Origin of the sequence: Amorphoplanes digitatis (assembly GCF_014205335.1) — a bacterium.
Taxonomy (GTDB): Bacteria; Actinomycetota; Actinomycetes; order Mycobacteriales; family Micromonosporaceae; genus Actinoplanes; species Actinoplanes digitatus.
Genome location: NZ_JACHNH010000001.1, coordinates 1,083,272 through 1,140,942, shown reverse-complemented (window position 1 = coordinate 1,140,942; position 57,671 = coordinate 1,083,272). Strand labels below are relative to the sequence as shown.

Below are 57,671 nucleotides of genomic sequence, written 5' to 3'. Positions count from 1 at the left end.
CAGATCGTCTTGCCGTCCGGCGACAGCGCCATGTCCTCGGTGTCGAGGGGCCCCTTGCCGCTGTAGTCGACGCGCTTTGTGATCTCGCACTCGTCGTCGAGGAAGAAGACCTTCTTCTGGCTCTCCAGGTCGGCGCTGTCGTTGACGACCACGTAGCCGTTCTTGACGGCGACCATCCCGGAGAGCTCGGGCAGGGCCGAGTCGGTGACCTTACAAAGCTTCTTGCCGGCCGCTGCCTTCGCCGGGTCCGCCGCGGGGGCGGGTTCGGCAGAGGCGGGCACGGCCCCCAACATCACAAGCCCGGAGGCAAGGATGACCGGGAACACGAGACGCCGCATCCGATCAGTGTCGCATGCGGCGTCTCTAATCCGTGTTTCGCGTGGATCACCTTGGTGCGGCTTACGAATCCGACAACCACGCCGTTACATGCGGAAAGCCGCAAGATCGGCGGCCAACTGCTCGCCCACCCGCACCCGGAGCTCGGTGCCCTCCTCGGTGTGGCGGGTCTCCAGCACCTGCCCGACGCGGTGGATCCGGGCCACCAGGTCACCCCGGTCGTAGGGCAGCAGCACCCGCAGGTCGACCGCCGGGCGCGGCAGCCGCTCCGCGATGGCCACGTGCAGCTCGGCGATGCCCAGGCCCGAGCGCGCCGACACGAACACCGCGTCCGGCCAGGCCCGCTTGAGCCGCAGGATGGTCTCCTCGTCGGCCGCGTCCATCTTGTTGACGACCAGCAGCTCCGGGATCCGGTCGGCGCCGACGTCGCCGAGCACCTCCCGGACGGCCGTCACCTGGCCCTCGGGGTCCGGATGCGCCCCGTCGACCACGTGCACGACCAGGTCGGAGTAGGCCACCTCCTCCAGCGTCGAGCGGAACGCCTCGACGATGTGGTGCGGCAGGTGCCGGACGAAGCCGACCGTGTCGGAGATCGTGAACACCCGCCCGTCCTCGGCCGCCGTGCGGCGGGTGGTCGGATCCAGCGTCGCGAACAGCGCGTCCTCGACCAGCACGCCCGCCGAGGTGAGGCTGTTCAGCAGGCTGGACTTGCCGGCGTTGGTGTAGCCGGCGATGGCGACCGCGGGCACGCCACTGCTGGTGCGCTTGGAGCGCTTCGTCTGGCGTACCGTCCGCAGGGCCTTGATCTCGCGCTTGAGGCGCGAGATGCGGGTGTTGATCCGCCGCCGGTCGGTCTCGATCTTGGTTTCACCGGGGCCACGCGTGCCGACGCCGCCGCCCGAGCCGCCACCCGCGCCGCCGCCCTGACGGGACAGCGACTCACCCCAGCCGCGCAGGCGGGGCAGCAGGTACTGGAGTTGCGCCAGCTCGACCTGCGCTTTGCCTTCCTTGCTCTTCGCGTGCTGGGCGAAGATGTCCAGGATCAGCGCGGTGCGGTCGACGACCTTGACCTTGACCTGCTGCTCGAGCTTGCGCAGCTGCGAGGGCGACAGCTCGCCGTCGCAGATGACCGTGTCGGCGCCGGTGGCGACGACAACGTCGCGCAGCTCGTCGACCTTGCCCCGGCCGATGAAGGTGGCCGAGTCGGGGCGGCTACGCCGCTGGATCAGGCCCTCGAGCACCTCGGACCCGGCCGTCTCGGCGAGCGCGGCGAGCTCCGTGAGGGAGTTCTCCGCATCGGCGATGGTGCCCTCGGTCCAGACACCGACCAGCACGACACGTTCGAGTCGCAGCTGCCGGTACTCGACCTCGGTGACGTCCGTGAGCTCGGTGGAGAGACCGGCGACCCGACGCAGGGAGTGGCGCTCCTCGAGCTCCAGCTCACCGGTGGTGACGTCCGGTTCGAATACCTCAGTACGCAAAAGTGACCTCCTCCGCCCGATCGTGGCACGCCCGGGGCGTCGAGCGCATCCACATAACGGTGCGGGGCGTTTGTCGCAGAGTGTCTGACGTATCAGTAACCACCGGATTGGTGTCCGGTATTCCCGAAGAGCAAGATTGCGGGTACGCACCCGCCAACGACGGAGGGAACACCGTGGTGACCACCCGCCTGCCCAGTGCAGGATTCTCGATCACGATCCGCATCGCTGTGACCGCCGACGCCTCCTCCATCGGCCGGCTCACCACCTGCGTCGGCGAGGCCGGCGCGATCGTGACGGCGCTCGACGTGGTGGACTCCGACCCCACCCACGTGCTCGTCGACCTCACCTGCGACACCGCCGACTCCGGCCACGCCGACCAGGTCGTCAAGCAGCTGGAGGCGCAGGACGGCGTCGACGTCCGCAAGGTCTCCGACCGCACGTTCCTCCTGCACCTGGGCGGCAAGATCGAGGTCAGCTCCAAGGTGGCACTGCGCAACCGCGACGAGCTGTCCCGGGCGTACACGCCGGGGGTGGCGCGGGTCTGCATGGCGATCGCGGAGAATCCCGCCGACGCGCGCCGGCTCACCATCAAGCGCAACACGGTCGCCGTGGTCAGCGACGGCTCGGCGGTGCTGGGCCTGGGCAACATCGGACCGGCCGCGGCGATGCCGGTGATGGAGGGCAAGGCCGCCCTCTTCAAGCGCTTCGGCGGGGTGGACGCCTGGCCGGTGGTGCTGGACACACAGGACACCGACGAGATCGTGGCGATCGTCAAGGCGATCGCGCCGGCCTACGGCGGCATCAACCTGGAGGACATCGCCGCGCCGCGGTGCTTCGAGATCGAGATGCGGCTGCGCGAGCTGCTCGACATCCCGGTCTTCCACGACGATCAGCACGGCACCGCGATCTGCGTGCTTGCCGCGCTGACCAACGCGCTGCGGGTGGTGGGCAAGGAACTCGCGAACGTCCGGGTCGTGGTCTCCGGCGCCGGCGCGGCGGGCACCGCGATCATGAAGCTGCTGCTGCGCCAGGGCGTCGGCGACATCATCGCGTACGACCGCAGGGGCGCCCTGCACCGCGGCATGGACGACCTCACCCCGACCTGGCAGTGGCTCGCCGAGCACACCAACCGCGGCAACTACTCCGGCGACCTGGCCGGCGCGATCGTCGGCGCGGACGTGTTCATCGGCGTGAGCGCGCCGAACCTGCTGACCGGCGACGACATCGCCAAGATGGCGGACAGGTCGATCGTCTTCGCGCTGGCCAACCCGGACCCCGAGGTGGACCCGCGCGCGGCGCGGCAGCACGCGGCCGTGGTCGCCACCGGCCGCTCGGACCAGCCCAACCAGATCAACAACGTGCTGGCCTTCCCGGGCGTCTTCCGCGGCATGCTCGACGCCAGCGCCGAGGAGTTCACCGAGGAGATGGCGCTGGCCGCGGCGGTGGCGATCGCGAACGTCGTCGGCGAGGACAAGCTCAACCCGACAGTCATCGTGCCCAGCGTCTTCGACCCGCGGGTGACCCCGGCGGTGGCCGCGGCGATCCGTCAGGTGGTCAAGGGCGCACCGGCACACCCGAACTCGGCGGCAATGCCCGACGCGGAACTGGACGAGGCGCCCGGCGACACGTTCTGAACCGCCGCCGCCCAGCCGGTCAGCTCGCCCGTCCGGTCCGAGATGATGCCGGCCACACCGGCGTCGACCAGGGCGGGCCAGAGCGCGATGTCGTTTGCCGTCCACGGCATCACCGCCACCCCGGCGCCGGCCAGGGCGGCGACGGTGCCGGGCGCGGCCAGCACCGCGTCCGTCGACGGGTTGCAGTAGCTGATGCCGAGTTCGAGGGCGACCGCCAGCTGCCCGGCGTCGAAGCCGTCGCGCAGCAGCCCGCGCCGGGTGTCCGGGGCCGCCTCCGCCACCAGCGCGACGACGGCCGGGTCGAAGCTCTGCACGACCGTGCGGCCCAGCAGGCCCGCGCCCGCCACCAGGCCGATGATGTTCTTCACCTGTTCGAGGGTGGCCGGCGGCTTGATCTCCAGCAGCAGCTCGGCGGCGGGCGCGGCGTGCGGGCGCAGCAGGTCAAGGACCTCGGTCAGGCGGGGAATCCGCGTGCCCGCGTACGCCGGGGAGAACCAGGAGCCCGCGTCCAGCGCGGAGACCTCGTCAAGGGTCAGCTCCCAGACCTTGCCGGTCCCGTCGGTGGTGCGGTCGACCGTGCGGTCGTGGATCACCACCGGCACGCCGTCGGCGGTGGTCCGCACGTCGAACTCGATGAACGTGGCGCCGGCGAGGACACCGGCGGCGAGCGCGGGCAGGGTGTTCTCGGGCGCGACGGCGGAGTAACCGCGGTGCGCCACCCGGTGCAGGGCCGTCATCGGGTGAGCGCCGCCGGGTCGACCTCACCGGTCGCCACCAGCACCGCCGGCCCCGCCAGCCACCATGACGCGCCGTCGTAGGTGACCGTCAGCCGGCCGCCGGGCAGGTCGACGGCGACCACGCCGGCGCGCAACCCGGCGTCGCGCAGCGCGACCGCGCCGACCGCGAGCGCGCCCGAGCCGCAGGACAGCGTCTCGGCCGAGCCGCGCTCGTAGACCCGCATCCGCATGTGCATGTCGGCGCCCTCGACCGGGTCACCCACAGTGGTGAATTCGACGTTCACTCCCCCGGGGAAAAGTGCCGTGTCGTAGCCGGGCGCCGCGTGCAGGTCCAGGGAGCCCAGCGGCAGGCCGTCGTGCACGCCGCAGACCAGGTGCGGGTTGCCGCAGTCGACCGCGACGCCGGGGAAGGTGAGCTGGCCGACGGTCGCGGTGCTCGCCGCGTACACCTCGGGGGCGCGCATCTGCACGGAGATGATCGGGTCGCCGACCCGCGCGCGCACGACGCCGGCCCGGGTCGCGACCGGCAGGTCCTCGCCGCCGGGGTCGGCCAGGCCGTTGGCGACCAGGTAGCGGGCGAAGACCCGGACGCCGTTGCCGCACATCTCGGCGAACGAGCCGTCCGCGTTCCAGTAGTCCATGAACCACTCGGCATCGCCCGCGTGGCCGGCGCCGTCCGGATCCTTGGCGCTGCGCACCACGCGCAGCACGCCGTCCGCGCCGATGCCGCGGTGCCGGTCGCAGAGCGCCGCGACCAGCGCGGGGGTCAGCGCCAGCGCCCCGTCGGGGTCGCCGAGGATGACGAAGTCGTTTCCGGTGCCGTGGCCCTTGGTGAACAACACGCGTCCATCATCGCGCAGCCGCCGCGCAGGCCGCCAACGCCTCCTCCGTAAGAGCGGCCGACGCGCCGTCGAGCCAGGTGATCCGCGGGTCGCGGCGGAACCAGGAGCGCTGCCTGCGCACGAAGCGGCGGGTCGCCCGCACGGTCTCGTCCTTGGCCTGCTCCTCGGTCAGTTCGCCGTCGAGCTGGGCCAGCGCCTGCTGGTAGCCCAGCGCCCGGCTCGCCGTGCGGCCCTCCCGCAGGCCGTCCAGCCCCCGCACCTCGTCGAGCAGGCCCGCGGCCCACATCAGGTCCACCCGGTCGGCGATCCGCTTGTCGAGCTCGGCGGTCTCGCGGTCCACGCCGATCTGCACCGACTCGTAGTACGGGGTCGGCGCGGGCAGGGCGGCGGTGAACGGCTCGCCGGTCAGCTCGATGACCTCCAGCGCCCGGACGATGCGCCGCCCGTTCGACGGCAGGATCTTCGCGGCGGCGCTCGCGTCGAGCGTCGCGAGCCGGGCGTACAGCGGCGCCGGGCCCGCCGCGGCCAGCTCCAGCTCCAGCCGCTCCCGAATGGCGGGATCCGTGCCGGGAAATTCGAACTCCTCGAGAACCGCCCGGACGTAGAGCCCGGAGCCCCCGACGAGCAGCGGCACCCGGCCCCGGGCGGCGATGTCGTCGACCGCGGCCCGGGCCAGCTCCTGGTACTCCTTCGCGCTCGCCGGCCGCGTCACGTCCCAGACGTCCAGGACGTGGTGCGGAACGCCTTCCCGCTCGTCAGCGGTGAGCTTGGCCGTGCCGATGTCCATACCCCGGTAGAGCTGCATGGAGTCGGCGTTGACGACCTCGCCGCCGAGGGCCCGTGCGAGCGCGATGCTGAGGGCGGATTTCCCTGCGGCGGTGGGCCCGACGACCGCGATGACTCCTGGAGATGGGAGCAAAGGCACGGAGCCACCGTAACGGGCTGGTCACGGTCATCGGCGGGCGCTTCCCCGGAACCGGGTTGGACCTGTGACAATGCGCGAGAAAGAATGCCGATGGAACAATGGCATTCGACTGCGCTATGGCGGTGGTCGCGGGCAGCGAGGCCCGCACCGCCGGGAGAACGAGGGTGGGCTCATGAACGACTGGACGGCCTTCGGGCGCGTGGATGCCGACGGCACCGTGTATGTGAAGACGGCCGAGGGCGACCGCGTGGTCGGCTCGTGGCAGGCGGGCACGCCCGAGGAGGGCCTGGCCCACTTCGCCCGGCGCTTCGCGGACCTGGTGACCGAGGTCGACCTCATCGAGGCCCGGCTCAAGTCCGGCGCCGCCGACGCCGCGCACTCGCTGACCAGCGTCAAACGGATCCGCGCGAGCCTCGATGAGGCACACGTGGTCGGCGACATCGACGGGCTCGCCGCCCGCCTCGACCGGCTGACCACGGTCGCCGACGAGAAGGCCGGCGAGGCCCGGGCCGCCCGCGAGGCGGCCCGCGGCGAGGCGCTGGCGCGCAAGACCGCCCTGGTCGAGGAGGCGGAGACGATCGCCGCCGAGTCGACGGGCTGGAAGAGCGCGGGCGACCGGCTCAAGGAGATCCTCGACGAGTGGAAGACCATCCGCGGCGTCGACAAGAAGACCGACGGCGAGCTGTGGAAGCGGTTCGCGGCCGCCCGCGACGGCTTCACCCGCCGCCGCGGCGCGCACTTCGCCACCCTTGACGGGCAGCGCAAGCAGGCGCAGACGGCCAAGGAGGAGCTGGTCAAGGAGGCCGAGGGCCTGGCCGACTCGACGGAGTGGTCGTCGACGGCCAACCGGCTCAAGGACCTGATGAACGAGTGGAAGGCCGCGCCACGGGCGGCCAAGGAGGCCGAGCAGCGCCTCTGGGAACGCTTCCGCGCGGCTCAGGACGCCTTCTTCACCCGCCGCAGCGAGGTCTTCTCGGCCCGCGACGCGGAATACAAGGGCAACCTCGACCGCAAGCAGGCGATCCTGACCGAGATCGAGGCGCTCGACGTCGACGCCGACCCGCGCGGCGCGCAGAACAAGCTGCGTGACGCCCAGGCCGCCTGGCACGACGCGGGCCGGGTGCCGCGCGAGGCGACGGCGAGCCTGGACCGCCGCTGGCGGGCCGCCGAGGAGCGCATCCGGGTGGCGATGGACTCGGCGTGGCGCAAGACCACGCCGCAGGACAACCCGCTGCTGCGCCAGATGCGTGAGCAGGTCGCCGAGGCCGAGCAGCGGCTGGCCCGGGCGCAGGCGGCGGGCGACACCCGCCGCATCAAGGAGGCGGAGCTGGCGCTCTCCTCCAAGCGCCAGTTCCTCGCCCTGGCCGAACAGGCGAATTGATCATTTAGATCCGGCAGCGGCGGTGGGCTCCGGCCCGCCGCCGCTCCGGCTTTGAAGATCAAAACCCTTTTCCCTTACGCGCACAGCGGCACCGCCCCCGGCAGGGCACCGTGGCGACGGGGTCCAGCGCCTCGCGATTGGCATCGGACGCCCCGAGCCGCGCCGGGGATGATGGCGGCATGGACCTCAGCTTCGCCGACGTGGCCGCCGCCCGGGACATCGTCTACCGGCACCTGCCGCCGACCCCGATGTGGTCGTACCCGCTGCTGGACGCGGCCGTCGGCGCGACCGTGTTCGTCAAGCACGAGAACGTCCAGCCGGTCGGCGCGTTCAAGGTGCGCGGCGGGTTCACCCTGCTGGAGGCGATGTCGGCGGCGGAGCGGGCCCGGGGCACGGTCAGCTACTCGACCGGCAACCACGCGCAGTCGATGGCCTACGCGAGCGCGATCTACGGCGCACCGTGCCGGGTGGTGATGCCGGAGTCGGCAAGTCCGGCGAAGGCCGAGGCGACGGCGGCGTTGGGCGCCGAGGTGATCCTGCACGGCCCCGATCTCGAGACGGCGCAGCGGCACGCCGAGGACCTGGCGCGGTCCACCGGCGCGCGGCTGATCAGCCCCGGCGACACCCCGGAACTGCTCGCCGGCGTCGGCACGCTGTACCTCGAGATCCTGGAGGCCGAGCCGGACCTGGACGCCATCCTGGTGCCGATCGGCAGCGGCACCGGCGCGGCCGCGGCGGCCGTCGTGGCTAGCAAGCTCGCCCCGAACTGCCGGGTCATCGGCGTCCAGTCGGACGCGTCCCGGGCCGCCTACGACTCCTGGCGGTCAGGCGAGCTCGTCAAGCGCCCGAACCGCACCCGCGTGGACGGTCTGGCCACCGGGCGCGGCTTCGACCTGCCGCAGCGCCTGATGCGCGACGGCCTCAGCGACTTCCTGCTGGTGACCGACGACGCGATCACCGAGGCGCAGCGGCTGATGGCGAGCAGGGCGCATACCCTCGCCGAGGGCGCCGGCGCCGCGCCGCTGGCGGGCGTGTTGAGCCGGCCGGACGAGTTCGCCGGCAAGCGGGTCGCGGTGGTCTGCACGGGCGGCAACGCGAACGCCGGAGAGCTGGCCACGCTGGGGTGACCCCGTCGCCACGGTGCTCTGCTGGTGGCGGTGCGGCTGTGCGCGTACGGGAAAAGGATTTTGACCTTAAAAGCCGGAGAGGCTGAGGGCGCCAACCGACTTCGACCGCTTGGCCTCGTACATGGCGAGGTCCGCGCGGCCGATCAGGTCGTCGATGCAGCTTCCCGGTTCGGCGAAGGCCACACCGACGCTCATGCCGATGCGGACGCTCTCCCCGCCGACGGTGAGCGGCTGCGAGACCATCTCGCGGATCCGGCCGCACACCGCGTCGACCGCCCTGTGGGGGTCGTCGTCGCGGCACACCACGACGAACTCGTCGCCGCCGAAGCGGCTCACCAGGTCCTGCTCGCGGATGCAGCCGCGCAACCGCGTGGCGACCGCGATCAGCAGCTCGTCGCCGGCCGCGTGGCCGAGCCGGTCGTTGACCGGCTTGAAGCCGTCGAGGTCGCAGAAGAGCACGGCGACGCCGGGCCGGTCCAGCTCGGCCGCGAGCCGTTCGAGGCACCCGGCCCGGTTCGGCAGTCCGGTGAGCGGGTCACGGTTGACCATCCGAAGCAGCGCCCGTTCCGCCCGGCGGCGCTGGTTGGCGAGCCGGGCCACCCGGACCATGACCAGCGGGATCACCACGGCCGAGCCGAGCGCGACGAGGAGCCCGTCGGTCGGCAGCTTGAGGATCGCCCGGCCGCCGCCGACGATCGGGATCAGCGCGGTCATGATGCCGAGGAATGTCAGCCGGCCCGCCGTCAGGTCGTCCTTGGGTTCCGGTCCGGGTCTGGTGGCGTCCGCCGCCGAGGGATGCAGCGCCGCGCAGCCGAGGAACGTGTACCCGGCCATGAAGATCATGGTGGTCCAGTCTGGGCGGGTACCCGTCGCCGGGTCGACGGCGAAGGCCGCCACGAGGTTGCCGGCGAGACCTGTTCCCATGCTGAGCGTCATCAGCCATAGGGCGGGAACCTGCCGGCCGGAGACCGTCGACACCCGCAGCAGGGCACCAAGCCCGCCCGCCATGACCAGGACGTTGACGAAGAGGGCGGCCTGGCGTGACATCGGGGTGTCGGCGGCGGTGAGCTGAGGAAGCACGAAGGCGTCCCACAAAAGCCCGCCGAGGGCGAACGCGGTGATCCCGGCGTCGATGAGGCCGCCGATGTCGCGCCGGCCCCGGCGCAGCACCACCGTCATCGCCCCGGCGAGCATGAGCAGGTTCGCCAGGTTGTACAGCAGGTCCGCGAGCGTGCCGTCGCCGGTCGCCCGCCCCTGCACATAGAAGTACCAGAGCCAGGCGAGGTTGCCGACGTTGAATACCACCAGTCCGGCCAGCACCCACCACCATGGAGCGCGCGCGGCGGCCGGGCTGCTCCGCATGCCGACGATCACGGCGGGAATGGCGCCGAAGGTGACGGCCAGGAACGGGATCGGCCGCAGGTCGGCGGGGAACGCCAGGTACCCCGCCACCAGGGCGAAGGAGACCGTGGCATACCAACGCAGAGCCATAGCCCCCGGATCGACCCGGTCCGCCGATACGTGAGACCTTTTCCAGTACGTGGGACGTTATAGAGCGCAACCGCCGGCCGCGGCGGGCAGCGGCGCCGGCACGCCGACGCTCGGCAGGCCCAGCGAGACGCCGGCCGTGCGCGGTGCCCGGCCCGCCTCGTGGGCGTCGCCGGCCCGGGTGCGGCGGTGGCCCAGCGGCGCGCCGTCGGCGTTCAGGTGGTGCGGCGCCGCGTACGTGATCTCGGTGTGCACGATGTCGCCCGGCCGGATGCCGGTCAGCCCGCCGGTCGCGAAGTGCACCAGCCGGCCGTCCCGGGCCCGGCCGCTCATCCGGCCCGTACGCTCGTCCTTGCGGCCCTCGCCGGTCGCGACCAGGACCTCGACCGCGCGGCCGACCTGCCGCTTGTTCTCCGCCCAGGTGATGTCCTCGAGCGTGGCGATCAGGCGCTCGTAGCGTTCCTGGACGACCTGCTTGGGCAGCTGGTCGTCCATCGTCGCGGCCGGTGTGCCGGGGCGCTTCGAATATTGGAAAGTGAAGGCGCTGGAGAAGCGGGCCTGCCGGACCACGTCGAGGGTGCACTCGAAGTCGTCCTCGGTCTCGCCCGGGAAGCCCACGATGATGTCCGTGGTGATCGCCGCGTCCGGCATGGCGGCGCGGACCTTGTCGATGATGCCGAGGTACTTCTCCGAGCGGTAGCTGCGGCGCATCGCCCGCAGCACCCGGTCGGAGCCGGACTGGAGCGGCATGTGCAGCGAGTGGCACACGTTCGGCGTCTCGGCCATCGCGGCGATCACGTCGTCGGTGAAGTCCTTCGGGTGCGGGCTGGTGAAGCGGACCCGCTCCAGGCCGGAGACGTCGCCGCAGGCGCGCAGCAGCTTGCCGAACGCGAGCCGGTCGCCGAACTCGGCGCCGTAGGAGTTGACGTTCTGGCCCAGCAGGGTGACCTCGAGGACGCCCTCGGCGACCAGCGCCTCGACCTCGGCGAGCACGTCGCCCGGGCGGCGGTCCTTCTCCTTGCCGCGCAGCGACGGCACGATGCAGAACGTGCACGTGTTGTTGCAGCCCACCGAGATCGACACCCAGCCGGCGTAGGTCGACTCGCGGCGGGTCGGCAGGGTCGACGGGAAGACCTCGAGCGACTCGAGGATCTCGACCTCGGCCTCCTGGTTGTGCCGGGCGCGCTCCAGCAGCGCCGGCAGCGAGCCGATGTTGTGTGTGCCGAAGACCACATCGACCCAGGGCGCGCGCTTGACGATGTCGCCGCGGTCCTTCTGCGCCAGGCAGCCGCCGACCGCGATCTGCATGCCGGGGTTCCTGAGCTTGGTGGGGCGCAGGTGACCGAGGTTGCCGTAGAGGCGGTTGTCGGCGTTCTCCCGGACCGCGCAGGTGTTGAACACGACAACGTCAGCCGCGTCCGCGTCGGCCGCGCGGACGTATCCGGCGCCCTCCATCAGGCCGGAGATGCGCTCGCTGTCGTGCACGTTCATCTGGCAGCCGTAGGTGCGCACGTCGTACGTGCGGGCGGCGCCTGCGTCAGGGGCTGGGCCCCGGGTCTCGGTAGTCATGGCAGTTGACCAGGATAGTCCCTAGGCCGCCGCGGGTCGTTCCGGAGTAGGTGCCGGCTTCCACCGCGAACGGCCGCAGCCCGGCCCGCGTGCGCAGTCCGGGTCGTCGCCCGTGCAGGGGCGCAGGTGGCTGCGCTCCGTACCGTCGTCGGTCTCGACCTCCTCGACGTGCACGGCCCGTAGCGTGCCGTCCGGCTCCGCGAGCACGTACCGGGTCGGGTTGAGGGTGTCGTCGGGCAGCAGCAGGTCGGCGCCGAGCCGGACCGAGACGGCGCTGGCGATCGTCGCCTCGGCGACGTCGCCCGGCGCGAGGAAGCATTCGATCAAGGTCGGGAACTCGCCGCCGACGTGCCATACGTCACAGAGAACCGCGCCGTCCACGGGTGCGTCCAGTGTCGCCACCGGAAGCCGCAGTGCGCCCGATACGGCGGTGCGGACGTGCACCGCCTCCAGGCGCTCGGACGCGCACCAGCTCCAGAGTCCGGCTGTCGGATCGGCGTCAGCCATATCGCTCATCGTGGACATCCCTTCGGCCTCACACCTGCACAGTTACCGCTCCGTGACCAATCTCGGTGTGAACCGATATGTCCACGCCCATAGAGTGACCCCATCGAGTAACCCAACGACGGGACGGTGGTCCGACGGTGCCCACAAGCGAGCCTCTCATCGTTCTCGAGGGCGTCAACAAACACTTCGGCCCGCTCCACGTCTTGCAGGATGTCAGCCTTTCGGTCGACCGCGGCGAGGTGGTCGTCGTGATCGGACCGTCGGGCTCGGGCAAGTCGACGCTGTGCCGGGCGATCAACCGGCTCGAACCGATCGACTCGGGCACGATCACGTTCGACGGCCAGGCGCTGCCCGCCGAGGGCAAGGCCCTGGCGCGGCTGCGCAGCGAGGTCGGCATGGTCTTCCAGTCGTTCAACCTCTTCGCGCACAAGACGATCCTCCAGAACGTGATGCTGGGTCCGGTCAAGGTGCGCGGCGACAAGGCCTCCGTCGCCCGCGAGCGCGCGATGGGCCTGCTCGACCGGGTCGGCATCGCCAGCCAGTCGGAGAAGTACCCCGCTCAGCTCTCCGGCGGCCAGCAGCAGCGCGTCGCCATCGCCCGCGCCCTGGCCATGCAGCCCAAGGCGATGCTCTTCGACGAGCCGACCAGCGCGCTCGACCCCGAGATGGTCGGCGAGGTGCTCGACGTCATGACCTCGCTCGCCCGCGAGGGCATGACGATGGTCGTCGTCACCCACGAGATGGGCTTCGCGCGGCACGCCGCGAACCGGGTCGTCTTCATGGCCGACGGCCAGCTTGTCGAGTCGGCGCCGCCCGCCGAGTTCTTCGAGAACCCCAAGAGCGAGCGGGCCCGGGACTTCCTCTCCAAGATCCTCACTCATTGAGTGTCCACACCGGACACCCCTCTTCCGGTTTCCGACAAGTCACTTGAAGCATCAGCACGATACGAGCACGTTCACGTTGTTGCAGTTTCCAGCAGGAGGAGCAGGACGATGCGCATCAACCGTATGACGGCAGTGGCCGGGGCGTTCGCTCTGGTAATGGCCGCCGCAGCATGTGGCGGGGACGACAGCGGGTCGGACACGGCGGCCAGCGGCATCGTCGGCAAGGCCGGCAGCGACAAGAAGCTGGTCTTCGGTGTGAAGGCCGACCAGCCGGGCCTCGGCCTCCAGACCGGCAGCACCTACACCGGCTTCGACATCGAGATCGCGAAGATCATCGCGAAGGGCCTCGGCGTACCGGAGTCCGGCATCGAATACAAGACGACCGTGTCGTCCAACCGTGAGCCCTTCATCCAGCAGGGCCAGGTCGACGTGGTCGTGGCGACCTACACGATCAACGACGAGCGCAAGAAGGTCGTCAACTTCGGCGGCCCCTACTACGTCGCCGGCCAGGACCTGCTCGTCCCGGTCAACTCGACGATCACCGGCCCCGAGTCGCTGGCCGGCAAGAAGGTCTGCTCCGTCTCCGGCTCCACGCCGGCCAAGCGGATCCAGACCGAGTACAAGGACGCCAAGCTCCAGCAGTTCGACTCGTACTCCAAGTGCGTGACGGCGCTGGCCGGCGGCCAGGTGGACGCGGTCACCACCGACGACATCATCCTGGCGGGCTACGCCGCACAGGACCAGTACGCGGGCAAGTTCAAGGTCGTCGGCAAGCCCTTCAGCTCGGAGCCGTACGGCATCGGCGTCAAGAAGGAGGACTCCGAGGGCTGCAACAAGATCAACGAGATCCTGAAGGCCGCCGCGGCCGACGGTTCCTACAAGGCCGCGTGGGACAACACGCTCGGCAAGAGCGGCAAGCCGGCGCCGGAACTCGACGTCACCAAGCTCACCAACTGCAGCTGATCTTCATCTGAGCGGGCGGGGCCGGCAGCGCCGGCCCCGCCCGCCTGCCGCGGCGCGAGGAAGCGAGGACGATGGACGTCTTCTCCGACCCCACAAACTTCGACGTGTACGTGACGGGATTCCTCTGGATCCTGAAGCTGACCGCGGCCGGCACCGTGGGCGCCCTCATTCTCGGCGTCCTGCTCGCCGCGATGCGGGTGTCGCCGGTGCCCGTGCTGCGCGGCTTCGGCACCACCTGGGTCAACACGTTCCGGAACACACCACTGACGCTGATCATCTTCTTCTGCTACTTCGGCCTGTTCTCGACGCTCGGCGTCAAGCTGTCGGACGACATCGACCGCAACAACTACTGGCTCGGCGTGATCGGCCTGTCGGTGTACACCGCCGCGTTCGTCTGTGAGGCGATCCGCTCGGGCATCAACACCGTCCCGCCCGGGCAGGCCGAGGCGGCCCGCGCGATCGGCATGTCCTTCTTCCAGACCCTGACGATCATCGTCCTCCCGCAGGCGGCCCGGGCGGTGATCGCGCCGCTGGGCAGCATCTTCATCGCCCTGGCGAAGAACTCGACGATCGTCGGCACGATCGGCCTCGCGGAGTCCTCGAACGCGATGAAGGAACTCATCAACGCGAACGGCGACCAGGTCATCGCGATCTTCCTCGTCTTCGCGGGAACGTTCGCGGCCGTCCTGATCCCCACCGGCTACGCCTTCGGCTGGCTGGCCAACCGGATGGCGGTCAAGCGATGAGCGAGCTTGCGAGCGAATCATCAACTCCGTCCAAGGCTCATGACATCGCCGGAGCGCTAGCGGAGGCGATGGCATGAGCACCGACGCCGTCCTGTACGACCACCCGGGGCCAAGGGCGAAGATCCGCAACGGGATCCTGACCGTGGTGTTCGGCATCGCCCTGCTGGCGCTGCTGTACTGGGTCTACCTGAAGTTCGACGAGAAGGGTCAGTGGGCGGCGGCGCTGTGGGAGCCGTTCACCGAGTCGTCGACCTGGACGGACTACCTGCTGCCCGGCCTCTGGAAGACGGTGAGCGCCGCCGCCGTCGCGATGGTGCTCTCGCTGATCTTCGGCCTGGTCTTCTCGGTCGGGCGGCTCTCCGACCACCGGTGGCTCAGCGTGCCGTCCGGCATGGTCGTGGAGTTCTTCCGCGCCGTACCGCTGCTGCTGCTGATGTTCTTCATCTTCTACGGCGTCCCGTTCATCACCGAGTCGCCGATGCCGCCGTTCTGGGCCGTGGTCGCCGGCCTCACGCTCTACAACGGTTCGGTGCTGGCGGAGGCGTTCCGCGCCGGCATCAAGTCGGTGCCGCGCGGGCAGAGCGAGGCCGGCTACGCGATCGGCTTGCGCAAGAGCCAGGTGATGCAGGAGATCCTGATGCCGCAGGCGGCCCGGGCGATGCTCCCGGTGATCGTCAGCCAGCTGGTCGTCCTGGTGAAGGACACGGCGCTCGGCTACATCATCGGCTACGCGGAGCTGCTCCAGAGCGTGAACAACCTGGCGGCGAACTTCGGCAACATCGTCGCGGCCGCCATCGTCGCGGCGATCATCTACATCGCCGTGAACGCGTCACTGACGGCCTTCGCCGGCTGGCTGGAGCGCCGCACCCGGCGCAAGGGCAAGGCCCCGAAGTCCGCCGACCCGGTACCGGTCGGCGCCGTCGAGCCCATCGGCGACTAGCGGTTTCGTTGCTGACGCCGGGCGCCTACGCGTCCGGCGTCAGCGCGCCAGCTCGGTGACCCGCGACTCCCGGACGACCGTAACCCGGATCTGACCCGGATAGGTCAGCTCCTCCTCGATCTGCTTCGCCACATCCCGGGCCAGAACAGCCGCGCCGATGTCGTCCACGTCCTCCGGCCGCACCATCACCCGGATCTCGCGGCCCGCCTGCATCGCGAAGACCTTGTCGACGCCGACCTTCCCGGCGGCGATCTCCTCGATCCGCTCGAGGCGCTTCACGTACGCCTCCAGGCTCTCCCGCCGCGCGCCCGGCCGGCCGCCGGAGCACGCGTCCGAGGCCTGCGTCAGCACCGCCTCGATCGTCTGCGGCGGCACCTCGTTGTGGTGCGCCTCGATCGCGTGCACGACGTCCTCGGACTCGCCGTACTTGCGGGCCAGGTCCGCCCCGATCAGCGCATGGCTGCCCTCGACCTCGTGGGTCAGTGCCTTGCCGATGTCGTGCAGGAACGCCGACCGCTTGATCGTCGGAACGTCGAGGCGCAGCTCGGCGGCCATGATGCCGGCGATGTGCGCCGTCTCGACCAGGTGCTTGAGCACGTTCTGGCCGTAGCTGGTGCGGTACCGCAGCCGCCCGAGCAGCGTCGCCAGCTCGGGGTGGATGTCGGTGATGCCGACGTCGACGAGCGCCTCCTCGGCCGCGCGCTCGCAGAGCCGCTCGACCTCGTTCTTGGCGCTGTCGAAGACCTCCTCGATGCGGTGCGGATGGATCCGGCCGTCCAGCACCAGCTTCTCCAGCGTCAGCCGGCCCACCTCACGGCGTACCGGATCGAAGCAGGAGAGAAGGACCGCCTCGGGGGTGTCATCGATGATCAGATTGACCCCGGTCGTCGATTCGAACGCCCGGATGTTGCGGCCCTCGCGGCCGATGATCCGGCCCTTCATCTCGTCGCTCGGCAGGTGCAGGACGCTGACCACGCTCTCCGCGGTCTGTTCGCTGGCGATGCGCTGGATCGCGTCGACGACGATGTGCCGGGCCCGGGTGTCGGCGGTGTGCTTCGCCTCGCTCTCGATGTCGCGCACCAGGATCGCCGCCTCGCGCTTCGCCTGGTTCTCGATGTTCTCGATCAGCTCGACCCGGGCCGCGTCCGCGGTCAGCCCGGCGACCCGCTCGAGCTCGCGGCGGCGAGCCTCCTCGGCGCCGGTGAGCGCGGACTCCCGGACGGTCAGCGCGGCCTCGCGGGCCGACAGATCGGTGTCCATCGCGACGAGCCGCCGCTCCCGCTCGACGAGCCGCTCGACCTCGTCGGCGTGCAACCGCTCCCGCTCGTCGATCCGGGCGGCGCGCCGCTCGACCTCGGCGGCCTGTTCCTTGGCCGTGGCGTTCAGCAGGGCGACCTCGCGCTCGCCGCTGCGCCGGGCGGCGGTACGCACCTGCTCCGCGTCGGACTCGGCCTGGCGGTGTGCGTGCTCGAGGATCGTGTCGGCCTCGCCGTGCGCGTCCTCGAGGACCCGGCGTGCCTCGGCCCGCGCCGCGGTCGCCTCGGCCTTGGCGGCGGCGGCCTCCGCCCGTACGGATGCGGCCTTGGCGTTCGCGTCGTCGACCTTGGCCATGGCATCGTCGACGGTCTGCTCACGACGGTCCCGGTCGGCGGTCTTGCTCTCCTGGAGTTGACGCAGCGCGCGAGCGCCGAGCACCAGTCCGACCACCACGAAGGCTGCGAGGACGACGACCGCCATCACGAGCACCCAGATCACGCTCGTGGTCATCTCGCCGCGTCTCCCCTCGCTGCGGCGCATGGCTGCGCCGGCTGTGTAGGGATGCCCGACCAAAGGCGGCTGAGCGCGGGCATGTTCAGCCAACGGCGCCTATCTCAGCGTCGAGGACCGACCGCCGGGCATGTCTGGCCACCGCCCGCGCGGTCTGCGGGCGGAGGAGGCATCGATGGCGCCCCACGCCGTAAGTGATGCCGTAATGTGATGCGATCTATATTGTGCGCTTAGCCTGCGATGGTCGAGCAAACCTTGTGTAACGCGAGGCTAGGTCGCGAGTGCCGGTTCGGTCAAGGACTCATGATTCGGCAGAGGACGGGACGCTTGGCACAGACCCGCTCACGCCCTGCTCAAGTACGTTGGGGGGCAATTCAGGCGTAGCGGGCCCAGATGTCACGCATGGGTTCCCATTTCTCCCCGCTGCCTTCCTTCCAGAACGCCAGCAGGTAGGCGGCTATGGGGGTGGAGCTGTCGTCCCACCAGATGCCGCTGACGGTCTTGCCCGACGCTTGGTAGGCGAACTCCACGTAGTTGCCGTTCGTCCGCCCGGATGGAGTCGCCCGCTCCACGGCGGGGCCGACCCCTGGGGTGAGCTCGCGGGCATCGACGTTCTGCCCGAGCGTCTCGACGCGCGCCTTGTCCCGGTCGGCGGTGGTGGCGTACTCCACGAAGATGACGCTCATGGCGTCCATCTCGCAGCGGACCCGGGCCTTCTCGGCCTTGTTGACCGTGGGGCCGTCCGGGTCGCCGCTGCGGAGACAGCCGGAGAGGTGAGGAAGCCAGCCCTGTGCGAGGGGAGCCAGGCCGCCGGACAGCTTCGGCTGGTTGATGGCGATCTGATTCTGCTCGTACGGCCCCAGGGCCGGTGCGGCGCCGGCGGTCGCCGCCGGGGCACCGGCGCCGGCCGGCTCACGACCGCCGGCGGTCGACCGGCCGAGGAACCAGCCGCCGGTGCCGAAGACAAGCAGGCCGACCGCGAGGCCGGCGAGGGCTGGGAGCACGAAGCGGCCGCGGGGCTGCTTCGGGGTGGGCTCGATACGCGGGCCACTGCCGAACGCCGGCGCCACCGAGAAACCGTAGGGGTCTGATGGGCCACTGCCTGAGACCGGATCTGCGCCGGACCAGCTCGGCGGGCTTGAGGCGCTGTAGTCCTCCCCGTAAGCCGGACCACCACCCGAGGTCGGGGCCGCACCATATGCCGGGCCGCCACCCGAAGTCGGGGCCGCACCGTAAGCCGGGCCGCCACCCGAAGTCGGGGCCGCACCATATGCCGGGCCGCCACCCGAAGTCGGGGCCGCACCGTAAGCCGGGCCGCCACCCGAAGTCGGGGCCGCACCATATGCCGGGCCGCCACCCGAAGTCGGGGCCGCACCGTAAGCCGGGCCGCCACCCGAAGTCGGGGCCGCACCGTAAGCCGGGCCGCCACCCGAAGTCGGGGCCGCATCATGTGCCGGGCCGCCACCCGAAGTCGGGTGGGGTTCGTTCGGCTGTTGCGGGCCTCGGTGGAACGGGCCGTATGCCGGACCGCTACCCGAGGCCCGGGCCGCACCGTATCCCGGAACCACTCCCGAAGTCGGGGTCGCACCGTGAGCCAGATCCCCGGCCGAAGTCGGATTCGGACCATGCGCCGGGCCGCCACCCGAGGCTGGGGCCGCACTGTGTGCCGGACCCCCGCCAGTAGTCGGATGGGGTTCGGTCGGCTGTCGCGGGCCGCGGTGGAACGGGCCGTAGCCGTATTGCTGATTGCTCCCGGCGTTGTCGCCGGTGAGGTTCGGAGAGGGCTGGTTCTCGGCGGCGGCGAACCGCGGGCCGTAGTGCGGGGTGGCGGTCGCGGGGTCGGTCGTCGGCACTGCGTCCCCCGCTGGACTACCTGTCGGGGAGAATTCGGCTGCCTGACCAGCGATGGGAGCCGTCACGCCCGCCGGGCCAGTGACCGGAGCCGTCACGCCCGCCGGGCCAGTGACCGGAGCCGTCACGCCCGCCGGGCCAATCGCCGGACCCGTCACGCCCGCCGGGCCGGTCGCCGGCGCTGGCTCGTAGGTCGGTGCAGGCCCGGATGTCGGCACGGCCAGAGACGTCGGCGCGGGCCCGATGGTCGGGCCGCTTGGAGGTACGGATCCGCCGTAGGGCGCAGTGACCGGCGGGTGGGCGACTGGCGAGTGAGCGATCGGCGAGTGAGCGACCGGCGGCTGCCCAACCGGCGGGTGATTGACCGGCGGGTGATTGACCGGCGGGTGATTGACCGGCGCGGTCGGGTCTTCCTCGCCAGGCCTCCGAATATCCATCGACACTCTCAGATTGGCAGTGACGTCTGCCGGATCGTCGGGCATCGGTGCGGGAGTTCCGTCTTGGCGCTCTTCCGGTGGATACCCGGAGGGCGCCGCGTGCACATGGCCCTCCCTTGGACCGGACAGGGCCTGGCTGTCCGGCGGGACAGAATGCTGACCAGGGATTTCGTCGCCGGAGTGCGGTGGCGAAACGGCGCCCTCGGGCGAACCGCCGGGCGCGACCTGCGGGACGACCTGAGCCGTCGCGTCGGGGCTCTCGTGGAGGGAGCCACCATCGCGCCGAGCTGGGTGGAAGTCGTCTGTCACCACGCAGCAGATTACCAGTCCGAGGCCATTGGCGACGCCCTGCGAGATCCACCGGCGACAATGGACCCGCAGCCCGGGAGGGGACCACGGGTCCGCTGTCGTACAGGTGTCACCCGAGTCGATCGAGCCGAACACCAACGCATCTGGCCTCGTCAGCGCCCCTGTACCGACGATGCGAAGCGAGGAACATTGCCCGGGAGGACAGCAAGCAGGTCACGCGATGCCATCACAACCCCAACAGGGAAAGCGAATCCAACATCTCAGCGAACACTTATCGCGAGACCGAAATATCAACCGCAGCGCGACGGCTGGACAGTTCGGACGGCCTCGATGTTCGTCTCGATAGGACGCACAAAAGCGAGATTTCTGGCCGCACTCGAACGGGGTCGCAGTGGACCGGGCACCTTCACGACACATATGGCCGAATTGGGCGATCGTTCACCTCCGCAGATCCCGCCCACCATCCGAACCTCGTCCGGCACTCACACCGGCCGAATGCCACCTCGGGCACCTCCAACCCGCAGGACAACGTTCGCCCGCACCGCACCGCACCGCACCGCACCGCACCGCACCGCACCGCACCGCACCGCACCGCACCGCACCGCACCGCACCGCACCGCACCGCACCGCACCGCACCGCACCGCACCGCACCGCACCGCACCGCACCGAAAGAATCGCGCCCAGCCGCACCGAGCCGAAGAATTACGCTTCGCCGCACTCAGCCGAAGAACCAGGCCATGTGCGATGACCACCAACACCGACGGGGTCAACGGCCGGTATCGGGTCGACTCCACGATGTTGCGGGTTTCGATCGGCCATATTCCCTAAAGGCTTGCGGTGCGAAGCCGACCTGAACCCGCCAAGCGGCAGGTTCTCGGGTCGACATCGGAGCCACCTGGCGATTTGGACCCGGCGGTTGGTCGAAATGTAAGAGCGACATCAACCGTTGAGCGCGTGGCATACCAGCGCCCAACTCGTGCAAGCGCCCAGCCCGAGAGCGCACGCAACTCACATCCAAACCCAGACCAGCACCCAGCCTGAGGACGCACACGACCCACACCCAAACCCAGACCAGCACCCAGCCCGAGGACGCACACGACCCACACCCAAACCCAGACCAGCACCCAGCCTGAGGACGCACACGACCCACACTCGGACCCGGGCCAAAGCCCTGGTCCGCGCTCGGCTTGCGGGCTCGGTCGGGCTTGCGTGCGATCAGGAGAGTGGGTCGGCGGCTTCGTCTGCCAGGGCGTCGGGGTCGATCTGATCGGCGAACTCGGCCGCCTCGGCGTCGCGGGCCGCCAGGGCGTCCTTTACCGCTCGGATCGCCACGCCGGCCGGGTAGCCCTTGCGGGCCAGCATTCCTACCAGTCGGCGGAATACCTGGTCGGGGGTGCCTCGCGCGGACCGCAGCTTGCGGTCGACCAGGGCGCGGGCCGTGGTGGCCTCGGCGTCGTCGTCCAAGGTCTCCAGGGCCTCCGTGGCCACCTCGGCTTCCACCCCGTGCAGGCGTAGCTCGTTGGCCAGCGCCCGGCGGGCCAGGCCCCGCCCCTGATGACGGGTCGACACCCACATCCGGGCGAACGCGGCGTCGTCGATGATGCCGACCTCGTCGTAACGGTCGAGGACCTCGGCGATCACCTCGTCGGAGATCTCCTTGCGGGCCAGGGTCTTGGCTAGTTCGGCCCGGGTGCGGGGGCGCACCGCCAACTGGCGCAGGCAGATCTCGCGCGCGGTCTCGGACTCGCTGCGCGGCGGCTCGGGCGGCCGCTCCGCGGCCCGGCCACGACGAGCGCGGCCCGGCCCTCCCCCGCGCTGCGCGTCACCGCCGAGCGGGTAGCCACCGCCGGACCGGCCACCACCAAGCGAATCACCGCCACCAGAGCGGCCGCCACCAAGCGGATCACCGCCACTAGACCGGCTACCACCAGCGGGCGCGTCACCGCCACCAGAGCGGCCGCCCTCAGGCGAGTAGCCGCCGCCAAACCGGCCACCAGCGGGCGGATGGCCGTCGAGCGCGCCGAGGCTGCGATCGGGATGGCTGGGGTCGAAGAACAGGTCGTCGTCGGCCAGGTCGGACCGGCTTGCGTTGCTGTCGGAGGCTGCGCCCGACATCGGTCGGGTTCCGCTGCTTCCGAAAGCGCGGTCGCCGCGCGCCGTATCGCGGGTGTTGTAGGGCGGTCCGCCCGGCGAGCTCCGGCGGCGACGGCCCGTCACGTTGCCGCGTTCCGGGTCGTCGGGCCGGAGCTCGCCACCAGAGGGGTCCTCTTCTGTGGGCCGGGGCGGGATCGCATCCCAGCCCCGCCCTGACCGCGCGCCGCGTCGTCCAGCCACCCGGGCTCAGCCCCTCGCCGGGACGATCGGGGCGGCAGCCCGGGCCAGCCGTGAAGCAGCTGGCCGGGCCAGCCGTGAAGCAACAACCCCGGCCGGCCGTGAAGTAGCAGCCCGGGCCGGCCGTGAAGTAGCAGCCCGGGCTCTTGGGACGGAAGCTCTCGACCGTTTTGGCCCGTGGAATTGTGCGGGGTCTCGGCCGCCGCCGGGTTGGTGTGGCGGCGGTGAGGGGTCACCCGGCCCGGGTGGGCTGGGTGCGTCGGATCGCCTCGTCGTCGGAGGTTGCATCGGTCAGAAGTCGACCGGGGGCAGGTCCGGACCGCCGGCGGCGTCACCGGTGGTCTGGCCCACGCCGAGCTTCTCCAGGATCTTCTTCTCGATCTCGGCGGCGACGTCCGGGTTCTCCTTCAGGAACTCGCGCGCCTTCTCCTTGCCCTGGCCCAGCTGGTCACCGTCGTACGTGTACCAGGCGCCGGACTTGCGGACGATGCTCTGCTCGACGCCGACGTCGATCAGCGAGCCCTCGCGGGAGATGCCCTTGCCGTACATGATGTCGAACTCGGCCTGCTTGAACGGCGCCGCGACCTTGTTCTTCACGACCTTGACGCGGGTGCGGTTGCCCACGATGTCGGTGCCGTCCTTGAGGCTTTCGATGCGGCGCACGTCGAGGCGCACCGACGAGTAGAACTTCAGCGCGCGGCCGCCCGTCGTCGTCTCGGGCGAGCCGAACATGACGCCGATCTTCTCGCGGAGCTGGTTGATGAAGATCGCGGTCGTGCCGGAGTTGTTCAGGATGCCGGTGATCTTTCGCAGGGCCTGGCTCATCAGGCGGGCCTGCAGACCCACGTGGCTGTCGCCCATCTCGCCCTCGATCTCGGCGCGCGGCACGAGGGCCGCCACCGAGTCGATGACGATGATGTCGAGCGCGCCGGAGCGGATCAGCATGTCCGCGATCTCGAGCGCCTGCTCGCCGGTGTCCGGCTGGGAAACCAGCAGGGCGTCGGTGTCGACGCCGAGTGCCTGGGCGTAGTCGGGGTCGAGCGCGTGCTCCGCGTCGATGAAGGCCGCGATGCCGCCGTTGCGCTGGGCGTTGGCCACCGCGTGCAGGGCGACCGTCGTCTTACCGCTGGACTCCGGTCCGTAGATCTCGATGACCCGGCCGCGCGGCAGACCGCCGACGCCGAGCGCGATGTCGAGGGCAATGGAGCCGGTGGGGATGATGGCCATCTGTGTGACCGGCCGCTCCCCGAGGCGCATCACCGAGCCCTTGCCGAACTGCTTGTCGATCTGCGCGAGAGCAAGGTCTAGCGCCTTGTCCCGATCAGGTCCTGCCACCATGTCCGCCACCCCTGTACTCGACTTCCCAGGCGTCTTCGCCGAAGCGTTTCTGTTCACCACGCGGGTCACGCTAGACGTTGGGTCTGACAGAAAACGACCGCCGGGTCGTGAGCTGCGGATGACCACGCCGCTGAGGACGATAGCCGAACACGTGTACGACTATCGAGTGACACGCCAGAACAAACGTACGAAAGACGGGTCAGTGCAGGCGCGAAGGCACCCGATCGGGGTACTCGGCCACCACCGCGCGCCAGATGGTAGCGGTGTCCACACCCTGAGCGATGGATTGGTCGATCGTGCGGCCCTGTAGCGCCGAGAAACTCTGATCGCTGGCCAGGCTCCTCGCATATGCGGGGCCGAACGCCTGCTCGAGGCGCCCCCAGAAATCCGTCAACCGCACGGGCAAAAGAGTACCCGCGGCCCGTAGGCGACCCCGCCGCGCGCAACACTGAGACGCACATCACTATCTACATCGATGCGCCGAGATCAGGCCAGGGTCGCCGCCGCGACCTTGAGGTCGTCGACCAGGCCCTGGTAGGCAGCGTCCCGGTCGTCGGCCCGCAGCACCGCCGACGGATGGATCGTCGCGAGCGCCCGGGCCTCGGCCGCCGGGAAGTCCTGCGGGCGCTGCGCCGCCGCCGGCCACGGCAGCAGTTCGCCGCGTGATCTCGTGACGCGGAACGAGGGTCCGAAGAGGGCCTTGGCCGCTGTCGCGCCGAGCGCCACGATCAGGTCCGGCTCGAGCAGCGAGAATTCGGCGACCAGCCAGGGCCGGCAGGCGGCGATGTGCGCCGGGCCGGGCGTCTGATGGATGCGCCGCCGGCCGCGCAGTTCGAAGCGGAAGTGTTTCACGGTGTTGGTCAGGTAGATCACCGACGGGTCGATGCCGGCGTCGCCGACCGCGTCGCGCAGCAGCCGGCCGGCCGGGCCGACGAAGGGCAGGCCCTTCTGGTCCTCGATGTCGCCGGGCTGCTCGCCGACCAGCACCAGCCGGGCATGTGCGGCGCCGCGACCGAAGACCACCTGGGTGGCGTTCTCGTGCAGTTCGCAGCCGCGGCAGCCGGGCGCGGCGGCCTTGAGTTCGTCGAGGTCGTGCGCATCGGCGGGAATGAACCCCTGAGCCCCGGGCGGGGCTTGCGTCATTGCCATGCAGAGGTTCTACCCCTTGCCGTCCCGTCCCCGCGCGGGGCCTCACCCGAACGAGCATGATCCGACACGCCGACACGACATGTGGGGTTGCGCGTTTCGAGTCGCACCTAGATATGGTGTTGCCCGCAGCTGGTTCGGCCGTCTCTCCAGGACGGCCGAGGCAAGAGGGAATCCGGTGGAAGACCGGAACTGCCCCGCAGCGGTGAGTGGGAACGACCGCCGTCATCAGCACTGGGCCCCGGCCTGGGAAGCGACGGCCAGTAGGAGACCGAAGACCGGTCAGGCCCGCGAGTCCGAAGACCTGCCAGCGCGCCGCACGCTCCGCGTGCGGCGGTCCGAGGCCGCGTGGGACGGCCGACGCCCTTCAGGTGTACGCGTACAGCCGCGTCCACCGGCGTCCTCCTGCGCGCCCGGAGACCACTTCGGAACGGGCTCGCGAGGAGAGAGAGTTCATGACGGTCACGCAGGAGCAGACTGCGTCCGATCCCGCCGTACCGGAGCAGCGCAGGCATGCGATGCAGGTGCGCAAGCGCAACGGTGACGCGGAGTCGGTCGACGTCAACAAGATCGTTAAGGCGGTGGAGCGGTGGGTCGCCGACCTGGACGAGGTCGACCCGCTGCGGGTGGCGACCAAGACCATCAGTGGTCTCTACGACGGCGCTACCACCGCCGAGCTCGACCGGCTGTCGATCCAGACGGCGGCGGAGCTGATCGGCGAGGAGCCGCAGTACTCGCGGCTGGCGGCCCGGCTGCTCGCGGCGTTCGTCGACAAGGAGGTCCGCGGTCAGGGCATCGCGAGCTTCAGCCAGTCCATCGCCCGCGGTCACGCGGAGGGGCTGATCGGGGACGACACGGCCGCGTTCGTGGCGAGGAACGCCCGCAAGCTCGACGACGCCGTCGACCCGGCCGGTGACCTGCGGTTCGAGTACTTCGGCCTGCGTACGGTCGCCGACCGCTATCTGCTGCGGCATCCGCGGACGCGGCTGGTCGTGGAGACGCCGCAGTACTGGCTGCTGCGGGTCGCCTGCGGACTGTCGACCAGCGCGGGTGAGGCGATCGCGTTCTACCGGCTCATGTCGTCGCTCGCCTACCTGCCGAGCTCGCCGACGTTGTTCAACTCGGGCACCCGGCACACCCAGATGTCGTCGTGCTTCCTCGTGGACTCGCCGAAGGACGAGCTTGATTCGATCTACGAGCGCTATCAGCAGGTGGCGCGGCTGTCGAAGTTCGCCGGCGGCATCGGCATCTCCTGGTCTCGGGTGCGTGGCCGGGGGGCGCTGATCCGCGGCACGAACGGCCGGTCCAACGGCATCGTGCCGTTCCTGCGCACGCTCGACGCCAGCGTCGCGGCGGTCAACCAGGGCGGCCGGCGCAAGGGCGCGGCCTGCGTCTACCTGGAGCCGTGGCACCCGGACATCGAGGAATTCCTCGAGCTGCGGGACAACACGGGCGAGGACGCCCGGCGCACGCACAACCTGAACCTGGCCAACTGGATCCCGGACGAGTTCATGCGCCGGGTCGAGGCCGATGAGGACTGGTCGCTGATCGACCCGTCCGACGCCCCCGAGCTGCCGGACCTCTACGGCGAGGAGTTCGAGGCCGCGTACCGGATCGCGGAGAGCAAGGCGGTCAAGACCGTCAAGGCGCGCGACCTGTATGGCCGGATGATGCGCACGCTGGCACAGACCGGCAACGGCTGGATGACCTTCAAGGACCCCTCGAACCGGCTGAGCAACCAGACCGGCCACCCGGGCAACACCATCCACCTGTCGAACCTGTGCACCGAGATCCTCGAGGTCAGCGCCGACGACGAGACGGCGGTCTGCAACCTCGGCTCGATCAACCTCGGCGCCCACCTGACCGGCGACGACGTCGACTGGGCGAAGCTGCGCGAGACCGCGCGGACCGCCGTCGTGTTCCTGGACCGGGTCATCGACATCAACTACTACCCGAGCGAGCAGGCGGCGGCGAGCAACCCGCGGTGGCGCCCGGTCGGGCTCGGCCTGATGGGCCTCCAGGACGCGTTCTTCGCGCTGGGGCTGCCGTTCGACTCCGCCGCCGCCCGGGAGCTCTCGACCCGGGTCTCGGAGGAGATCTATCTGACCGCCCTGGAGACCTCGGCGTCGCTCGCCGAACGCTTCGGCACGCACCCCGCGTACCCGGAGACCAGGGCCGCCCGCGGTGACCTGCAACCGGATCTGTGGGGCGTGACCCCCACGCAGTCTGCCCGGTGGGCGGCGGTGCGCGCGCGGATCGCGGACACCGGCCTGCGCAATTCGCTGCTGATCGCGATCGCGCCGACGGCGACGATCGCCTCCATCGCCGGCTGCTACGAGTGCATCGAACCGCAGGTCAGCAACCTTTTCAAGCGCGAGACCCTGAGCGGCGAGTTCCTTCAGATCAACACCTATCTGGTACGCGAGCTGAAGGCGCGCGGCCTCTGGACGTCGGCGGTGCGCGAGCAGATCAAGCGTGCCGAGGGCTCGGTGCAGGGCGTCGAGACGCTGCCGGCGGAGATCCGGGAGCTCTTCCGGACCGCGTGGGAGCTGCCGCAGAAGGCGCTCATTGATCTGGCCGCGGCCCGGTCCCCCTACATCGACCAGTCGCAGTCGCTGAACCTCTTCATGAGCGCTCCCACCATCGGCAAGGTCTCGTCGATGTACCTCTACGCCTGGAAAGCCGGGTTGAAGACCACGTACTACCTGCGCTCGCGGCCCGCGACGCGCATCCAGCAGGCCACGGTCTCCGCCGCGCCGGCCGCGGCGCCGACGCTCCCGGCGGTGGTGCTCCCCGCGCCGGTCGCGGACGAGGACGCCCTGGCCTGCTCCCTCGAGAACCCCGAGTCGTGTGAGGCGTGTCAGTAGATGCTGCTTGATCCTGGAATGGACCTGACCCTGCGGCCGATGAAGTATCCGCACTTCTTCGACCGATTCAAGGACGCGATCAAGAACACCTGGACGGTCGAGGAGGTCGACCTGCACTCCGACCTCGCCGACCTCGCCGAGCTGTCGGCCGCCGAGCAGCACCTGGTCAGCCGGCTGGTCGCCTTCTTCGCCACGGGCGACACCATCGTCGCCAACAACCTGGTGCTCAACCTCTATCAGCACATCAACTCCCCCGAGGGGCGGCTGTATCTCTCCCGGCAGCTCTTCGAGGAGGCGGTGCACGTCCAGTTCTATCTGAATCTGCTGGACACCTATGTGCCGGACGAGACCGAGCGGGCGGCCGCCTTCGACGCGGTGGAGAACATCCCGTCGATCGCGCGCAAGGCGGACTTCTGCTTCCGCTGGATCGACTCGGTCTTCGACCTGCGCGAGCTGCGGACCAAGGACGACCGGCGTGCGTTCCTGCTCAACGTGATCTGCTTCGCCGCCTGCATCGAGGGGCTGTTCTTCTACGGCGCCTTCGCCTACGTCTACTACCTGCGCTCGCGGGGGTTGCTGCACGGGCTCGCGTCCGGGACCAACTGGGTGTTCCGCGACGAGTCGATGCACATGGCGTTCGCCTTCGACGTGGTGGAGCAGGTGCGTGCCGAGGAGCCGGACCTGTTCGACGACAAGATGGAACGGCAGGTCCGCGACATGCTGGCCGAGGCCGTCGAGTGCGAGGTGCAGTTCGCGGCGGACCTGCTGGAGCAGGGCGTCTCGGGCATGTCGCTGACCGACATGCGCACCTATCTGCAGCATGTGGCGGACCGCCGGCTCATCCAGCTCGGCATCGCGCCGCTTTACGGCTCGCCGAACCCGTTCGCCTTCATGGAGCTCCAGGACGTGCAGGAGCTGTCGAACTTCTTCGAGCGCCGGGTGTCGGCCTATCAGGTCGGCGTCACCGGCACCGTGAGCTTCGACGACGACTTCTGACGGCTGGGACCGGCGCCACCACTCGCCGCACGGCGCGCGGTGGTGCCGGTCCGCGCCGATCGTCGAGGTCATCGCGACGGGGCGGGCACGGTCGCCGGGTAGGCCGCGGCCGCCACGTCGTCGGCGAGGCCCTCGATGGAATCGTCGTCGATCTGGCTCACCGTCATCCGGATGCCGGGCGGCGCCTCGACGCGGAACAGGGAGCCGGGCGCCACCGCGTATCCCGCGTCGCGCAGGGCAGTGACCATGCGGGTCTCGTCCTCGACCCTTACCCAAAGGTTGATGCCCGTGGTGCCGTGCGCGCGCACGCCCCGCGCCGCGAGGGCGTCGCGCAGCGCGAGACGACGGCGGTCGTAACTCTCGCCCGCCGCGGCGATCCGGGCCGCGACGTCCTCGTCGCGCCACAGCCGGAGCAGCAGACGTTGCAGCACCGTGGACACCCAGCCGGTGCCGATCCGCATGCGGCCGACCACGCGGGCGATCGTCACCTCGTCGCCCGCCAGCACCGCGATGCGCAGATCGGGTCCGAACGGCTTGGACGCCGAACGGACGAACGCCCACGACGTCGTCGCCCCGCCGAGGCTGTGCAGCGGCACGCCTGACAGCTCCGCGGCATGGTCGTCCTCGATGAGCAGGACGTCGGGACTGTCGGCGAGAACCGCCCGCAGTTCGGCGGCGCGCTGGGCGCTGATGGCGGCACCGGTGGGATTCTGCGCGCGGGCGGTGACCACGACCGCGCGCACGCCCTTGGCCAGGGCGGCGGCGAGCCGGTCGGGCAGCGGGCCCTCGTCGTCGACCGCGACCGGCACCGCGGTGATGTCGAGCGCCCCGAGAAGATCGAGCAGGTTGGCCCAGCCCGGATCCTCGACCGCCACCGAGTCACCCGCGCGCAGATGCGCCGAGAGCAGCCGCTCGATCGCATCGAGCGTGCCGCTTGTCACCGTGATGGCGGCGCCCTCGACGGGCACGCCGTCGGCCGCGAGGCGGGGCCGGGCCGCATCGATGAGCTCCGGCATGGCTCCGGCGGCCGCGTACCCCATGGGTGGGCCGACCTCGTCGGAGACCGCGCGGAGATGCGGAGCGAGACCCGGCAGCAGCCGGGTGTCGGGGTCGCCGGCCGACAGGTCGAGCGCGCCCGCCGGCACCGGCAGACGCAGCGCGGAGCGCGGGCTGGCGACCGCCGGCCGGGTGCGGACACGGGTGCCGCTGCGGCCGACGGACTCGACGATCCCGCGCTGGCGGAGCTCCTGATAGGCCTTCGACACCGTGGCCGGGCTGACGTGCAGCTCGAAGGCGAGCACCCGGATCGGCGGCAGTCGCTCGCCCCACACCCAGTCGCCCGCGCGGACGCCCGCCTCGATGCTCGCGGAAATCGAGGCGGCAGAGGAACCGGTGACCTGATACTGTCCTGACACAGGATTGATTCTGTACTAGCACAGACTTGTTGGCAAGGAGGGACCCGTGACCGACCTCTACCAGCCCACCGCCCGCACCACGGCGACCCGCAGCCGCGACCGCATGCGATACGACCGCGAGGCGGCGCACGCCATCCTCGACGAGGCGTATGACTGTTCGGTGGCGTTCGTGGTGGACGGGGAGCCACGCGTGCTGCCGACGCTGCACGTCAGGGTCGGGGACACCCTCTACGTGCACGCCTCTACCGGCGGGCGGCTCGGCCTCGATGCGCGCGCGGACGGCATTCCGGTCGCGGTGTCGGTGACGCTGCTCGACGGCATCGTCTACGCCCGGTCGCAGTTCCACCACAGCGCCAACTACCGGTCCCTGGTGGCGCACGGCCGGGCTCGGCCGGTGACCGGCGACGCGGAGAAGCGCGCGGCGATGGTCGCCCTGGTGGAGAAGGTGGGCCGTGGCCGTGAGGCCGAGACCCGGCCGCCGACGAATCGCGAGCTGGCGACGACCAGTGTGCTGGCGCTGCCGCTGGTGGAGGTCTCCGTGCGGGCACGCACGGGTGGCGTCGCGGAGGATCCCGAGGATCTGACGCTGCCGTGCTGGGCGGGCGTGCTGCCCATCCGCCGGGTGGCCGGACCGCCCGAGCCGGACGCGGGAGTTACCGCGCCGCCGCCCGCCTACCTGCCGGGGCCGGCGTCGCCGTGGCACACCGCCGCGCCGATGCGTGGCCGGCACGTCTCGCTGGAGCCGCTCGCGCCCGGTCATGCGGACGGGCTGTTGGCAGCGACCGGGGACGACGAGGTGTGGCGGTTCCTGCCCAGCCTGCGCCCGCGGAGTTCCGCGGAGATGGCCGAGCACATCACCGCCGCGGCCCGAGGGCAGTGGGCGGGCGAGCGGGTCGCCTGGGCGCAGTGTGACCCGGAGACCGGCGAGGTGATGGGCATGACGAGCTATCACGACATCGACGTGGCGAACCGGGCCGTCGGCATCGGCCACACCATCCTGGGACGGCGGTGGTGGCGCACCGGCGTGAACACGGAGGCGAAGCTGTTGCTGCTCGAGCGGGCGTTCGAGGTGCTGGAGGCCGAGCGGGTGTTCTGGTACACGGACATACGCAACGAGCGGTCACAGCGGGCGATCGCCCGGCTGGGCGCCAGCCGGGACGGGATGATCCGGCGACACCGGCTGCGACCGGACGGCACGTGGCGGGACACGGTGATCTTCGCGATGACGGTCGACGAATGGCCGGCGGCGGCCGAGCGGCTCCGCGCCCGGCTCGCGGCAGCCTGATCACCCGCAACCCGGCCCGTCAGCCCAGCTCGCGGCAGCCTGACCACCCGGAACCCCGGCCCGGCTCCCGGCTCCCAGCTCCCAGCTCCCAGCTCCCAGCTCCCAGCGAGCTGACCACCCGGAATCCCAGCCCGTCAGCCCGGCTCGCGGCGGTCGGCCGGGCGGAATCCCGGCCGGGGGCCAGCGGCCGGGGGCCCGGGGCCGGGGGCCCGGGGCCGGGGGCCAGGGCCGTCACGGCGGCACGCTCGGGCGATGGCGTGGACCTCGTGCGGCGGATCGCGCACCTCGACGGCGGCGTGGCCCGCTCGCCGGACGCGGCGAGCAGGCTGAGCAGCTGCGCGGTCAGCTGCTCCGGGTTGCGGGACCGGGTCGGAACGGTGGAGCCGTGCGGTGGGCAAGGCCACAGGTTTCTGTCCGCACGACCAATCCCGGGTCGGCGGCCGTTACGCACAGGATGGGGTGGTGCTGGGAATCACCGACTTCTGGACATACGTGCTGGGCACCGTGGCGATCGTGCTGCTGCCCGGGCCTAACTCGATCTTCGTGCTGACCGTTGGCGCGCAGCGCGGGGTGCGGATGGGCTATCGGGCCGCCGCTGGGGTGTTCGTCGGCGACACCGTTCTCATGGTGCTCGCGGCCGCCGGCGTCGCGTCGCTGCTCCGGACATATCCCCCGGTGTTCATGGTCATCAAGTACGCGGGCGCGGCCTACCTCGCCTGGGTCGGTTTCGGCATCATCCGGAGCGGCTGGCGCAAGCTGCGCAACCGCGGCGCGGAACCGGCCGCCCGGGCGGCGAGCGGTCCCACCGGCGAGATCACCGGCCCGGCCGGCGTAGCGACGAACGGCATGGCGGCGAACAGTCCGGCCGGCATGGGAGCGAACGGTCCGGCCGGCATGGCGAGTGACCCGGCGAGTGGAGCGGGCGTCCCGGCTGGGATGCGGCGGCCCTTCCGGCGTGCGCTGGTCGTCAGCCTGCTCAATCCGAAGGCCATTCTGTTCGTGGTCTCGTTCTTCATCCAGTTCGTGGAGCCCGGATACGCGCATCCCGCGCTGTCGTTCCTGATCCTCGGCGCGGTGCTACAGGTGTTCAGCGTGCTCTACCTGACCGCGTTGATCTTCGGCGGGCAGTTCCTCGCGGGACAGTTCCGGCGGCGGCGCCGCCTCGCCGCGGGCGCCTCCGCCGGCATCGGCGCGGTGTTCGTCGGGTTCGGCATCAAGCTCGCCACGGCCAGCGTCAGCTGACCAACCGGGTCCATCCCCGGACGCGGCAGCGCCGACGGAGCGCGACCGGACCGCCTCAGGAACTGGCGAAATGCGATGCGGCCGCATTCGGAACTGACGGAGTGCGACGGGAGTGCCTCAGGGGCTGGCGGAGTGTGACGTGACCGCCTGGTGAATCCACTTCTGCACCGATGATGTCCAGTCGGCGGTCTGCGCGTCGGTGTGTTCCACGCGGTACCGGGCGTAGGTGTCACGGCCCTCCGCCAGCAGGCCGCCGCGCTTGTCGAACTCGAGGATCACCTCGGTGCCCGTTGCATCGGCTACGAAGGTCACTTCCACTTCGTCCATCGACTTCGCGTACTCCGGTGGGGCGGCGAATTCGATTTCCTGATAGAACGGCAGCTCCTGGCGTACGCCATAAATGCCGCCGCGTTCGAGATCGGCGTGCCGTAGTCGGAAGCCGAGGCGGTCGAAGGCCGCCAGGATCTGTTCCTGTACCGGCAGCGGATGGATCTCGACCTCGTCGAGGTCGCCCTGGTCCACGGCCTTGGCCACCGACAGTTCGGTGCGCACGCCCATGGTCATCCCCGCGAGCCGCCTGCCTTGCAGGTGGGTCACCGGCGTCTCCCACGGCACCGAGAGCTGGAAGGCGATGTCCTCCCGCTCGCCGGCGGCCAGCGTGAAGTTGCCGGCGACGGACGCGCGGTGGAATTCGAGCAGGGCGTCGCCGTCCCCGGCCTCGACCCTCGTGACCAGGCTCAGCACGATGTTGTCGATCACCACGTCGTAGTCGCCGCCGGCGATCCGGACCTCTCCGGTGAGTCTTCCGCCTGGGCGGCCGGTGGGGTCGGGCAGCACCGTGTCCACCGTGGGGCCGCCCACCCCGAACGCCCGGAGGACTCTTTTGAAGACCAATCGACTGCCTCTCAGCGCATGCGCCGGCCGACCGGCACCGGATCCGTCTCGTCGTCGAACTCGCCGATCACCTGCTCCAGCAGGTCCTCCAGCGCGACGAAGCCGACGCGGTCGCTCCCGCGGACCACTATCGCCAGCTGGACGCGGGCCGCGCGCATCTGTGTCACCGCGTCGGTCACCGTCACCAGCGCGTCGAGGAGGAACGGCGGGTCCATCAGGTCAGCGGCCGTCGCGTCCCGGCCGGCGGTCGTGACGCGGACGGCGTCGCGGACGTGGACCACGCCGACCACCTCGCCCGACGTCTCCGAGACCACCGCCAGGCGGGAGCGGCCGCTGCTCAGCGACGCCGCCTCGATGTCCAGGGCCGCCGCCTGCGGCGCCACCGTGACCAGTTGGTCGTCGGGGATCAGGACGTCGGCGACCTTGGTCTCCTGGAGCTTGAGCATGCTGGTCAGCAGCTCCGTCTGCTCCGCGCCGATCAGGCCCTCCGCCCGGGAACGTTCCAGCAGGATGTGCATCTCCTGCGGGCCGTGCGCCTGGGCCAGCTGGTCCTGCGGGTGCACGCCGAACGGCTTCAGGGCCGCGTTCGCCAGGACGTTCAGGCCGAGCAGCGCCGGGCGGACCAGCCGGACGTAGCCGCGGAACGGCAGGGCCAGCAGCGTCGCCGAGCGTTCCGGGTCGGTGATCGCCCACGACTTGGGCATCATCTCGCCGATCACCAGGTGCAGGAACGTCACGATGGTCAGCGCGAAGAGGAACGCGATGATCTCGCTCGGCACGTCCGGCAGGCCGAGCGTGTGCAGCAGCGGGTGCACCAGGTGCTCGATGGCCGGCTCGGCGAGGGCGCCCAGGCCCAGCGAGCACAGGGTGATGCCGAGCTGGGCGCCGGCCAGCATCAGGGACAGCTCGCGGCTGCCTTCGAGGGCCGCGCGGGCGGCGCGGCTGCCCTCGGCCGCGGCGTGTTCGAGCCGGTAGCGTTTGCTCGCGACCAGAGCGAACTCGGCGGCGACGAAGAACGCGTTCCCGGCGAGCAGGAGCAGGGAGAGGGTCACGGCCCAGGTCGTGCTCATCGAGATCCCCCGGTGAGGCGTACGGAGCCGGGCACGTGCCGTTTCACCGAGAGCACGGCCAGCGCCGCGCCGGAGGCCAGCAGCACAGAGTCGCCGACCTGCGGCACCCGGCCGAGCTCGGACATCACCAAACCCGACACGGTGTCGTATTCGGAGCTTTCCGGCAACTCGACGCCGGTCGCGTCGGTGACCTCGTCGATGCGCCAGCGGGCCGGCACGATCCACGAGCCGTCGTCCTGGCGGGCGGGGGACGGCTCGGGCAGGTCGTCCTCGTCGCGGATCGGCCCGACCAGCTCCTCCGCGATGTCCTCGAGGGTGATGATGCCGGCGAAGCCCCCGAATTCGTCGACGACGCAGGCGAGCTGGCGGTGGTCGCCGCGCAGCCGGTCCAGCACGGCCGGCAGCCGCAGCGAGGCCGGTACGAAGAGCGGCGGGGCCATCAGCGTCTCGGCCTGGACCGTCGGGCGCGCGGCCGGCGGCACCGGTAGCACGTCCGTGATGCCGACCACGCCGATGATCTCGTCGACGCCGGTGCCCGCGCGTACCGGGAAACGCGACCGGCCGGTGTCCAGCAGCGCGACGACCCGCGACGCCGGGTCGGTGGCGCGGACCGTGACCACGTCCACTCGCGGGACCATCACCTCGGACGCCGTCCGGCGGCGGAAGTCGAGGCCGCGGTCGAGCAGCGCCGACAGCTCCGGGTCGAGGTGTCCCCCGGCCCGGGACTCGGCGATGATCTGCTCGAGGTCCTCCTCGGTGGCGCCCTCGGGCAGCTCCTCGATCGGCTCGATGCCGATCCGGCGCAGCAGCCCGGCCGCCGCCTTGTCGAAGAGCTTGATGATCGGCCCGAAGACGGCCAGGTAGAACAGGGTCGACCGGCCGAGCGCCTTCGCCAGGGCCTCCGAGCGGACGATCGCGAGGTTCTTGGGCGCCAGCTCACCGAGGACCATCTGCACGACGGTCGCGATGAGCAGCGCCAGCACGAACGAGAGCGGACCGGTGACCGCGGTGGGCACGCCGGCCTGGCCGAACAGGTCGGCCATGCCCTCGCCGAGGTACGGCTGGGCGACGTAACCGACGATCAGCGCGGTGACGGTGATGCCGAGCTGCGCGCCGGACAGCACGAAGGAGAGGCGTTCGGTGACCTTCAGGGCGCGGGCAGACGCCTTGTCGCCGCGCTCGGCCTGCTGGCGCAGGCGGCTGCGGTCGACGGCGACGTAGCCGAACTCCTGGGCCACGAAATAGCCGGTCACCGCCGTGACCAGGATGACGAGCAGTAGACCGACCAGGATCAACATGGTGGTTCCGCAAGGACTGCAAGCCGGGCCGAGCCCGGCCGGATACTGCCGATCATGCGCAAAAGATATCAGCGATCGCTGGACACCTGCTGTGAGAAACCCGAGCGAGGGTACGACCGAAGCCGTACCCTCGCCCGTCGGACGGTCAGCCCTGCGTGATCAGGACGTTGTCCACGGCCGCCTCGACGAGGCTGGCCGTGCCGGTGTCGGCGGTCTCCACCTGCAGCCGGATCGACTGCCCGGAGTACGCGGAGAGGTCGACGGTCGCGCTCTGCCAGGCGGCCGCCCGGTTGGTGGCCGCGCCGGCCTGGTTGAACACCGTGGTGGTGGTCGTGCCGGAGATGACGCGCACCCGGAAGTAGTCGCCGCTGCTGGAGTTGTTCAGGTGCGACAGGTACCAGGAGAACTTCAGGCTCAGGCCGCCGCCGCTGGGCAGCGTGATCGCGGGCGACCGGATGGTCGTCGCGCCGCCGTCGACGTCGTTCGCACCGGCGCTGGCGCCGGCCGTCGCGCCGGTGACCAGGTCGAAGGTGCCGCTCACCGTGGTGCCGAGCTGGGTCGCCACGCCGGAGCTGGTCGCGGCCGGGTCGCCCCGCTCGAACAGGCCGGCGGTGGCGGTGTCGGTCGCGCCGGCGTTGACGGTCCAGCCGGTCGCGGTCTCGAACGTGTCCGAGTAGACGGTGGTGCCGGGCGGCGGCTCGGTGGTGCCCTCGGCGAGGGTCCACACCGCGTACGCGATGGCGTCCGAGTTGCGGTCCAGCGCGGTGTCGTTGATGTTCGACGTGGTGTCGCACGACGCGTGGTAGCACGGGTCGAACGTGGTGGCCGTGCCGCCCCAGAGGGTGACCTGGGCCGCGGTCTTGCGGCCCTCCGCGCCGGTGAAGATGCCGCCGGCCGGGATGCCCGCCGCGATGAACGGGCCGTAGTCGCTGCGGCCGTCGAAGTCGGTGCCGCGGGTCGGCACGCCGATCGACGTGAAGTACGCCTCCAGCGTGTCCTCGATCTCGGCGGAACCCGTGGGGCCGGGGCCCGAGCCGGTGCCATCCGAGTTGTCCCCGTCGTACAGGAAATATCCGGGGTTGGGGGATCCGACCATGTCGAAGTTCAGGTAGCCGGTGATGGCCGCCTTCTGCGCCGAGCTCAGCGAGTTCACGTACGCGGTCGAGCCGCGCAGGCCCAGTTCCTCGGCGCCCCACCAGCCGAAACGCAGGTGCCGGTCGGGCTGGAAGCCCGAGCGGGCGACCTGGAGCGCGACCTCGAGGTTGGCCGCCGAGCCGGAGCCGTTGTCGTTGATACCCGGTCCGGCGGTGACGCTGTCCAGGTGCGCGCCGATCATCAGGGTGTCGGACGTGTCGCCGCCCGGCCAGTCGGCGATCAGGTTGTAGCCGGTCGCGCCGTTGTAGGTGAACGACTGCTGCTGCGTCGTGAAGCCGGCCGAGTCGAGCAGATTCTTGACGTAGGTGACGGATGCGAGGTAGCCGGGGCGGCCGTGCGCGCGGTTGCCGCCGTTCGCCGTGGCGATCGACTGCAACTGGGTCAGGTGGGCCTTCACGCTCGCGACCGGGATGTCAGGCGCGGCCAGGGCGACGGCCGGGGCCGCCTGCGCCGGGGCAGCGAAAAGCGCGGCGACCAGGGCCGTCGCGCCTATGAAGGGAACTGCTCTCACGGGGGTCCTCCGCGGGGCTCGTGGGTGCGCCGTCGCCGAGGGTGTAGCGACGGCCACGCCGAGCATTGCAGAGAGAAGCGTCTATGGACTCATATCGGTTGAGCCATAATTCAGCCGTCCGTGTAGAACGTGCTCTGGATCATGCCCCATTTCTCGAAATTGCCAGGCCAGTCCAGTTCGCGGGTCATCAGGCCGATCGCGTACGCCTTGCCGTCGTTCGCCGCCCGCCACCGGGTCATCGCGTGCATCCGCCCGCCGGTACTGCCGTCGTATGTGTACTCCCAGTCCGCCGCCCGGGCCAGGCCGGGCACCCGGTCGATCCGCAGCTGCCGGTAGCCCGGCAGGTCGCCCGCGGCCCGCAGCCGGGCCGCCTCCTTGCGGCAGGCCTGCACCGGGTCGCCCTGCGGGCTGCGCGCGGGATCGACGCTGAGGATCCGGACGCTGCCCGGGTCGCGGAAACAGATCGTCGTGCCGATGGTCTCGTAGGTCCAGCCGTCCGGAACCGCGATGTGGAACCCGGACGGGTCGGTGAAGTAGGACCAGCCGTCGTAGAGCGCCCATCCGCCGCGCAGCTTGGCCGCGCCCGCCAGGGGCGTGGTGGGCAGCTCGGCGCGGACCGGACTCTCGCAGTTGACCGGGCTGAAACCGCCCGCGCCGCCGCCCGCGCCGGAGGTCGTCGCGACGCTCGGCGTGACGCCGCGGGCGAGGCCGGGGTCCGCGTCGCCGCGCAGCGCCATCCCGGCGGCGACGCCGCCACCGGCGAGCATGACAAGCGCGACCAGCCCGGCGACGGCGAGTCGCCGCCGCGGACGGGACGGGACCCGCGGCGGTCCGCCGCGCTGCGCCGGGATGTGCGTACCCTCCGGCTCGGTGGTGGGTCCGGGCAGGGCCAAGGCAGACGATCGCGCGGGCTCGTCGTCGGGCGGCCTCCGCGGCGACGGTACGGCCACACGACCGCTCGTGGGCTGCGCGGCCAGCACGACGGCGTCCTGCGCGACGACCACGCGCAGCAGCATCTCCGCCTCGCGGGCGGTCAGCCGCTCGACCGGCTCGCGCCGCAGCAGGCCGGTGAGCACCGGCGCCAGCGGCCCGGCCAGGCGCGGCGGATCGGGCTCCTCCGTGGCCAGCGCCATCAGCGTCGCCATGGCGTTGTCGCGGGCGAACGGCGAGCGCCCCTCGACGGCCGCGTACAGGGTCGCGCCGAAGGACCACAGGTCGGACTCCACCGTGGAGGCGCCGTCGCGGGCGCGCTCCGGCGAGACGTACTGCGGCGAGCCGACGACCAGGCCCGGGCCCGTCACCGAGCCGTCGTCGACGAACGTGGCGAGGCCGAAGTCGGTGAGCACCACCCGGCCGTCGTGGCCGATCAGGACGTTGTGCGGCTTCACGTCGCGGTGCAGCACGCCGGCCCGGTGCGCGGCGGTGATCGCCTCCAGCACGTCGAGGCCGATCCGGGCGGCCTCCGCCGGCGCGAACGGGCCGTCCTCGCCGAGCACCTGGTAGAGCGAGCGCGACGGCACGTACTCCATCACGATCCAGGGCAGGTCCCGGGCGTGCACGACGTCGTAGATGCGGATCACGTGCGGGTGGTTGAGGCGGGCGGCGCTGCGGGCCTCGCGCAGCGTACGGGTGCGGAGCCGGGCCTTCTCGTCGTCGGTCATCCAGTTCGGAGGAACGAACTCCTTGACGGCGACGTCGCGGTCCAGCATCTCGTCGCGGGCGAGCCAGACCCGGCCCATGCCGCCGGAGCCGACCGGCTCGAGGAGACGATACCGACCGGCGATGAGCATTCGCCTGACCGCCATCAGCCTCCACCCGTCGCTTCCCGACCAGGATAGTCACCGGCGCCCGGCCGGGGGAACGCCGATCACCCGGCCGCCGCGTAGACCACCAGGTTGTCCCGGTAGGACCTCAGGCTCCGGTCGAAGACGCCGCCGCAGGTGATCAGCCGTAACTGCCGGTCGGGGGTCGGGCCGTAGACCTTTTCGGAGGGAAAGGCGGTCTTCGGGTACCAGGCCGTCGTGGTGACGGTGAAGCTCAGCGTACGGCCGCCGCGGACCACCTCGATGCGGTCGCCGGGCCGGAGCTCGCGGAGCCGGAAGAAGATCGCCGGGCCGCGCTTGGAGTCGACGTGACCGGCGAGGACGGCAGGGCCGAGGTCGCCCGGTGCGGTGCCGTCGGCGTACCAGCCTGCCCGGTCGTAGTCCCGGGGCGGCTGCAGCTCGCCGCCGGTGCCGAGGCGCAGGGTCTCCAGGGCGGTGTCGATGCCGATCGACCTGACCCGCAGCCGGGTGGGCGGACCGCTGAGATCCTGGGGAACGGTACGGAACGGGTTGGGCGCCACCGTCGCCGGGCTCGCGGAGCCGGGCGCCGCGGACGTCGGCTCGGCGGCCGGCGGGGCCGGGCTCGCGGAGGCGCCCCAGCGAACGGTGCCGCCGGCGTTCGGTCCCTCCGTGGCGACGACGAGTCCCACCAGCAGGGGGATCGCGATCGCGAGGGCGACGCGCAGCGCCGCCCGGCGTACGGGTGAATGGACGGTCCCGGCCGGCACGGACTCATCTTCCGGCCCGGCCGGGTCTGCGGCGGCCATCGGGTACGGCGTCAGTCGTCGCGCGGGTGCCGCCGGAGCGCGTCCTCGCGCGGGTGTCGCCGGAGCGCCAGGAACAGCGCGCCGGTGAGCGACGCGGCGAGGCCCACGAGGATCAGCGCGGCCGGCAGCGGGGACCGCGGCCGGGTGCCGCCACCGCCGGTGGCGACGCCGCCGCGCGGCACCGTGCCCTGGCGGGCTGCGTCGATGTGCAGCTCGGGCTTCAGGCCGCCGCTCTTGTCGTCGAGGACGAGCAGGGAATAGACGTTGCCGGCGCCGAGCGTGCACGGCAGGTCGCTGGTCTCGCCGCCACCGCTCGGCGTCACCCGGACCGTCCATTTGCCGGGGTTGACCTCGCGGTACGCGGTCGTGGTGGCGAACTGGACGGCGTCCGCGATGGTCTTGCCGTTCGCGCCGCCGACGTCGAGGACCGGCGCCTTCACCGATGCCTGGATGATTCGGATCTTGGACTCGCCGGCGTCCGGCAACCGGAGGTCGTCCTTGAGGACGCGCAGGCCGAGGTCGGCATACCGGCCGACCCCGGCGACCGTGTACGCGGCGCCGGCGGTGACCGTCACCTGCGTGGTCAGCACCGGCGGGGTGCTCGCGACCGCGCCGGCCCGGCGCATCGCCACCGAGTACATGCCGGTGGGCAGGCGCAGGTAGTCGGACATCGCGCCGTACGCGACGCCGTCGAACTTCTGGTCCCGGACCGCTCCCGAGTCGGACTTGAGGTAGACGTCGACGGCGGGCGTGTCGGGCGAGAGGTGCGCCAGGCGGACGTAGCCGGCGCCGGCCGCCCTCGCCGGGGTCGCGGCGAGGACGACGGCGGCCAGCGCGGCCAGCGCCGCCACCGCGCCGGCGAGGCGCCGTACGGGATCGACGTGCTCGGACACGGCGCCTCCTGTCGTTCGGCATCGTCGATGCCTGCCTTCGAGCCCTCAATGTGCCGTACGTCACTGGAAGACCACCATGGCCCGTCCGGTCAAGCGCAAGTGCCCGCCGTGTCCGCTGACGTCTGTTTGGTTCCCGCCTCGGTCGTCGGCCCGCCCGGCGGATGTTTCGCCCGGCCGCCGGTTTCTGTCACACCCGGGGAGCACCATGGGATCCGTGCCAGACGTGCTGGAGCAGTTCGGCCTCGCGACCCGGGAGTGGTTCCGGGCCGCCTTCGCCGCGCCGACGGCCGCGCAGACCGGCGCGTGGCGCTCCATCGGGGCGGGGAGAAACGCGCTGGTCGTGGCGCCGACCGGCTCCGGCAAGACGCTTGCCGCGTTCCTCTGGTCGATCGACCGGCTGGCACACGAGCCCACGCCCGCCGAGCCCCGGCGCCGCTGCCGGGTGCTCTACGTCAGCCCGCTGAAGGCCCTGGCCGTCGACGTCGAGCGCAACCTGCGCGGGCCGCTGACCGGCATCCGGCAGGCGTCCGGCCGGCTCGGCCTGCCCCCGCCGGACATCACCGTCGGCATGCGGACCGGCGACACACCCGCCGACGAGCGGCGGCTGTTCTCCCGCACCCCGCCCGACATCCTCATCACCACGCCTGAGTCGCTGTTCCTGCTGCTCACCTCCGCCGCCCGGGATTCGCTGCGCGGCGTCGAGACGGTGATCATCGACGAGGTGCACGCCGTCGCGGCGACCAAGCGCGGCGCGCACCTGGCGCTCTCCCTCGAACGGCTCGACGCGCTGCTGGGCCGGCCGGCCCAGCGGGTCGGGCTGTCCGCGACCGTGCGGCCGATCGACGAGACGGCCCGCTTCCTCGGCGGGGCCGCCGACGTCGAGATCGTCCAGCCGCGCAGCGCCAAGACCATCGAGGTCTCGGTCCAGGTGCCGGTCGAGGACATGACCCGGCTGGACGAGTTGCCCGACGACGCCGACGACCCCGGTGCCGGGCGGCACTCGCCGTCGATCTGGCCCGCGGTCGAGGAGCGGGTGCTCGACCTGATCTCCGCGCACCGCTCGACGATCGTCTTCACCAACTCACGCCGCGGCGCCGAAAGACTGTGCGCCCGCATCAACGAGCTCGCCCTCGAGCGGGCCGAGCCGGGCGCCGCTCCCCCGCCCCGCCCGCCGGCGACGCGCCCGCCGGCACAGGTGATGGCGCAGTCGGGCGAGGCCGGCGGCGCGCCGCCGGTCGTGGCCCGGGCACACCACGGGAGCGTCTCGCGCGAGGAGCGCAAGCAGATCGAGGAGGCGCTCAAGTCCGGGCGGCTGCCGGCCGTTGTCGCCACCTCCAGCCTGGAGCTGGGCATCGACATGGGCGCCGTCGACCTGGTCGTCCAGATCGAGGCACCGCCCTCGGTCTCCGCCGGGCTGCAACGCATCGGCCGCGCCGGGCACCAGGTCGGCGCCGTGTCCCGCGGTGTCGTCTTCCCGAAGCACCGCGGCGACCTCGTCTCCTGCGCTGTCGTCGCCGAGCGGATGAGCGAGGGCGCGATCGAGGAGCTGCGCTACCCGCGCAACCCGCTCGACGTGCTGGCACAGCAGATCGTGGCCATGACCGCGCTGGACGCCTGGCAGGTCGACGAGCTGGCCGCGCTGGTCCGCCGCGCGGCGCCCTACGCGGAGCTGCCGGACTCCGCCCTGCACGCCGTCCTCGACATGCTGTCGGGGCGTTACCCGTCGACGGCCTTCGCCGAGCTGCGGCCCCGCCTGGTCTGGGACCGCACGACCGACGAGCTGACCGGCCGCCCCGGCGCCCAGCGGCTCGCCGTGACCAGCGGCGGCACGATCCCCGACCGCGGCATGTTCGGCGTCTTCCTGGCCGGCTCCGAGCGCGCGTCCCGGGTCGGCGAGCTCGACGAGGAGATGGTCTACGAGTCCCGCGTCGGCGACGTCTTCCTGCTCGGCTCCACGTCCTGGCGGATCGAGGACATCACCCCCGACCGGGTGCTGGTCTCGCCCGCGCCGGGCGCACCGGCCCGGATGCCGTTCTGGAAGGGCGACGCCCTGGGCCGCCCGGTCGAGCTGGGCCGGGCGATCGGCGCCCGGCTGCGCGCGCTGACCCGCGCCGGGGACCCGGCCGCGATCGAGTCGCTGCGCGCGTCGGGGCTGGACGAGTGGGCGGCCGGCAACCTGATGGCCTACCTGCGCGAGCAGCGCGAGTCGACCCGCAACCTGCCCGACGACCGCACGATCGTGGTGGAACGCTTCCGCGACGAGCTGGGCGACTGGCGGATGACCGTGCACTGCGTGCTCGGTGCCCGGGTCAACGCGCCCTGGTCGCTCGCGATCGCCCGCCGGCTCTCCGAGCGCTACGGCGTGGACGGCCAGGTGATGCCCTCCGACGACGGCATCGTGGTGCGCCTGCCGGATACCGCCGAGGAGCCGCCCGGCGCCGAGCTGGTCGCGTTCGACCCCGAGGAGATCGCCCAGCTGATCGAGGAGTCGGTCGGCACGTCGGCGCTGTTCGCCTCCCGGTTCCGCGAGTGCGCGGCCCGGTCCCTGCTGCTGCCGCGCCGCGACCCGCGCCGCCGCCAGCCACTCTGGCAGCAGCGCCAGCGGTCGGCGCAGCTGCTCGACGTGGCCCGCGAGTTCGCCGACTTCCCGGTGACGCTCGAGGCCGCGCGCGAGTGCCTACAGGACGTCTTCGACCTGCCCGGCCTGGTCGGGCTGATGCGCGAGATCGCCGGCCGCAAGGTGCGCCTGGTCGAGGCCGACACGGCGCGGCCGTCGCCGTTCGCCCGTTCCCTGCTCTTCGGCTACGTCGGCGCGTTCCTCTACGAGGGCGACGCGCCGCTGGCCGAGCGCCGGGCCGCCGCGCTGGCGCTGGACTCGACCCTGCTCGGCGAGCTGCTCGGCCGCGTCGACCTGCGCGAGCTGCTCGACCCGACGGTGGTGGCCGAGACCGAGAGCCAGCTGCAGTGGCTGACCAGCACGCGCAGCCCCCGCGACGCCGAGGACGCGGCCGAGCTGCTGCGGCTGCTCGGCGACCTGTCCCCCGCCGAGCTGACCGCCCGCGGCGTCGACCTCGACTGGATGGACACCCTGGCCCGGCGCGCCATCCGGGTCCGGATCGCGGGCGAGGAGCGCTGGATCGGCGTCGAGGACGCGGGCCGCTACCGCGACGCGCTCGGCGCGGCCCTGCCGGTCGGCGTGGCGGAGGCCTACCTGGAGCCGGTCACCGACCCGCTCGGCGACCTCGTCGCCCGCTACGCCCGCACGCACGCCCCGTTCGCCGCGGCGACCTGCGCGGCCCGCTTCGGCCTCGGGGTGTTCGTGGTCGAGCAGGCCCTCAAGCGACTCAGCGCGACCGGACGCGTGGTGTCGGGCGAGTTCTCGCCGGGCGGCGCGGGCGCGGAGTGGTGCGACGCCGAGGTGCTGCGCATGCTGCGCCGTCGTTCGCTGGCCGCGCTGCGCCGCGAGATCGAGCCGGTTCCGCCGCGCGTGCTGGCGGCGTTCCTGCCGCGCTGGCACCAGATCGGCGGCAACGCCCGGGGCGTCGACGCCCTGGCCGCGTCGATCGAGCAGCTCCAGGGCGTGGCGGCACCCGCATCGGCCTGGGAGCGGCTGCTGCTCCCCGCGCGGGTCGCCGACTACGCCCCGCCGCAGCTCGACGAGCTCTGCGCGAGCGGCGAGGTGCTGTGGGCCGGCTCGGGCTCCATCCCCGGCGGCGACGGCTGGGTAACCCTGGCGTATTCGGACAGCGCCCCGCTGCTGCTCCCGCCCCCCGACGACGACCTGCCGCTGTCGCCGCTGCACCACGCGGTGCTGGCGGCGCTCGGTGACGCACAGGCGCTGTTCTTCCGGGACCTCTCCGACCGCGCCGGGTCAACGGACGACCCGGAGTTGATCTCGGCGATCTGGGACCTGGTCTGGGCGGGACACCTCACCAACGACACGTTCGCCCCGCTGCGGGGCCTGCTGGGCGGCAGCGGCGCGCACCGGGCGAAGGCGGCACCGGCCCGGACCCGCTACCGCCGCCCCGGACGCCCCGCCATGCCGAGCCGATCGGGCCCACCAGCGATGGCCGGCCGCTGGTCCCGCCTGCCGGACCGGGATCTGGACCCGACCCGCCGCGCGGCGGCCCTCGCTGACCTCCTGCTCGAACGACACGGCGTGGTCACCCGCGGCGCGGTGATGGCCGAGGGCGTCACGGGCGGCTTCGCGGCCGTATACCCGGTGCTCGGAGCCCTGGAGGAACGCGGCGCGGCCCGCCGCGGCTACTTCGTGGAGGGCCTGGGCGCGGCCCAGTTCGCGGTGCCGGGCGCGGTCGACCGGCTACGCGCCCTGGCCGAGCCCGCGGAACTGGCAAAACGCGCGGGCACCACGGCAGTGGTACTGGCCGCAACCGACCCGGCGAACCCCTACGGCGCCGCCCTACCCTGGCCGGACCGAGTCGTCGACAGCGGCAACGGCGAAACGATCCCCGCCGCCGGCCACCGCGCGGGCCGCAAGGCGGGCGCCCTGGTAGTCCTGGTCGGCGGCGACCTGATCCTGTATGTCGAACGGGGCGGCAAGACGCTGCTGTCCTTCATGGACGACTCTGACGCCCTGGCGGCGGCGGGGCAGGCACTGGCGGGGGCGGTGCGCTCGGGCGCACTGGGCGCCATGTCGGTGGAACGGGCCGACGGCGAGTCCGTGCACTCCTCGCCCCTGCGAGACGCACTCACCACGGCCGGATTCCGCACCACACCACGGGGGCTGCGACTACGCGGCTGACCTGCCAACCACGCCACCCTGTCACCCACCACCGTGCCGACCGCTGCCGCCCACCACCGCCATGTCACCCACCGCCGCCCACCACCGCCGTGCCACCCACCACCCGTCAGCCATCGCCGTGCCACCCACCACCGCCCAACATCGCCATGCCACCCACCGCCATCAGCCATCGCCACGCCGACCACCGCCGTCAGCCACCACCCAGCCGACCACCGCCTCCGGGCCTCCGGTGCCGGACAGCGGTGCCGTCCGCCGACAACGTCGATCAGCTCGTCGGGGGCTGGGCTGGCTGTTCGCCGCAGGCGCGGGGTGGTGGGGGCGGGTCTGCCTGGGCCGTTGGGCGGCGGTGGGTGGGTCGGCTGTCGGCACGGGGTGCACGGGATACTGCCCGCGTGGCGATCAAGGCATTGATCTTTGACTTCGACGGTCTGCTGATGGACACGGAGAGCACGCTGCTGGAGAGCTGGCGTTGGGAGTGGCGGCGGCATGGGCTCGAACTCGACCCGGCCGGTTTTTTCGCCGACCACGGTGGCGACGCAAACGAGCCGCGTTACGCGGCGCTCGCCGGGGCGGTCGGGGCTGCCTACGACCGGGGGTCCAGCCACGCGCTGCGGATGGCGTACCGGGCAGATCTGAATGCGGCGCTCCGGCCGGAGCCTGGCGTCGTCGGGTGGTTGGACCGGGCCGCGGAGCTGGGGCTGCGGCTGGCGGTGGCGAGCAGTTCTCCGATCACCCACGTGGGTGCGATGTTGGATCAGGCGGGGCTGCGAGCGCGGTTCGAGGTGCTGGCGACCGGCGAGCAGGTGGCGGCGCACAAGCCGGATCCGGCCGTCTACCTGCTGGCGCTGGATCGGCTTGGGCTGCCTGCGGAAGAGGCGATCGCGTTCGAGGACACCGCGCACGGCGTGGCGGCGGCGCAGGCGGCCGGGCTGCGCTGCGTGGCGGTACCGAACCCGCACGCCGACCCCGCCCGCTTCGGGGCGGCGGACCTGCTCCTATCGAGCGCCGCCGACCTGCCCCTGGACAAGATTCTGGCCAAGCTGGATCGATAACCGACCGTCCCCAGTAAACGAAGTACAGCGCGGTCGCGCCGGTAGCCGGACCCGCTCGACCCGCCGGACCCGCCTGGCGGGCCAGACCTGCCGGACCCGCCCCACCCGCTGGCCTGCCAGACCTGCCAGACCTGCCGGACCCGCCCAACCCGCCTGGCCTGCCAGAACGGCCCGACCCGCCGGACCCGCCCAACCCGCCTGGCCTGCCAGACCCGCCCAACCCGCCTGGCCTGCCAGACCCGCCCAACCCGCCCAACCCGCCCGACCCGCCCGACCCGCCGGGCCTGCTGGACCCGCCCAACCCACCTGACCTGCCAGACCTGCCCAACTCGCCTGGCCTGCCAGAACTGCCCAACCCGCCCCAAAGCCGCTCGGCATTACCGCGCAGCTCTCGCAGAAGTGGCGGGGGACGGCATGTTGTGCTGATCGGGGAAGCCGGACTCGGCCGCGGGCGATGCGTCAGGCCGTCGTCGCGGGCTCGACCGGGTCGTAAGGCCAGCGGAGGACGAAGATCCAGTCGAGGCCGTCCTCGCCCTGGTCGTCGAGGTGTTCGGCGCGGGCCAGGCCAGCCCGGAACGCCACGCGCTGGGAGGCCACATTGTCCGGGCGGACGCGGGCCACGACCGTCCACTCCGGCAGGTGCTCGCTCGCCCACGCCACCACGGCCTGGGCCGCCTCGCTGGCCACGCCGGCACCCCACGCCCGGGTGTCCAGGCGGTAGAACAGGTTCAGCACCTCGATCTCGCGGAAGCGGACCACCTTCACCCCCGCGAAGCCAAGGATCTTCTCCGGTTCACGGTCCCGGATGACCCAGTAGCCGAACCCGTGCCGGCGCCAGTGCTCGTCCCAGCGGCCGTACAGGTGCTCGGCGTCGTCGCGAGTGGCGAGCAGGTCCGAAGGGTTGTGCAGGCAGGCTTTCGGATCATGGTGTATCGCGAAGATCGTTTCGAGGTCGGCGGGAACGGGCCGACGCAAAGTGAGCCGCGCGGTGACAATCTCCACGCATCAGACTTTACGAGAGGACCCGGGTCAGTCCAGCCGCGCCGTCACCCTTCCGCGCACCCGCCGGCCCGACGCCAGGTCAGACCCCGGACGCGAGACCATCACGCCCCGAGACCACTGCCACGGCAACTCCCGCGCTGCGCCATCAGCCCCGACGCAGCGCCCATCGCGGCCGGGGAGCACTGCCTCGGCGACTCGCGCCGTGGGTATTCGGGACCGATCGCAGCGCCGCCGCGGTCGCCGCCAGTTGACGGGACCGGCACGGCCCGGCAGCTGGCGCCGGGAGGGTTCAGGTCAGTTGGGGTGCGACCTCGGTCGCTACCAGCTCGACGTGGTGTAGGTCGTTCAGGTCCAGTAGTTGCAGGTACATCCGGGAGGCGCCGGCTTCGGCGTAGCGGCCGAGGATCTCGACTGCCTGGTCGGGGGTGCCTACCACGCCGCCGTTGCCGCGCATCTCGTCCACGTCGCGGCCGATCGCGGTGGCGCGGCGGCGTACCTCGGCGTCGTCGCGGCCGACGCAGAGGACGGCTGCGGCCGAGAATGCCGGGGGTCGGGGGCGGCCGATCTCCGAGCTCGCCGCGCGGACCCGGTCGTAGCGGGCCGGCAGGTCTTCGATCTTGGTGAACGGGGCGTTGAACTCGTCCGCGAATCTGGCCGCCAGGGCCGGGGTGCGCTTCTTGCCGGAACCGCCCAGGATGATCGGCGGGCGGGGCGACTGGGCCGGCTTCGGCAGGGCCGGGGAGTCGACCACCTGGTAGTGCTTGCCGGTGAAGGAGTACGTCGCTCCGACCGGGGTCGTCCACAGGCCTTCGATGATCTCCAGCTGCTCCTCCAGGCGATCGAAGCGCTCGCCCAGCGGCGGGAACGGGATCGCGTAGGCCTCGTGTTCGCGTTCGAACCAGCCGGCGCCCAGGCCCAGCTCCACCCGGCCGCCGCTCATCGCGTCGACCTGGGCCACGCCGATCGCCAGCGGGCCCGGCAGGCGGAACGTCGCCGAGGTCACCAGGGTGCCCAGCCGGATGGTCGACGTCTGCACGGCCAGCGCCGCGAGGGTCAGCCAGGCGTCCGTGGGACCGGGCAGGCCGTCGCCGCCCATCGCCACGTAGTGGTCGGAGCGGAAGAAGCCGTCGAAGCCCGTCTCCTCGGCGAGCTGGGCCACCCGCCGCAGGTCGTCGTAGCCGGCACCCTGCTGGGGTTCGGTGAAGATCACAAGACGCATGGGTCCCAGCCTGCCAGACGGGCCGCGACGCGCCCGGTCGCATGGCGCGCGCGGAGCGTGCCAGGGCAGTAACGTTGACCACCATGGGCGGCTATAAATGGATCAGCCTCACCACCGACTACGGCACATTCGACGGATTTGCCGCAGCGTGTCACGGTGCGATCGCGCGTATCGCTCCTGAGGTGCGGGTCATCGACATCACACACCATGTGCCGCCCGCCGACGTGGCGCGGGGCGCGGCGGTGCTCGCGCAGACCGCGCCGCACCTGCCGGCGTCCGTGCACGTCGGGGTCGTCGATCCGGGCGTCGGCTCGGATCGCCGGGGCATCGCGATCGGCACGCCGGGCGGCGTCCTGGTCGGGCCCGACAACGGGTTGCTGGTCTGGGCCGCGGAGGCGCTCGGCGGCATCGACTCCGTGGTCGAGCTGACCAATAAGGACTGGCTGCTCGGCGACGTCTCGCGGACGTTCCACGGCCGGGACGTGTTCTCGCCGGCCGCCGCACGCCTCGCGCTCGGGGCGCCGCTGAACGACGCCGGGCCGGCGGTCGACGCCGGCACGATCGTCCGGCTGCCCGACCCGATGGTGGCGGTCGGTGACGGCTGGCTCGAGGCCGAGGTCGTCACCGTCGACCGGTTCGGCAACGTGCAGCTCGCCGCGGGCGGCGCGATGCTCTCCGGGCTCAGTCCCGAGCTGGTGGTCGGCGGGGTGAAGGCCCGCCGGGCGCAGACGTTCGCGGACGCACAGCCCGGCGAGCTGATCGTCTACGAGGACTCGGCCCAGCGGGTAGCGATCGCCGTCAACGGCGGCCGCGCGGTCGTCGTCCTCTCGGTCCGCCCCGGCGACATCGTCCGCGTCGCCGAACGCTGACCACACAGCGCCACACGGCGCGCCCAGCGCCCAGCGCCCAGCGCCAACGGCATCACCCGGCCGCGCCCAGCCACAACGGCATCGCCGGCGGCACGGTCGAACTGGAGCCGATCACCGGGACCGGGCGGACCCCGAGGTGGCGCGTGTGTCCCGCGTCGATGGGTTTGCCTCGGGCGCCGGTCGGCCGGACCGGCGCGACTAGGTCCGTGAAGCCGCGGGCGGCGACGTTGGCGCGCACGGCCGCCGGCATCCGGCCACACAACCCGCTGCCCGCAGGTCCGGCCGGATGGCGATCTCCAGGGCGGAGACCATCAACGCCGCGGAGCCGGCCGTGTGCGGCCCGCCGGATGGCCCAGCCCCAGCCGTCCTCGGGCAGCCCGTCCTCGATCCTGTCGTCGAAGCTGACCGGGACCGGGTGCACCTTCGCCACGGCCCAGAACAGCAACCCCGTTGTCGGGCCCGGTCAGCACGCCGCGCGGGGTGCCGACCGCGATCCGAGCCGGTGTCTGGGTCGACGGCCAGCAGCCGGCCGTAGAAGAGCGCGCCGCCGGTCACAGTCCGTCGAGCTCGGACCGGAGCGGGACGAAGCACGGCGCCAAGATCCATAGCCGGACGATGGGCGAGACGGGGGCGTGGGCGGGCAGGATGGGTTGCATGCCCGAGGGTGACACCGTGTGGAACACGGCGCGTGTGCTGGAGCGCGCGCTGCTCGGCGACGTGCTCACCGGCTGCGACCTGCGCGTGCCGCAGCTCGCGACGACCGACCTGACCGGGTGGACGGTCGCCGAGTCCGGGAGCCGGGGCAAGCATCTGCTGCTGCGCCTGACCAACGGCGACCGGGCCATGACGCTGCATTCGCACCTGCGGATGGACGGTGCCTGGCGGACCTACCCGACCGGCGAGCGGTGGAGCGGGCGGCCCGCACACCTGATCCGGGTGGTGCTGCGGACCGACCGCGCGGCGGCGGTCGGCTATCACCTGCACGAGGTGGCGCTGCTGCCGACAGCGCACGAGGGCGCCCTGCTCGGACACCTCGGGCCGGATCTGCTGGGCGCGGACTGGGACGAGGCCGAGGCCGCCCGGCGGATCGCCGCGAGCCCGGACGCCCCGATCGGCGAGGCGCTGCTGGATCAGCGCAACCTGGCCGGGATCGGCAACCTCTACAAGGCCGAGATCCTGTTCCTGCGGGGGCTGTGGCCGTGGACGCCGGTCTCGGCGGTGCCGGACATCGAGGGCACGGTGCGGCTGGCGCAGAAGCTTGTCGCGTCGAACCGCGGTCGCTGGACGCAGACGACCACGGGTTCCCTGCGCCGCGGCGAGACCAACTACGTCTACGGCCGGCGGGCGCAGCCGTGCCGGCGCTGCGGCTCGGCCATCCAGAAGGAGGATCAGGAGGAGCGGGTCACCTACTGGTGCCCGCGGTGTCAGCCGAAGCCCTAGGCGGCCGGGGTGCTGGGGCGGCGCAGCTCCGAGAGGCCCTCGGCCACGCCACGGAGGCGGTCGGCCGCCTCGACCAGGCCGGTCAGCGCCGGGTGCTGGTCCGCCACCGGGTGGCCGTCCTCGGCGACGTAGCTGGCCGCGGCCGCGACCAGTCGTTCGTAGGCGCCGACGCCCTCGGTGAACTGCTTCGCGAGGCTCTCGTGCGCGTGCGCGATCCCCGGTCGCTGGTCGGGCGGGCTGAGCGGGATGGCCCGCTCCACGCTCGCCACCCGCTGGCCGAGGTCGCGCAGCCACTGCTCGGCGACCGCCGCCTCGAGCATCGCGGACTCGCCGGGGCCGGTCAGCCGGCCGGCCAGGCCGACGAGCGTCGCGGACGCGCGGTCGAGCCGGTCCCAGGCCTGGACGACGGCGGAGCCCCGCACGGCGTAGCGGTCCTTGTGCCGGCGCATCTCCTGGAGGACCTGACGCCCGGCCGGGAACCGCTCGACGGCGGCCATCAGCCGCTGGCCGGGGATGCCCGGCTGGGGAGGGGGCGGCGCGGGCAGCGCGGCCAGCGCCCGGTAGTCGCCCCAGCGCCACCAGGCCAGCGCCGCGGAAGCCCCCGCGGACGCCGCCCAGACCGCGTCGGCCACGCCTATCCCCGCGTACGGGGTGAGGACAGCGGTGGCGGCGACCAGCCCGCCCCCGACGACGCTCCACCGCCGTGCCGAGCCGCGCAGCCGCCTGAGCCGCCGGAAGTACCGGGTCCGCTCGTCCACCGTCTGGTCCTCTCCCCGCGTACGCGGTGTCAGCCGGCGGCCGACGTGTCTCCCCGCTTGGCATTCATGCTGGCCCGGATCTCGTCGAGCCGGGCGACGCTGGCCGGGTCGGCGGCCGGGGTCGCCGGCTTGCCCTGCTCCACGGCCGGCTGCGCCGGGGTGCCACCGAGCTTCTCGCCGGCCATGCTGGCCCGGATCTGCTCAAGACGGGACGAACCCGCCATGTCGAGGCTCGACTTCTGCACCTCGAGCATGCGTCCCTCGACGGAGTTCGACGCCAGCTCGGCGCGGCCCATCGCGTTCGCGTAGCGCTGCTCGATCTTGTCGCGCACCTCGTCCAGCGACGGGGTGTTGCCGGGCGCCGAGAGCGACGACATCGACTCGAGCGACTTGGCGACGGTCTCCTGCATCTTGGCCTGCTCGAGCTGGCTCAGCAGGCGGGAACGCTCGGCGATGCGCTGCTGGAGCACCATCGCGTTGTTCTCCACCGCCTTGCGGGCCTGGCCGGCCGCCGAGAGCGCCTGGTCGTGCAGCGTCTTCAGGTCTTCCATCGACTGCTCGCCGGAGACCAGCTGGGTGGCGAGCGTCTGCGCGGTCGACTCGTACTTCTGCGCCTCGGACTCGTCACCGCCCGCCCGGGCCCGGTCGGCCAGCACGAGGGCCTGGCGCGCCATGCCCTGAAGCTTCTCGACCTCGGACATCTGCCGGGACAGCTTCATCTCGAGCTGCCGCTGGTTGCCGATCACGGCCGCGGCCTGCTGCACGAGGGCCTGGTGCTGCCGCTGCGCGTCCTCGATGGCCTGCTGGATCTGCACCTTGGGGTCGGCGTACTCGTCGATCTTCGCGCCGAAGAGCGCCATCATGTAACGCCAGCCCTTGACGAACGGGTTCGCCATATCCGCGGTATCCCCTCAATGTCGCTCAGTCGGACGCGCCACCGACGCGGGACCGAGGGGTCTTCACGATGGCGCGGAGTCCATCGTGTCAGCTCCATGCCACCGGCGTCACGTGACCTCGGGGGGATCTCAGGGTCTTGCGAGGGTTCCCCCGAGGTCGAGGCTACGCGCCGACAGGCGTTCCGGCGACGGCCGGAACGCCTGCGATCGGTCTGAGGTCAGGCTGCGTAGACGATGTCGCGGTCGCGCTTGCGAGTGGTGCGCAGGGTCGCCCTGAGCGGGGAGTCCTGGCGCACCGAGACGGAGACGGATCCGTCGGAGGTGAGCTGGCGCACGGCCGGGGCGTCGGTGCCCTTGGCCGGGGCGGGCTTGACCGCACCCGCACCGCTGGAATCCAGCGGGGTCGGTTCGAGCGGGACGAGCACGCCGTCCATGCCCTCGGCGAGCGCGAGCGTGCCGCTCACCTCGCCCAGCACCTCGGAGAGGCGGGCACCCAGGGCCTCACAGATCGCCGCGAGCAGTTCGCTGGACGCTTCCTTCTGGCCACGTTCGATTTCGGAGAGATACCCGAGGCTGACGTTGGCGGCGGTCGACACCTCACGCAGCGTGCGATGCTGACCCTGCCGGCGCGCCCGAAGTGCGTCACCGATAACCCGGCGTAGCAGGACCATGGCACCTCCTCCTGCGGCGGGGCCGCCGGCATCCGCCGGAGGCTTCCCGCAACCGTACCCGTTGCGGGCGACACCGACATCCCGCCCCGCCGAATTCCGGGCCCACCCGGGAACAGGGTCCGTCCCCGGGGCTACTGATGCGTGGGTGTCAGCCCGCCACCGCCGCAGTCGATCCGCGCACCTCGTCGGCGAGCAGGCCGAGAACCGAGGCCACCGTCTGGGTGCGGACGTCGTCGCGTGAGCCGCTCAGCCGCAGTTCCCGCACGGTGGCCCGGCCCGGCCCCGCGACGGCGACATAGACCAGGCCGACCGGCCTGCCGTCCTGCGGTTCCGGCCCGGCGACGCCGGTCGTGGCCAGCCCCCAGTCGGCGCCGCAGCGCGCCCGGGCGCCCTCGGCGAGCGCCAGGGCGACGTCCGGGTCGACGGGTCCGCGGTCGGCGAGCAGCGCCTCCGGCACCCCGGCGAGCGAGTGTTTGAGGTCGGTGGCGTACACCACAAATCCGCCCCGGAAAACCCGGCTCACCCCGGCGATGTCGACGAGCGTGGCCGCGAGCAGGCCGCCGGTGAGCGACTCGGCGACGGCCAGGGTCTCCCCCCGGTCGACGAGCGCGTGCACGACCGCCGCGGCGGCCACAGCTGTCTCCACTTCCTCACCCCTAGGGTCTGCCGCGCATCCGCAGGGCCTGGAGCACGTAGTCGACGCCGGTCACCACCGTCACGATGAGGGCGGCGACCATGAGGCCGGTGCCGATGACGTCGAACGGCTCGGGTACCGGCCACAGCAGCCAGGCGATCGCCGCGGTCTGCAACGCCGTCTTCAGCTTGCCACCCCGGCTGGCCGGGATGATCCCGTACCGGATGACCCAGAACCGCAGCGCGGTGACGCCCCACTCGCGGACCAGGATCACGATGGTCACCCACCAGGGAAGCATGTCGTACGCCGACAGCAGGATCAGCGCGCTCCCGGTGAGCGTCTTGTCCGCGATCGGGTCGGCGACCTTGCCGAACGAGGTCACCAGCTCGTAGCGCCGGGCGATCCAGCCGTCGGCGAAGTCGGTGGCCGAGGCCACGCAGAAGGTCAGGCAGGCCGCCATCCGCCAGCCCGGCTCGGTCATCCCGGACATGATCACGATGACCACGAAGACCGGGACGAGCACGATGCGGACGGCCGTCAGCAGGTTGGCCGGGTTGTACAGCGATACCGGCCGGGGCCCGGCCACCGGGACCGGCTCGTCGGTCACGACGCGGCCGTCGCTGCCACTGCCGAAGGGGCTGCGGAGATCATCTCGACCGGCACGGCGACCAGGTCGACGCCCTCGGTGGCGGTGACCCGGGCCCGGACGAAGTCGCCGGGACGCAGCGCGGCGAGGTCGGCGCCCTCGTCGCCGGCGACGAGCGTGGTGGAGCCGTCGACCTCGGGGGCCTGGTGCGCGGCCCGGCCCTCGATCTCACCGCCGGCGACGGTGTCGACGAGCACCTCGACGATCGAGCCGAGCCGGTCCTCCGCGCGCTGGGCGCACAGCTCGTCGGCGAGGTCGCTGATCCGACCGAAGCGCCGCTTGATCGTGTCCTCGCTGACCTTGCCGGGCAGGCCGGCGGCCTCGGTGCCGTCCTCGTCGCTGTAGTCGAAGACACCGATGGCGTCGAGCCGGGCCTCGGTCAGGAACCGGACCAGCTCGTCGACGTCCTGGCGGGTCTCGCCGGGGAAGCCGACGATGAAGTTGCTCCGGGCGCCGGCCTCGGGCGCGAGCGCGCGGGCGGTGGCGAGCAGCTCCAGGAAACGGTCGGTGGAGCCGAAACGCCGCATCCGGCGCAGCACCGGCTCGCTGGAGTGCTGGAAGGAGAGGTCGTAGTACGCGGCGACGCCGGGCGTGGTGGCGATGACCTCGACCAGGCCGGGCCGCGTCTCGGCCGGCTGGAGGTAGCTGGCCCGCACCCGCACGATGCCGTCGACGGCGGCGAGCTGCGGCAGCAGCTTCTCCAGTGCGCGGGGGTCCCCCAGGTCCTTGCCGTAGGAGGTGCTGTTCTCGCTGACCAGGACGAGCTCGCGGACGCCGGAGCGGGCCAGCCACTCGGCCTCGGCCAGCAGCTCCTGCGGGTCCCGCGAGACGAACGCGCCCCGGAAGGCGGGGATGGCGCAGAACGAGCACCGCCGGTCGCAGCCGCTGGCGAGCTTGAGGCTGGCGACGGGCCCGTTGTCGAGCCGGCGGCGCAGCACCTGCCGCAGGTGTGCGGGCGTGTGCTCGTCGACGGTGGCGTGTCCGGGCACGACGACCTTGGCGGCCTGCCGCGCGACCGGGGTCAGCGGCAGCAGCTCGCGCCGGTCCCGCGGGGTGTGCGCGTCGAACCGCTCCCCCGCCAGCACGCCGTCGAGCCGGGCGGCGATGTCGGTGTAGTCGTCGAACCCGAGCACGGCCTGCGCCTCCGGCAGGCTCTCGGCGAGCTCCTTGCCGTAGCGCTCGGCCATGCAGCCGGCGGCGACGACCTTCGCACCGGTGTCGGCGGCGGCCAGCAGCGTCTCGATCGAGTCCTGCTTGGCCTTCTCGACGAAGCCACAGGTGTTGACAAGAACCACATCTGCGCCGTCGGCGTCGGTGCTGACCTGCCAGCCCCCGGCGTCGAGGCGGGCGGCCAGCTCCTCGGAGTCGACCTCGTTACGGGCACATCCGAGGGTCAGAAGCGCTACTCGGCGCGGAGCGGGAGTCGTGGACACTCTGCAAAGGTTACCGGGCTACTGACGGTGACCCGTCCCCCGCACGGCCGGTATGCCATCGCGCGGTAACCCTGAGGGCGGCTCACGTTCACCCCGGCTCGGTAGCGTCCCGTGCTCGGCTCGACATGGGGGAACAGACGTGCGCCGGGTGCAGCCCGAATGGATATTGATCGCCGTGCTCGCCGTGCTGGCGGTGGCGGTCCGCTGGATCGGCCGGCACGAGATGACGGCGGACATGCGGATCTTCTTCGTCTGGTACGGCAAGCTCGACGCGGCCGGCGGCTGGTCCGGTCTGGGCAAGGAGATCGGCAACTACAACGCGCCGTTCCTCTACATCCTCGCGCTGCTGACCTATCTGCCCGGCCCGACGCTCATGAAGATCAAGATGGCCTGGGTCCTGTTCGACGTCCTGCTCGTGTACTTCGGCTACCGGATCGTGGCGCTGCGCCGGCCGGGCCGGCGCATCCCGGTGCTCGCGGCGCTGGTGCTGGCCTTCCTGCCGACCGTGGTGATCAACAGCTCGCTGTACGGGCAGTGCGACGCGATGTGGGCCGCTTTCGCGCTCGGCGGGGTCTACTACCTGCTCCGCGAGCGCCCGTGGCTGGCCGTGACCATGTTCACGGTGGCGCTTTCGTTCAAGCCACAGGCGATCTTCATCTTCCCGCTGCTGGCCCTGCTGGTGCTGGCCGGGTCGCTGCGCTGGCGGACGCTGCTGGCCGTACCCCTGGTCTATGTCGTTCTCGATCTGCCGGCGATCCTCGCCGGCCGCGACCCGGTCGAGCTGCTCACGCTCTACAGCCCGGCCCGGCAGGCCGCGTACGTGCCGGCGCTGACCTCGAACGCCGCGAGCATCTACGCCTACCTGCCGGTGCATACGCGGCTGGACACCCTCAAGACCCTCGGGTACGTCTTCGCCGCGGTCCTGGTGGTCGGGGTGATCTACACGCTGGTCGCCGCCCGGGCCCGCATGGACGCCGAACGGATCGTGACCGCCGCCACGTTCTTCGTCATCCTCGTCCCGTTCCTGCTGCCGGGGATGCACGAGCGGTACTTCTTCCTGGCCGACGTGATGACCGTCGTGCTGGCGTTCTACCGGCCCCGGCTGTGGCCGGTCGCCCTGCTGGTGCAGGCCGCGTCGCTGCTGTCGTACCTGCCGTTCCTGTTCATCGGTACCGGGCACGGGCAGTTCGTCCCGCTGCCGGTGCTGGCCACGATGATGCTGGCGGCCCTGCTGATCACCGGCTACGCCCTGCTGGGCGACCTGCGCCCGGTCAGTCGACCCGCAGCGTCGACAGCGCCTCTTCCAACTCGTCCGGCTTGATCAGCACGTCGC

General features: G+C 71.7%; 47 protein-coding genes, 1 pseudogene and 1 riboswitch (2 of these 49 running past the window's edge). Of the genes and pseudogenes, 16 read left to right on the top strand and 32 right to left on the bottom strand.

What is annotated here, in order from left to right:
• Together BJ971_RS05265 and hflX are read right to left on the bottom strand one after the other, a co-directional pair.
• Window positions 1-281, bottom strand: partial view of a hypothetical protein gene (locus tag BJ971_RS05265; RefSeq protein ID WP_239087856.1) — the 5' end (the start) only. It extends 1,342 nt beyond the left edge of the window; only the first 281 of its 1,623 coding nucleotides appear in the window; it begins with the start codon at window positions 279-281; the stop codon falls past the left edge of the window.
• 141 nt (window positions 282-422) lie between these two features.
• Window positions 423-1,817, bottom strand: a complete 1,395-nt coding sequence (gene hflX / locus BJ971_RS05260; protein ID WP_184990334.1) for a GTPase HflX — start codon at window positions 1,815-1,817, stop codon at window positions 423-425.
• A gap of 173 nt (window positions 1,818-1,990) precedes the next feature.
• Here hflX and BJ971_RS05255 point away from each other — a divergent pair, with 173 nt between their 5' ends.
• Entirely contained in the window at window positions 1,991-3,451 is a 1,461-nt protein-coding gene (locus BJ971_RS05255; protein ID WP_184990332.1) for an NAD-dependent malic enzyme, read from the top strand.
• Here the strand turns inward: BJ971_RS05255 and BJ971_RS05250 are convergent.
• The 3 genes from BJ971_RS05250 to miaA are packed head-to-tail and all read right to left on the bottom strand — an operon-like array spanning window position 3,364 to window position 5,955.
• Window positions 3,364-4,188 (bottom strand): glycerophosphodiester phosphodiesterase, encoded by an 825-nt coding sequence (locus tag BJ971_RS05250; RefSeq protein ID WP_184990330.1) that lies wholly within the window; start codon window positions 4,186-4,188, stop codon window positions 3,364-3,366. The two genes, BJ971_RS05255 and BJ971_RS05250, sit on opposite strands and share 88 nt — an antisense overlap.
• A complete protein-coding gene (dapF, locus tag BJ971_RS05245; protein ID WP_184990327.1) occupies window positions 4,185-5,030 on the bottom strand; it encodes a diaminopimelate epimerase in 846 nt (281 codons plus the stop codon). Before dapF ends, BJ971_RS05250 begins: the two co-directional genes overlap by 4 nt.
• Window positions 5,031-5,037: 7 nt before the next feature.
• Window positions 5,038-5,955 carry a tRNA (adenosine(37)-N6)-dimethylallyltransferase MiaA gene (gene miaA / locus BJ971_RS05240; protein WP_184990324.1) on the bottom strand — a complete coding sequence of 306 codons (918 nt, stop codon included), beginning with the start codon at window positions 5,953-5,955 and terminating at the stop codon, window positions 5,038-5,040.
• A gap of 172 nt (window positions 5,956-6,127) precedes the next feature.
• On the opposite strand from miaA, the gene BJ971_RS05235 reads away from it, so the two are divergent.
• On the top strand, window positions 6,128-7,336 hold the full coding sequence (locus BJ971_RS05235) for a DUF349 domain-containing protein (RefSeq protein ID WP_184990322.1): 1,209 nt from the start codon (window positions 6,128-6,130) through the stop codon (window positions 7,334-7,336).
• Window positions 7,337-7,515: 179 nt separating this feature from the next.
• Window positions 7,516-8,463: a threonine ammonia-lyase gene (locus BJ971_RS05230; protein ID WP_184990320.1), complete on the top strand. Its 948-nt coding sequence runs from the start codon at window positions 7,516-7,518 to the stop codon at window positions 8,461-8,463.
• Between the two features lie 66 nt (window positions 8,464-8,529).
• Here BJ971_RS05230 and BJ971_RS05225 read toward each other — a convergent pair whose 3' ends face one another.
• Genes BJ971_RS05225 through BJ971_RS05215 form a run of 3 tightly spaced genes read right to left on the bottom strand, consistent with a single transcriptional unit; the run spans window position 8,530 to window position 12,027 of the window.
• On the bottom strand, window positions 8,530-9,954 hold the full coding sequence (locus BJ971_RS05225) for a GGDEF domain-containing protein (RefSeq protein WP_184990318.1): 1,425 nt from the start codon (window positions 9,952-9,954) through the stop codon (window positions 8,530-8,532).
• 57 nt (window positions 9,955-10,011) lie between these two features.
• Window positions 10,012-11,520, bottom strand: coding sequence for a tRNA (N6-isopentenyl adenosine(37)-C2)-methylthiotransferase MiaB (miaB, locus tag BJ971_RS05220; RefSeq protein WP_184990316.1), 1,509 nt, complete (start codon window positions 11,518-11,520; stop codon window positions 10,012-10,014).
• A 21-nt stretch (window positions 11,521-11,541) separates the two neighbouring features.
• Window positions 11,542-12,027: a hypothetical protein gene (locus BJ971_RS05215; RefSeq protein WP_239087855.1), complete on the bottom strand. Its 486-nt coding sequence runs from the start codon at window positions 12,025-12,027 to the stop codon at window positions 11,542-11,544.
• Window positions 12,028-12,164: 137 nt separating this feature from the next.
• On the opposite strand from BJ971_RS05215, the gene BJ971_RS05210 reads away from it, so the two are divergent.
• The 4 genes from BJ971_RS05210 (at window position 12,165) to BJ971_RS05195 (ending at window position 15,560) form a co-directional block, all read left to right on the top strand.
• On the top strand, window positions 12,165-12,911 hold the full coding sequence (locus tag BJ971_RS05210) for an amino acid ABC transporter ATP-binding protein (protein ID WP_184990312.1): 747 nt from the start codon (window positions 12,165-12,167) through the stop codon (window positions 12,909-12,911).
• Between the two features lie 108 nt (window positions 12,912-13,019).
• The gene (locus BJ971_RS05205; RefSeq protein WP_184990310.1) at window positions 13,020-13,874 is read left to right on the top strand and encodes a glutamate ABC transporter substrate-binding protein; all 855 of its coding nucleotides are present in this window, start codon (window positions 13,020-13,022) and stop codon (window positions 13,872-13,874) included.
• A 71-nt stretch (window positions 13,875-13,945) separates the two neighbouring features.
• Window positions 13,946-14,620, top strand: a complete 675-nt coding sequence (locus BJ971_RS05200) for an amino acid ABC transporter permease (RefSeq protein WP_184990308.1) — start codon at window positions 13,946-13,948, stop codon at window positions 14,618-14,620.
• A 73-nt stretch (window positions 14,621-14,693) separates the two neighbouring features.
• A complete protein-coding gene (locus BJ971_RS05195) occupies window positions 14,694-15,560 on the top strand; it encodes an amino acid ABC transporter permease (RefSeq protein WP_184990306.1) in 867 nt (288 codons plus the stop codon).
• A gap of 39 nt (window positions 15,561-15,599) precedes the next feature.
• Here BJ971_RS05195 and rny read toward each other — a convergent pair whose 3' ends face one another.
• The 6 genes and pseudogenes from rny to BJ971_RS05165 all read right to left on the bottom strand — a co-directional run bounded on the left by rny (window position 15,600) and on the right by BJ971_RS05165 (window position 24,743).
• Window positions 15,600-17,327 carry a ribonuclease Y gene (gene rny, locus BJ971_RS05190; protein ID WP_184990305.1) on the bottom strand — a complete coding sequence of 576 codons (1,728 nt, stop codon included), beginning with the start codon at window positions 17,325-17,327 and terminating at the stop codon, window positions 15,600-15,602.
• Between the two features lie 374 nt (window positions 17,328-17,701).
• The gene (locus BJ971_RS05185; RefSeq protein WP_184990303.1) at window positions 17,702-18,397 is read right to left on the bottom strand and encodes a hypothetical protein; all 696 of its coding nucleotides are present in this window, start codon (window positions 18,395-18,397) and stop codon (window positions 17,702-17,704) included.
• A gap of 2,743 nt (window positions 18,398-21,140) precedes the next feature.
• A pseudogene (locus BJ971_RS42600) lies at window positions 21,141-21,671 on the bottom strand (regulatory protein RecX); the annotation flags it as partial.
• Window positions 21,672-22,547: 876 nt separating this feature from the next.
• Window positions 22,548-23,594, bottom strand: coding sequence for a recombinase RecA (gene recA, locus BJ971_RS05175; RefSeq protein ID WP_184990301.1), 1,047 nt, complete (start codon window positions 23,592-23,594; stop codon window positions 22,548-22,550).
• Between the two features lie 199 nt (window positions 23,595-23,793).
• On the bottom strand, window positions 23,794-23,994 hold the full coding sequence (locus BJ971_RS05170) for a DUF3046 domain-containing protein (RefSeq protein WP_184990299.1): 201 nt from the start codon (window positions 23,992-23,994) through the stop codon (window positions 23,794-23,796).
• An 86-nt stretch (window positions 23,995-24,080) separates the two neighbouring features.
• The gene (locus tag BJ971_RS05165) at window positions 24,081-24,743 is read right to left on the bottom strand and encodes a UdgX family uracil-DNA binding protein (RefSeq protein ID WP_184990297.1); all 663 of its coding nucleotides are present in this window, start codon (window positions 24,741-24,743) and stop codon (window positions 24,081-24,083) included.
• Between the two features lie 113 nt (window positions 24,744-24,856).
• Window positions 24,857-25,066: riboswitch (cobalamin riboswitch) on the top strand.
• A 129-nt stretch (window positions 25,067-25,195) separates the two neighbouring features.
• On the opposite strand from BJ971_RS05165, the gene BJ971_RS05160 reads away from it, so the two are divergent.
• A complete protein-coding gene (locus BJ971_RS05160) occupies window positions 25,196-27,607 on the top strand; it encodes a ribonucleoside-diphosphate reductase subunit alpha (RefSeq protein WP_184990295.1) in 2,412 nt (803 codons plus the stop codon).
• Window positions 27,608-28,603, top strand: a complete 996-nt coding sequence (locus BJ971_RS05155) for a ribonucleotide-diphosphate reductase subunit beta (RefSeq protein WP_184990293.1) — start codon at window positions 27,608-27,610, stop codon at window positions 28,601-28,603. It abuts the gene before it with no gap.
• A gap of 68 nt (window positions 28,604-28,671) precedes the next feature.
• On the opposite strand, the gene BJ971_RS05150 is transcribed toward BJ971_RS05155, so the two are convergent.
• A complete protein-coding gene (locus BJ971_RS05150) occupies window positions 28,672-30,018 on the bottom strand; it encodes an aminotransferase class I/II-fold pyridoxal phosphate-dependent enzyme (RefSeq protein WP_184990291.1) in 1,347 nt (448 codons plus the stop codon).
• 46 nt (window positions 30,019-30,064) lie between these two features.
• On the opposite strand from BJ971_RS05150, the gene BJ971_RS05145 reads away from it, so the two are divergent.
• Together BJ971_RS05145 and leuE are read left to right on the top strand one after the other, a co-directional pair.
• Entirely contained in the window at window positions 30,065-31,303 is a 1,239-nt protein-coding gene (locus tag BJ971_RS05145; RefSeq protein ID WP_239087555.1) for a bifunctional pyridoxamine 5'-phosphate oxidase family protein/GNAT family N-acetyltransferase, read from the top strand.
• A gap of 462 nt (window positions 31,304-31,765) precedes the next feature.
• Complete coding sequence (gene leuE, locus BJ971_RS05140) at window positions 31,766-32,545, top strand: leucine efflux protein LeuE (RefSeq protein WP_184990289.1); 780 nt, start codon at window positions 31,766-31,768, stop codon at window positions 32,543-32,545.
• Window positions 32,546-32,662: 117 nt separating this feature from the next.
• Here leuE and BJ971_RS05135 read toward each other — a convergent pair whose 3' ends face one another.
• From BJ971_RS05135 to BJ971_RS05105, 7 genes are all read right to left on the bottom strand, one after another.
• Window positions 32,663-33,439 carry a sporulation protein gene (locus tag BJ971_RS05135; RefSeq protein WP_184990287.1) on the bottom strand — a complete coding sequence of 259 codons (777 nt, stop codon included), beginning with the start codon at window positions 33,437-33,439 and terminating at the stop codon, window positions 32,663-32,665.
• A gap of 11 nt (window positions 33,440-33,450) precedes the next feature.
• Window positions 33,451-34,509: a hemolysin family protein gene (locus tag BJ971_RS05130; RefSeq protein WP_184990285.1), complete on the bottom strand. Its 1,059-nt coding sequence runs from the start codon at window positions 34,507-34,509 to the stop codon at window positions 33,451-33,453.
• On the bottom strand, window positions 34,506-35,807 hold the full coding sequence (locus BJ971_RS05125) for a hemolysin family protein (RefSeq protein ID WP_184990283.1): 1,302 nt from the start codon (window positions 35,805-35,807) through the stop codon (window positions 34,506-34,508). Before BJ971_RS05125 ends, BJ971_RS05130 begins: the two co-directional genes overlap by 4 nt.
• A 145-nt stretch (window positions 35,808-35,952) precedes the next feature.
• The gene (locus BJ971_RS05120) at window positions 35,953-37,539 is read right to left on the bottom strand and encodes a M28 family peptidase (protein WP_184990281.1); all 1,587 of its coding nucleotides are present in this window, start codon (window positions 37,537-37,539) and stop codon (window positions 35,953-35,955) included.
• A 44-nt stretch (window positions 37,540-37,583) separates the two neighbouring features.
• Window positions 37,584-39,278, bottom strand: a complete 1,695-nt coding sequence (locus BJ971_RS05115; RefSeq protein ID WP_184990279.1) for a serine/threonine-protein kinase — start codon at window positions 39,276-39,278, stop codon at window positions 37,584-37,586.
• Window positions 39,279-39,340: 62 nt separating this feature from the next.
• Window positions 39,341-40,024 (bottom strand): class F sortase, encoded by a 684-nt coding sequence (locus BJ971_RS05110; protein WP_239087553.1) that lies wholly within the window; start codon window positions 40,022-40,024, stop codon window positions 39,341-39,343.
• Window positions 40,025-40,074: 50 nt separating this feature from the next.
• Window positions 40,075-40,956, bottom strand: coding sequence for a DUF4397 domain-containing protein (locus BJ971_RS05105; RefSeq protein ID WP_184990276.1), 882 nt, complete (start codon window positions 40,954-40,956; stop codon window positions 40,075-40,077).
• A gap of 223 nt (window positions 40,957-41,179) precedes the next feature.
• Between BJ971_RS05105 and BJ971_RS05100 the strand changes: the two genes are divergently transcribed.
• Together BJ971_RS05100 and BJ971_RS05095 are read left to right on the top strand one after the other, a co-directional pair.
• Window positions 41,180-45,718 carry an ATP-dependent helicase gene (locus tag BJ971_RS05100; protein WP_377885295.1) on the top strand — a complete coding sequence of 1,513 codons (4,539 nt, stop codon included), beginning with the start codon at window positions 41,180-41,182 and terminating at the stop codon, window positions 45,716-45,718.
• 392 nt (window positions 45,719-46,110) lie between these two features.
• Window positions 46,111-46,770: an HAD family hydrolase gene (locus BJ971_RS05095; protein WP_184990274.1), complete on the top strand. Its 660-nt coding sequence runs from the start codon at window positions 46,111-46,113 to the stop codon at window positions 46,768-46,770.
• A 459-nt stretch (window positions 46,771-47,229) separates the two neighbouring features.
• Here the strand turns inward: BJ971_RS05095 and BJ971_RS05085 are convergent, their stop codons facing one another.
• On the bottom strand, window positions 47,230-47,772 hold the full coding sequence (locus BJ971_RS05085) for a GNAT family N-acetyltransferase (protein WP_184990273.1): 543 nt from the start codon (window positions 47,770-47,772) through the stop codon (window positions 47,230-47,232).
• 289 nt (window positions 47,773-48,061) lie between these two features.
• Window positions 48,062-48,991 carry an LLM class F420-dependent oxidoreductase gene (locus BJ971_RS05080; RefSeq protein WP_184990272.1) on the bottom strand — a complete coding sequence of 310 codons (930 nt, stop codon included), beginning with the start codon at window positions 48,989-48,991 and terminating at the stop codon, window positions 48,062-48,064.
• 83 nt (window positions 48,992-49,074) lie between these two features.
• On the opposite strand from BJ971_RS05080, the gene BJ971_RS05075 reads away from it, so the two are divergent.
• Window positions 49,075-49,860 (top strand): SAM hydrolase/SAM-dependent halogenase family protein, encoded by a 786-nt coding sequence (locus tag BJ971_RS05075; RefSeq protein WP_184990271.1) that lies wholly within the window; start codon window positions 49,075-49,077, stop codon window positions 49,858-49,860.
• A gap of 52 nt (window positions 49,861-49,912) precedes the next feature.
• Here the strand turns inward: BJ971_RS05075 and BJ971_RS05070 are convergent, their stop codons facing one another.
• A complete protein-coding gene (locus BJ971_RS05070) occupies window positions 49,913-50,290 on the bottom strand; it encodes a hypothetical protein (protein ID WP_184990269.1) in 378 nt (125 codons plus the stop codon).
• A gap of 224 nt (window positions 50,291-50,514) precedes the next feature.
• Here BJ971_RS05070 and BJ971_RS05065 point away from each other — a divergent pair, with 224 nt between their 5' ends.
• The gene (locus BJ971_RS05065; RefSeq protein WP_184990267.1) at window positions 50,515-51,300 is read left to right on the top strand and encodes a DNA-formamidopyrimidine glycosylase family protein; all 786 of its coding nucleotides are present in this window, start codon (window positions 50,515-50,517) and stop codon (window positions 51,298-51,300) included.
• Here the strand turns inward: BJ971_RS05065 and pspM are convergent.
• The 6 genes from pspM to rimO form a co-directional block, all read right to left on the bottom strand.
• Window positions 51,297-52,058, bottom strand: coding sequence for a phage shock envelope stress response protein PspM (gene pspM / locus BJ971_RS05060; RefSeq protein ID WP_184990265.1), 762 nt, complete (start codon window positions 52,056-52,058; stop codon window positions 51,297-51,299). The genes BJ971_RS05065 and pspM overlap by 4 nt on opposite strands.
• A 29-nt stretch (window positions 52,059-52,087) precedes the next feature.
• Window positions 52,088-52,954, bottom strand: a complete 867-nt coding sequence (locus BJ971_RS05055; protein WP_184990264.1) for a PspA/IM30 family protein — start codon at window positions 52,952-52,954, stop codon at window positions 52,088-52,090.
• A 218-nt stretch (window positions 52,955-53,172) separates the two neighbouring features.
• On the bottom strand, window positions 53,173-53,625 hold the full coding sequence (locus BJ971_RS05050; RefSeq protein WP_184990263.1) for a helix-turn-helix domain-containing protein: 453 nt from the start codon (window positions 53,623-53,625) through the stop codon (window positions 53,173-53,175).
• 148 nt (window positions 53,626-53,773) lie between these two features.
• Window positions 53,774-54,271, bottom strand: a complete 498-nt coding sequence (locus BJ971_RS05045; protein ID WP_184990262.1) for a CinA family protein — start codon at window positions 54,269-54,271, stop codon at window positions 53,774-53,776.
• Window positions 54,272-54,281: 10 nt separating this feature from the next.
• Window positions 54,282-54,866, bottom strand: coding sequence for a CDP-diacylglycerol--glycerol-3-phosphate 3-phosphatidyltransferase (pgsA, locus tag BJ971_RS05040; protein ID WP_184990261.1), 585 nt, complete (start codon window positions 54,864-54,866; stop codon window positions 54,282-54,284).
• Complete coding sequence (gene rimO / locus BJ971_RS05035; protein WP_184990260.1) at window positions 54,863-56,338, bottom strand: 30S ribosomal protein S12 methylthiotransferase RimO; 1,476 nt, start codon at window positions 56,336-56,338, stop codon at window positions 54,863-54,865. Before rimO ends, pgsA begins: the two co-directional genes overlap by 4 nt.
• A 139-nt stretch (window positions 56,339-56,477) precedes the next feature.
• Between rimO and BJ971_RS05030 the strand changes: the two genes are divergently transcribed.
• Complete coding sequence (locus tag BJ971_RS05030; RefSeq protein ID WP_184990259.1) at window positions 56,478-57,659, top strand: glycosyltransferase 87 family protein; 1,182 nt, start codon at window positions 56,478-56,480, stop codon at window positions 57,657-57,659.
• Here BJ971_RS05030 and BJ971_RS05025 read toward each other — a convergent pair.
• Window positions 57,610-57,671: the 3' end of an FtsK/SpoIIIE family DNA translocase gene (locus tag BJ971_RS05025; protein ID WP_377885294.1), read on the bottom strand. It continues 2,245 nt past the right edge of the window; only the last 62 of its 2,307 coding nucleotides appear in the window; the start codon falls outside the window, past its right edge; the stop codon is at window positions 57,610-57,612. The two genes, BJ971_RS05030 and BJ971_RS05025, sit on opposite strands and share 50 nt — an antisense overlap.

Coding starts and splice junctions, on each gene's coding strand:
- BJ971_RS05250 (WP_184990330.1), bottom strand. CDS start 4,188: ATGACGGCCCTGCACCGGGTGGCGCACCGCGGTTACTCCGCCGTCGCG.
- BJ971_RS05235 (WP_184990322.1), top strand. CDS start 6,128: ATGAACGACTGGACGGCCTTCGGGCGCGTGGATGCCGACGGCACCGTG.
- BJ971_RS05230 (WP_184990320.1), top strand. CDS start 7,516: ATGGACCTCAGCTTCGCCGACGTGGCCGCCGCCCGGGACATCGTCTAC.
- BJ971_RS05225 (WP_184990318.1), bottom strand. CDS start 9,954: ATGGCTCTGCGTTGGTATGCCACGGTCTCCTTCGCCCTGGTGGCGGGG.
- miaB (WP_184990316.1), bottom strand. CDS start 11,520: ATGACTACCGAGACCCGGGGCCCAGCCCCTGACGCAGGCGCCGCCCGC.
- BJ971_RS05215 (WP_239087855.1), bottom strand. CDS start 12,027: ATGGCTGACGCCGATCCGACAGCCGGACTCTGGAGCTGGTGCGCGTCC.
- BJ971_RS05205 (WP_184990310.1), top strand. CDS start 13,020: ATGCGCATCAACCGTATGACGGCAGTGGCCGGGGCGTTCGCTCTGGTA.
- BJ971_RS05200 (WP_184990308.1), top strand. CDS start 13,946: ATGGACGTCTTCTCCGACCCCACAAACTTCGACGTGTACGTGACGGGA.
- BJ971_RS05195 (WP_184990306.1), top strand. CDS start 14,694: ATGAGCACCGACGCCGTCCTGTACGACCACCCGGGGCCAAGGGCGAAG.
- rny (WP_184990305.1), bottom strand. CDS start 17,327: ATGACCACGAGCGTGATCTGGGTGCTCGTGATGGCGGTCGTCGTCCTC.
- recA (WP_184990301.1), bottom strand. CDS start 23,594: ATGGTGGCAGGACCTGATCGGGACAAGGCGCTAGACCTTGCTCTCGCG.
- BJ971_RS05165 (WP_184990297.1), bottom strand. CDS start 24,743: ATGGCAATGACGCAAGCCCCGCCCGGGGCTCAGGGGTTCATTCCCGCC.
- BJ971_RS05160 (WP_184990295.1), top strand. CDS start 25,196: ATGACGGTCACGCAGGAGCAGACTGCGTCCGATCCCGCCGTACCGGAG.
- BJ971_RS05155 (WP_184990293.1), top strand. CDS start 27,608: ATGCTGCTTGATCCTGGAATGGACCTGACCCTGCGGCCGATGAAGTAT.
- BJ971_RS05130 (WP_184990285.1), bottom strand. CDS start 34,509: ATGAGCACGACCTGGGCCGTGACCCTCTCCCTGCTCCTGCTCGCCGGG.
- BJ971_RS05125 (WP_184990283.1), bottom strand. CDS start 35,807: ATGTTGATCCTGGTCGGTCTACTGCTCGTCATCCTGGTCACGGCGGTG.
- BJ971_RS05120 (WP_184990281.1), bottom strand. CDS start 37,539: ATGCTCGGCGTGGCCGTCGCTACACCCTCGGCGACGGCGCACCCACGA.
- BJ971_RS05115 (WP_184990279.1), bottom strand. CDS start 39,278: ATGGCGGTCAGGCGAATGCTCATCGCCGGTCGGTATCGTCTCCTCGAG.
- BJ971_RS05080 (WP_184990272.1), bottom strand. CDS start 48,991: ATGCGTCTTGTGATCTTCACCGAACCCCAGCAGGGTGCCGGCTACGAC.
- BJ971_RS05075 (WP_184990271.1), top strand. CDS start 49,075: ATGGGCGGCTATAAATGGATCAGCCTCACCACCGACTACGGCACATTC.
- BJ971_RS05065 (WP_184990267.1), top strand. CDS start 50,515: ATGCCCGAGGGTGACACCGTGTGGAACACGGCGCGTGTGCTGGAGCGC.
- BJ971_RS05055 (WP_184990264.1), bottom strand. CDS start 52,954: ATGGCGAACCCGTTCGTCAAGGGCTGGCGTTACATGATGGCGCTCTTC.
- BJ971_RS05050 (WP_184990263.1), bottom strand. CDS start 53,625: ATGGTCCTGCTACGCCGGGTTATCGGTGACGCACTTCGGGCGCGCCGG.